Genomic DNA, 56,387 nt, shown 5'->3' with positions numbered 1-56,387 from the left:
ACCGGCCGCGCCCTGGCCGACGACGATCACGGCCTGCGCAAGGGCGACAACGCCATCGTGGTGCTGTCGACCGCCGAGATCCCGGAGACCCGCACGTCGATGCCCTGCATCCGCTGCGGCGCCTGCGCCACGGTCTGCCCGGCGCGGCTGCAGCCACAGCTGCTCTGGCAGTTCGGCCTGGCCGGACAGGACTCGCGGCTCAGCGACCACGGCCTGTTCGACTGCATCGAGTGCGCGGCCTGCGATCTCGTCTGCCCCAGCCATATCGCCCTGACCGCCGGCTTTCGCGAGCACAAACTGCGCCTGCGCGGCGAGGCGCTGGAGCGCGCCGCGGCCGATGCCGCGCGCGAGCGCTTCGAGCAGCGCCAGGCCCGGCTTGAGCGCGAGGCCGCCGAGCGCGCCGAGCAGGAGGCCGAGCAGCAGCGCCGCCTGCTGGCCAGGGACGCCGTGCGCGCGGCGCTGGAGCGCGCCCGGGCCCGCGGCAAGGGGCCACCGTGACCCGCCGCTTTCCGCCCGATCCGACGCCGTCGATGGCGCCGCCGCGCGGCGTGCGCCAGGTGATGGGCTGGGTCCTGCTGGCCCTGCTTCCGGCCGCGCTCATCCATCATCTCTGGTTCGGCTGGGGGATCTGGCTGCAGATTGGCCTTGCCGCGGGCTTCGCCCTGCTGATCGAGGCCACCGCGCTGCGCCTGCGCGGGCTCCCCGTGCAGCCTTTTCTGACCGACCTCAGCGCGCCGCTGACCGGCGTCCTGTTCGCCTTCTGCCTGCCGCCCGACGCGCCCTGGTGGATCGCGGCCTTCGGCATGCTGTTCGCCATCGGCATCGCCAAGCACGCCTATGGCGGCCTCGGCGGCAATACCTTCAACCCGGCCATGGTCGGCTACGCCGCGGCCCTGGTCTGCTTTCCCGCCGAGATGGCCCGCTGGCCGGTGCCGGGCACGCTGGATCTTGGAGCCACCGTGCAGCAGGTATTCGGTCTGTCCGCCCCGCTTGACGCGATCGCCCGCCCCACCCCACTCGACCAGGCACGCAACGCGCTGGGCGAAGGCCTGTCGATCAGCGAGCTGCGCGCCGGCGAAGCCTTCCGCGGCGGGGCGGCCCACCCTGCCCTGCCCCTGGCGCTGGCCTTCGCCGCCGGCGGCGCCCTGCTGCTCTGGCAGCGCCTGATCCACTGGCGCCAGCCGGCCGCGCTGCTGCTCGGCCTGCTGGCGCTGGCCGCCCCGGCCTGGCTGTTGGATCCGGACCTGCACCTCTCCCCGATGGAACATCTCGTTCAGGGCGCAGCGGTCATGGCGGCGTTCTTCATCATCACCGACCCGGTGTCGGGCTGCAGCACACCGCGTGGCCAGTGGCTGTTCGGGATCGGCGTCGCCCTGCTCACCCTGCTGATCCGCGAGTTCGGCCAGTACCCGGACGGCATCGTCTTCGCCGTGCTGCTGATGAACGCGGCGGCGCCCTGGATCGAGCTGCACAGTCGGCCGAGGATTCACGGAGAATCGAAGTGAAGCCGCGCCGCGAGGCGATCATGCTGGCCCTGCGTCTTGCCCTCGTAGGTCTGGCCGCGGTTGCCCTGCTGGAGGGCCTGCACCGGCTGACCGCGCCGGCGATCGAGGCGGCGCAGCGGGAGCGCGAGCGCCAGGCACTGAGCCTCGCCCTGCCCGCTGACCAGTTCGACAACGCGATCGAGTCGGACCGCATTGCCGTCCGCGCGCCGCGCTGGCTGGGAAGCGAACAGCCGCTGACCGTGCACCGCGCGGAGCTGCAGGGAAGGCCCTCGGGATTCGTGATCGAGGCGGTTGCCGCAGCCGGCTACGGCGGTCCGATCCGGATGCTGGTCGGGATCGATGGCGCCGGCCGCGTCCAGGGCGTTCGCCTGCTCGAGCACCGCGAGACCCCGGGTCTGGGCGACTACGTCGATGCCCGGCGCAGTGACTGGCCGGAGTCGCTGCGCGGGCGCAGCCTCCGTAATCCGCCGCCCGCTCAGTGGCGCGTCGAGGCCGACGGGGGTCGGTTTCCCTACCTCGCCGGTGCTACCGTCAGCCCACGCGCCGTCGTCGATGCCGTACGCGTCGTCCTGCAGTTCGCCAAGGCCCACGGACCCGCGCTGCGCGCCGCTGCCGCCGGTACCACACTGGAGTTCACCGATGGACCCGAGCCCCTCCCCCGCGCAGATCGCTGAGCAGGGCCTGTGGCGCAACAACGTCGGGCTGGTCCAGCTGCTCGGCCTGTGTCCGCTGCTGGCGGTCAGCCACAACGCAGTCAACGCGCTGGCCCTTGGCCTGGCCACGCTGATCGCGCTGACCGCCACGGCGCTCGGCGTATCGGCCCTGCGCCACCTGCTGTCGCGGCCGATCCGGCTGCCCGGCTTCCTGCTGCTGATCGCCTCGATCGTCACCGCCATCGAGCTGCTGATCCACGCCTTCCTGCCCGCCCTGCACGAGGTGCTCGGCCTGTTCCTGCCGCTGATCGTCACCAACTGCGCCCTGCTTGGTCGGGCCGAGGCCTTCTCCTCGCGGCAGCCGGTGGCCAGCGCTGCCCTCGACGGGCTGTTCATGGGCCTGGGTTTTCTCGCCGTGCTGCTCGCCCTTGGGATGCTGCGAGAGCTGCTCGGGCAGGGCAGCCTGTTCGCCGGGGCCGGCCGCCTGCTGCACCTTCCCTTCATCGAGCTCCGCATCGGCTCCGGAGGCGGCCTGCTGCTGGCCTCGCTGCCGACCGGCGCCTTCCTGTCGCTCGCACTGCTGGTCGCCCTGAAGCAGTGGCGTGACCTGCGCGCCGCGCCGCGACAAGCCAGCCCATCCACCGAGGACCCCCGACTTGAACGCCCAGCAGCGCCATGAATTCTTCTCGCGGCTGCGCGAGCTGAATCCGCATCCGACCACCGAACTTGAGTTCTCCACCCCCTTCGAGCTGCTGGTCGCGGTCGCGCTGTCCGCCCAGGCCACCGATGTTTCGGTGAACAAGGTCACCCGCCGGCTGTTTCCGCTGGCCAACACGCCGCAGGCGATCCTCGACCTCGGCGAGGATCGCCTGCGCGAACTGATCAGCAGCATCGGCCTGTTCAACAGCAAGGCGAAGAACGTCATCGCCACCTGCCGGATCCTGCTCGAGAAACACGGCGGCGAGGTGCCTCGGGACCGCGAGTCCCTGGAAGCCCTGCCCGGGGTCGGCCGCAAGACCGCCAATGTGGTGCTGAACACCGCATTCGGCCAGCCGACCATGGCGGTGGACACCCATATCTTCCGGGTCGGCAACCGCACCGGCCTTGCCCCCGGCAAGACGCCGCTGGCCGTGGAGAAGGCCCTGCTCAAGCGCGTGCCCGCCGAGTTCCTGCTCGACGCCCATCACTGGCTGATCCTGCACGGACGCTACGTCTGCAAGGCACGCAAGCCGGACTGCCCGCAGTGCGTGGTGCGCGACCTGTGCCGCTTCCGTGGCAAGACGGTGACAGCTGAGCCAGGGCGCGACGAGCCCAAGTGACTGAAACCGCGGACTATCCGACACGCGGGTTTCTCCCGAGGGCACGTCGTAATTTCGCTGTAACAATTGCGCAATATCTTGGACACCTGACTTTCATCCAACGGACTTCTGCATGAAACTTCGTGCCCTCAGCGCGGCCACCCTGCTGGCCCTCGGACTCCCGTCGGGCGCCGAAGCTCTCGAACTCGGCCCGGTCAAGATCAAGGGCAACTTCCAGTTCGACACGGTCTTCGTCGACTCCGCCCCGGCCCCGATCGACGACGTAGACAGCTGGCGTCGCCGCGAGTTTGGCTTCTCCACGACCCTGGCGGAGAAGTACGAGATGAAGGTCGAGTACGACTTCAATTCGGACGCCTGGACCGACGTCTACCTGCGCTTCCCCGCAGGCGGTGCAAAGCTGACCGTTGGTCAGTTCAAGATCCCGTTCGGGCCTGAGGTGCTGGCATCCAGCTCGCAGCTTCTGTTCACCGAAAGCAGCGCGGGCTCACTGCTGGCTCCCAGTCGCCGTCTCGGTGTGCAGTACGCCCGCGGCGGTGACTCCTGGGGCATGCAGGCGGCGGTGTTCGGCCAGAACCTGCAGAACTCCGGCCCCGACCTCGGCGTAGCAGCCCGGGCCTGGGGATGGCGTGGCAACGCGGAGAGCGGAATCTTCCATTTCGGCCTCGCCGGCACTCAGGAGTCACCGCAGAACAACTCGCTGCGTTTCCGCCTGCGCCCGGAGATCGGCAGCTTTGGGCCGAACTGGGTGGACGGGGGCAGCTTCCGCAACGTCGACGATTTCCGCCGCACTGGCCTCGAGTTCGGTTGGCAGCGTGGGAACGTCGCGGTCTTCGGCGACTGGTCGCACGGTGACTTCGATGGTGAGAGCTCGCGCAGTGTGCAGGGCACCACGCTGCAGGCCTCGTGGACCGTACACGGCGCGCCGCGCGCCTATGATTCGTCCTCCGGCCTGTTCGTCGGCCCGAAGGCCACCGAGGGGCTGGGCCAGATCGAACTGGCACTGCGTTACAGCGATGCGCGTCTGCCGCGGGTGGCCGGTGGCGAGAATGGTCACGACGGTTTCTCGGTCGGCACCAACGTGCAATACGGCAAGCACCTGCGCTTCATGCTGGACCGGCATATGAATGAGCGCGACAGCGATGGCGCCGACGCCGAGCTGTGGACCTTCCGCGTGGCCGTGGGCTTCTGAGCCAGCGCCGGGGATCGCCTTCGAAGACGCTCTCGTTCATCGCAGAAGACTCAGCGGCGCCCGGACTCCGGGCGCCGTTTTTTCATGAACGAACCATGAATGCGCCCGTCCGCTGCGCGCATCGATTTCCGCCCTGCCCGCCACTTGTCCTGTGAAACGCGCGCGTCGCCGCGTCCGGCCTCGATTGTGATGGCCGCCACGCTTTGACGCGCTATCCTTGGCCCACGATCTGCGGAGGGCGCCCGGTGCAGGCCGAGCTCACCAGCGATGACATCGAAGCGGCACGCCTGGGTGACGCCCAGGCCCTGGCCCGTCTGCTTGGCGCAAGACGCCGGCAGGTCATCCGCTATGCCGAGCGGCACTGCGTCGTCCACGACGTCGAAGACGCCGTGCAGGAAACCCTGCTGATCGCCAGCCGAAGCATTCGCCGCCTGCGTGCGGCCGTCGCGCTAAATGGCTGGCTGTTCCGGATCGTCAAGCGGGAGTGCGACCGCATGAAGCGATTCTGGCGAACCCACGTCTTCGACTACGCACCCGAGCGCGAGCTGGAACAGCCGGTGGTGCAGCCGGTCGACGCGCTGCGCCACGACCTGGTCCGGGCCATCGAATCCCTGCCCCAGCACTATCGTGACGTCGTCCTGCTGCGTGATGCGCAGGAGCTGACCATCGACGAGATCTGCGAGGTCCTCGACCTCAGTCGCGAGGCTGCCAAGGCGCGGCTGCATCGAGCGCGCGTGCTCCTGCGCGAGTACCTGAATCCATGAGCCGGACATCCTCCGTACGCATGCTGAGTCCGGCTTGACGCCATCCCCGCGTGAGCGGGCAATCCGCGGGGTAGACCCGCTCTTCGATCCATCAAGGGAGATACACATGAACAAGCGTATGCAGACCCTGTCGCTGGCCGTTGGTGCCGCCTTCGTCGGTTCGCTGGCCCTGTCCGCCAATGCCACCGCTTCCAGCTTCAACGTGACCGACCTCGACGCCGGCTATCAGCTGGTGGGCGACCATGAGAAGGCCAAGGAAGGCAAGTGTGGTGAGGGCAAGTGCGGCGAGGGCAAGAAGGCCGAGGGCAAGTGCGGTGAAGGCAAGTGCGGCGAAGGCAAGAAGGCCGAGGGCAAGTGCGGTGAAGGCAAGTGTGGCGAAGGCAAGAAGGCCGAGGGCAAGTGCGGTGAAGGCAAGTGCGGCGAGGGCAAGAAGGAAGGTGAAGGCAAGTGTGGCGAGGGCAAGTGCGGCGGCTGATCGCCGGATGCTGAGCCCATGAGCCCCCAGAAGCTTGCTCCGGCGAGTGCGGGTCTCGGTCTGCGGCGGGCCCTGCTGGGCCCGCTGCTCGACTGCGACAGCCCCGGCTTCGACTTCGTCGAGGTCGCCCCGGAAAACTGGATCGGCGTTGGCGGCAGTCTCGGCCGGCGCTTCGCCGCGGCCTGCGAGCGCTACCCGCTGGTCTGCCACGGACTATCGCTGTCGATCGGCGGGCCGGATGCGCTCGACGAGCCCTTCCTGCAGCGCCTTCGCCGCTTCCTCGACCAGTATCGGGTGCCAATCTACAGCGAACACCTCAGCTACTGCACCGACGGCGGCCATCTCTACGACCTGATGCCGATCCCGTTCACCGCCGAGGCGGTGGACTACGTGGTCGGACGGGTCCGGCGTGTCCAGGACATCCTCGGCCGGCGCATCGCACTCGAGAACGTCAGCTATTACGCCGCACCGCACCAGTCGATGCGCGAGATCGACTTCATCAACGCCGTGCTCGACGGCGCCGACTGCGAGCTGCTGCTCGACGTCAACAACATCTACGTCAACAGCGTGAACCACCGCTACGACGCACTGGAATTCCTTCATGCGCTGCCGGCACGGCGGGTGCGCTACATCCACGTCGCCGGCCACTACCGCGAGGCCGACGACCTGATCGTCGACACCCACGGCGCCGCCGTGGTCGACCCGGTCTGGTCCATGCTCGATGCCGCCTATGCCCACACCGGGCTGAAGCCGACCCTGCTCGAACGCGACTTCAATATCCCCGCGCTGCCGGTACTGGAATCCGAGATCGCGACGATCCGCGGGATCCAGCAGCGCCACGCCAAAGAAGACGCCCGGCATGCGGCCGCTTGAGGCACCGCCACGCCTGCGCGAGCAGCAGGTCGCCTTCGCCGCCCACCTCCGCGACCCGGCCAGCGCGCCGCCGCCCGAGGGCATCGAGGATCGCCGCATGGCGATCTACCGCGACCTGTTCTACAACAGCCTGGAGGGCCTGCTCGCCGGCAACTTCCCGGTGATCCGCCGCCTGCGGGGCGATGACAGCTGGCACGCCCTGGTCCGCGACTTCTATCGCGAGCACGCCTGCCACACGCCGCTGTTCACCGAGATCGGCCGCGAGTTCCTGCGCTACCTCGAGCGCCGGCAGGAGGAAGGCCGCGGCGATCCGCCCTTCCTGCTCGAACTGGCCCACTACGAATGGGTGGAGCTCGCGCTCTCGCTCGAAGAGGTTGATGAGCAGGATCTGCAGGCCGATCGCGAGGCCGACCTGCTGGGCGGCGTGCCCCTGCTCTCGCCGCTGGCCTGGCCACTGGCCTATCGCTTCCCGGTGCAGCAGATCCGCGAGGACTTCCAACCCGCCGAGCCGCCGCCGCAGCCGACCTTCCTGCTGGTCGTGCGCGATGGCGAGGGCGAGATCCGCTTCAAGTCGCTTGACCCGTTGGGCTACCACCTGCTGCAGGCGGTGGGCAGCAACGAGCAGGGCGCCAGTGGCCGACAGCTGCTGCAGGCGCTCGGCGTGGCGGCCGGCGTCGACGCCGCGAGCCTGCCTGGATTCATCGAAAACGGTAGCCGCCTCCTTCAGGCGCTGCGCCAGCGCGAGGTGATCCTCGGCACGCGGATCGAACCGGCCGGCTGAGCGTCGCGGGCGGGAGTCGTATGGTTGGCCGGATGCGCCGGCTCCGGCCGGGGTCTATGTGCAACGGAACAATCGGGCGCGAAGGGCGCATTCGCCCCGGTGCATCAATTGGGCCGATGTTCTGTGGGAGTGCCCTTGGGCGCGACCGCGGAGTTCCGCTCTGGCCGCGGTGTGTGGTGAATCCGATACGCCGCGGTCGCGCCCAAGGGCGCTCCCACAGTCCGGCACCGTTGGGGGTCGGCGCAGGCCTATAGCGCGCGTCTTGGCGCACCGACATGGGCGTTCGGACGGTACGCCCGGTGCGGCCAGCCGCACCCTATGAATGTCTTCTTCCCGCCCTTCTTGCGCGTCGACCGGAAATCTCCACGCGTCACGCTCCCGCGGCGGACGCGTCGAAGGCTCACGGTTCTTGCCCCGGAAACGCCGCTGCTATGCTTGTGCCCCCTCCCCCACCGCAACCTCCCGGCATGGATTCGGTGCCCTTCTCCTGTGACGCATTCGGCGGATTCGGCGAGATCCAGGGCATCCTTCGTCTGGATGCCGACGGTCTGCTGCTGCAGTACCAGACCCGCGACGCCGTGCTCGGCGTGCTGCGTACCGGCATGAAGACGACGCTGGTACCGCTCGATACCCTGGTGGCGGCGCAGTACCGGGCGGGCTTCCTCTGGCTGTCGCCGCGCATCGAGATCCGTGTCTCCGACCTCACCGCGGTGGCCGACATTCCGAGCACCGAAGGCGGCAGGCTGAGGCTCAAGGTCGCCTTCAGCGACCGCGGCGACGCCCGCAAGCTTGCCCATATGCTTGGCGGCCGGCTCGCCGAGCAGCGACTTGATCGCCTGCAGGGCGAGTTGGACAAGATGAGCGTCGCCCGTTCCACCGGTACCTCGCCATATTCATCGCAGGCCGCCCCCCAGCCGGCGGCCTCCTCCGCTTCCAGACCGCGGCCGAGCGAGAGCGAGCAGTAGCCGCGCGGAGCCTGCGCTCGGCCGGCAATACCGACAGCCGCGGTAAGCTCGTCCCATGTCGAGATCGACGTTCCTGCATACCCTTGGCTATGGCGCGCTTGCCGGCGCGGTGCTGCTTTGCCTCCAGCTGATCAGCCTTGCGCCCATTGCCCTCGACTGGGGTCGTGAGCTGATCGGTGCGGCGATCGCCGTGGTTGCAGTGCTGGTCGGCGTGGCGATCAGCCGGCATGCCCGACCCCGCCCCCCGAATGCTGCCGCGACAGGTACCTCTGGAGTCACCGGTGCGGCCGCAGCTGAACCCGACAGGCTTCCCGAGCTCAGCCCGCGCGAGCAGGAGGTGCTGGGCAAGCTCTGCCGCGGACTGAGCAACAAGCAGATCGCACGCGAGCTGAATCTTTCGGAGAACACCGTCAAGACCCACCTGGGCAATCTCTACGCCAAGCTGGGGGTGGGTCGCCGCACCGAGGCACTGGCCGTTGCGCGCCAGCGGGGTCTGCCCGCCGAGCCGCCCGATCTGCCCGGTTGATTCAAAGGCTTGCAGAGGACCTCATCCGTTTCTCACCCGTTCGGGCGATGGGCTCGGGCGGCGCCGGAGACTAGATTCAGGGCCCCCAGACTTTCCGGAGATACCCATGCATCCCACCATCCGCTACGGGCTGATCGCAGGCGGCCTGCTCTGCCTGCCGATGTTCGGTCCCTACCTGATCTTCGGCCTGCGTCCGGAATGGATGAGGGTCGGCGAGGTCATCGGCTACACCAGCATGGTGCTGTGCATGACCGCCACCTGGTTCGCCATGCGCCACGAACAGCAACGTCGAGGCCCCCTGGGCTACGGCCGGTTGCTCGGGGTCGGCGTGGGCGTCTCGGCCGTCGCCGGGCTGATTTTCGGTCTTGCCACCTGGGGTTTCTACGCACTGGCCGGTGACGCCCTGCCCGAAGCCCTGATCGAGTTCTACCTCGCCCAGGCCCGCGACCCCGGTCTCGATGCCGCCGAATCGGCCCGTCGGGTCGCCGAGATCGAATCGATGAAGTCCCTGTTCTTCAACCGCCCGCTTCAGGCCGCCGTGATGTTTGCCACCGTCTTCGTCATCGGCGTCGCGGTCAGCCTGGTCGCCGCCTTCTTCGCACGGCGCAGCGGCGGCGAAGGCGTACGGCAGCAGGCGTAGTCGCGAGCGGTTTCACGGGAGGCGGAACGCTAAGGCGTGCGTTGGGCGCGAAGCAGACATTCATAGGGTGCGGCTGGCCGCACCGGTCATACCCTATGGGGCTCGCTGACGCCCAACGAAGCCCGACTGTGGGAACGCCCTTGGGCGCGACCGCGGCGCTACGGATTCACCTCAGACCGCGGCCAGAGCGGATCGCCCCGGTCGCGCCCAAGGGCACTCCCACAGAACATCAGCCCATTTGATGCACCGGGGCGAATGCGCACTTCGCGCCCGGAGCGTCCCCTCCCCCGACCGCGGCGCTCAGCCGGCGGAGAAGCGCCCGTCGATGACGGTAACCGAGTGCCCGCCGATCCAGACGCCATCCGGCTCGATGGCGACATGGACGAGGCCGTCGCGGTCCAGTTCGCGTCCCTGGCTGGAGATGTAGCGATCGCCGGCGCGGAGCTGGCCGCTGTCGACGAGGTAGGCGGCGATGGCGGCATTGGCGCTGCCGGTAACCGGGTCCTCGGGAATGCCGTCGGCCGGACAGAAGGCACGCACGACACGCTGGAAGTCATCGCTGCGGGCGGCTGCGAACACCGCGAGACCCACCGCCGAGCTGCTCCGGCAGAGTGCGGCGACACCGGCCAGATCCGGCTTCCGGCCGCGCAGCGCCTCCTCATCACACAGCTCCACCAGCCACCAGCGGGGGCCGTTGTCGTAGAGCGCAGGCTGCAGCGCCCCGCGCGGCAGGTCGCCGAGGGCGTGGTCGATCAAGGGCTGCCAGTTGGGCTGCGATTCGATAGCCCGCGCAGCGGGCGCACGCACCCGGACCAGGCGGTCTGCGCCCTCACCCCGGACCTGCACCGGCAGCAGACCGGCCGCGCACTCCTGCACCAGACCGCCCTGCGAATCGGGATGCAGCAGTCCGGCCTCGAGCAGCGCGTGGGCCGTGCCCACGCTGGGATGGCCGGCGAAGGGCAGTTCCTGCATCGGGGTGAAGATGCGCACGCGGTAGCTGGCCTCGGCCGACTCGGGAGGCAGCACGAAGGTGGTCTCGGAAAGATTGGTCCAGGCCGCGATGCGCTGCATCGCCTCGCCATCGAGACCGCGGGCGTCCAGCACCACGGCCACCGGGTTGCCGCGCATGGGCACCCGGGTAAACACATCAACCTGCTTGAATGCGACGCCGGTCATGGCAACTCCTCGCCAACTGAACACAGCCTTCGTGTCAGGCTGTCCGAAGCTTGAAGTGTGCCGCATAACGGCCATTTCGGGAGTTGAATCGCAAGGAGACAGCCATGGGCAACAGCGTGCCGCGCGCAATCATCTGGGTGTTCTGGGCCCTGGTCGGAGCCTGGCTGCTGACCCTGCTCTGGCCGGCCGTCGCACCGCGCCCCGAGGCCACGCCGCGCACGGTCAGCCCACGCGGCGATCTGGCCGCCGACGAGCAGTCGACGATTGCCCTGTTCGAGGCGGCCAAGGACTCGGTGGTCTTCATCAGCACCCGTCAGAACGTGCGCGACTACTGGACGCGCAACGTGATGTCGGTGCCCCGCGGCAATGGCTCGGGCTTCGTCTGGGACGAGCGTGGCCATGTGGTCACCAACTGGCACGTCATCGACGGCGCCAGCGAGGCCACCGTGCGGCTCTCGAATGGCCGCGACTACCGCGCCGCCCTGGTCGGCGCCAGCCCCGATCACGATATCGCGGTGCTGCGCATCGGAGTGGGCTTCGAGCCGCCGCCACCGGTGCCGGTCGGCAGCAGCGCCGACCTGCGCGTCGGGCAGAAAGTGTTCGCCATCGGCAATCCGTTCGGGCTGGACTGGACCCTGACTACCGGCATCGTCTCCGCCCTCGACCGTTCATTGCCGGCCGAGAACGGCCGCAGCATCGAGCACCTGATCCAGACCGACGCCGCCATCAACCCCGGCAACTCGGGCGGCCCGCTGCTCGACTCCGCCGGCCGCCTGATCGGCATCAACACCGCGATCTTCAGCCCCTCGGGGGCCTCCGCCGGCATCGGCTTCGCGGTGCCGGTCGACACCGTGAACCGCGTGGTGCCGCAGCTGATCAGCAGCGGCCGCTATCTGCGCCCGGTGCTCGGCATCGAGGTGCACGCCGGACTGAACGACCGGCTCAGCCGCGAGACCGGGGTCAGGGGCGTGTTCGTGCTCGGCGTTCAGCCCGACTCCGCCGCCGCCCGCGCCGGCCTGCGTGGAGCGCTGATGCGCCGCGACGGTGGGTTGGACATCGGCGACGCCATCCTTGCCGTCAACGGTCGCGAGGTCGACTCCCTTGATGAACTGTTTGCTTCCTTGGACGAGCACGAGATCGGCAGCACCGTGACCCTGCGCATCTGGCGCCAAGGCAACGAGATCGAGCTGCCGGTGGAGCTGCAGGCGGGCAGCACAGCGCTTTCCAACCGCTAGCGCCGCGCCGGCTCTCTCGCGCCGAAGCGCCTTCCTGCGGATACAAGAAGGCCGCCCCGAGGCGGCCTTCTTGCACACGACCCCTGGTCGGTGAAGCGCGTCAGAAGCTGACCGTAACCGGGGCTGTGCAGGTCGATGTGCCCGCTTCGCACACCTTGTAGGTCAGCGAACCACCGCCGCGGAACGAGGTCTCGTCCCGGTAGCCACCGCTGTTCGGCACCGTAGCGATGCGCGAGTCATTGCGATAGATGTCGATGTCCGCAGCACTGCTGCCCGACCAGCTGAGATCCGCGGCCCACTGGCCCTTGATCTTGAAGCCGCTGGCGCTGAGCGTGAACTCCCCGCCGCCACCGCCTCCACCACCGCCGCCTCCGCCGGACGTGAGGAACGACTCCACGGCCGGGAAGTAGGCGGCAAACGCGCCGTCCACGGTGCGGTTGTTCTGCGCGTCGCAGACGTCGTTGAGGTTGCTACCGCAGGCGCCGTAAAGCTGACCGACGATTTCCCCGGCGGCATTCAGCACCGGCGAGCCCGAACTGCCCCCTTCGGTGGAACCGAAGGTATCGGTGCTGTAGATGAAGTTGCCGCGCGACAGGGAGTTGCAGGTGCCGCCGCCGGTGTAGACCACCTGCGTGCTGTAGGCCTGCGGCGCGCCGCTCGGATGGCTGACGCGATAAAGGGGAAGACCGCCGGCGTTGGCGATCGGGGTGCTGTTCCAGCCCAGGGCATAGGCGCCGGAAGGCAGGGTCGAACTGAGCCGGAGCAGGGTGTAGTCGCTGCTGCGGTTGCTCGCCAGCAGGCTCGAGCCCACTTCGCTTGCCCGCCCCTGTACTTCCCAGGCGGCCGCGCAGTCGCGGGTGCCGCAGGGCACGGTGTGATTCCAGTAGACCTCGAGGCTTTTCGCCTCGTTGCCCTTGCTCAGGCAATGGTTGGCAGTGAGGAACAGGGGGTCCCCGGCAGCATTGGCGATCAGTCCGCCGGTACAGATGTAGTAGCCGCCGCCGGAGCGGTAGAGCATGGCCCCGATCGCCTTCTGCACGTCTTCCAGCGGCGCGAAATCACCGGAGTTCGCGCATTCGGCGTTCTCGACGCAGTCGGCATTGACGCGGCCCGAGGTGCAGTGCAGCTTGTCCTGGGAGAACGAGGCATCAAGCCGTCGTGCAAGATCGAAGCGGGCGCTGATGTGTCCGAGCTCCTCCACCCTGAAGCCGAGCGTCTCGCCCTTCTGCAAGGGACCGCTCACCTGCAGCTGCAGATGGACCAGGTCGCCGCTGACCATGTTGGTGACCAGTTCCCCGCTGGCCTCGACCCCACGGCCGATGTAGGGACCGAATGCCTCGCCGCGGTCGTTGTACACGTACAGCGCCGCGTTGGCCGGCAGGTCGAGTCCGCCAAGGCCGACGCGCAGGCCGGCGGCACCGGGTGAGCGCAGTGAAAGCGTCCAGGTGAAGCCGCCGTCGGCGTGCCGCCGCAGGCTGCCGGACGTCGGACCGCGCTTGGACTGCAGTGCGGCGCGATCAAGCGCAAAGCCGACCGGCTTGCCGATGCCGACCAGCAGCCGACGCTCGGCGGCCTCCAGAGGCCCGCAGTCCACGCAGTCCTCCAGCCCCAGGCGCGCCCGATCGTGGCGATCCAGCGGCGCCTCGATCACCTTCTCCGCCTGGATCAGGGGCGCCTCGCCCGACAGCCAGCCGTGCAGGGCCTGCATCGTTTCGAGGTGTTCGGGCAGGGTCTTGGCCGCGGGCAGCGCATAGCCCTGCATGGCCTTGCCCACCTGCGGGAGAGCGCACTGCTCTCCCTGCGGCGCCGCGCTGGAGGCGCTGGCGATGCCCATGGCCAACAGGCCGGCAAGTAGCGGATGGATTCGTTGCATGTGGCGGCTCTCCCCGGTGACGGCGGTAGCGCATCCGGCAACGACCGCCGCTCTGGACAGGATGGCCCCAGGTCACGCGCGCCGGGCCCTCCTGGCCCGCACCCGTCACGGGCCGGTGACATCGACCCTACTCCTGCCTGAACGAAAGCTCAACGTTTCGTGACGCTGGTCACAGTCGAGGGCGCGTCGGCGAAAAGCTTGGCGCCGGGCTCAGGGCGGCGCGGCGGGGCGTCCGAGCAGGTAGCCCTGTCCGAGGCCGCAGCCCATGGCGATCAGCGCCTCGCACTGCTGCTCGGTCTCGATGCCCTCGGCAACGACTTCCATACCCAGCGAGTGGGCCAGGGTGAGGATCGCGCGGATCACCGCGCGGCTGCCGGCCTCGTGGGCACTGCCGAGATCGGCGACGAAACTGCGGTCGATCTTGATCATGCGCAGCGGGAAGTAGTGGATGCGGCTGAGCGAGGAATAGCCGGAGCCGAAGTCGTCCACCGCGGCATGCAGCCCCGCGTCACGCAGCACCTCGAGCGCCTCGCGCACCTTGTCCGGATCCTCCAGCATCGCGCCTTCGGTGATCTCGATGCGGACCTGCGAAGGTTCGAGGCCGTGCTCGGCCACCAGGGCCAGGAGGCGTTCTGAAAAATCGCGCTGGCGCAGGAAGCGCGGCGCGACATTGAGACAGACGTATTGCTCCCTGGGCAGGTCACGGGCCTTACGGCACGTGTGCTCGAACATCTGCCAATCGATCGCCTCGATGTGCCCGCTTTCCTCGGCCACCGGCAGGAACGCCGCCGGAGCAAGCACCCCACGCTCGGGATGCTGCCAGCGGATCAGCGCCTCGTACCCCACTACACGCCGGTCCACCAGGCGCATGATCGGCTGGAAGTGCGGATGGAAAGCTCGCGCCTCGAGGCCCCGGCGCAGATCGACCTCCAGCTGGAGCACATCGAGCGCGCGCTGGTTGGTCGCCGGGTCGAAGATCTCGAAGCGATGACGCCCGCCACGCTTGGCCCGGTACATGGCGTCGTCGGCGTCGCGCAGGACCTCATCCGCGCGCCGGTAGCGGGCGTCGCCGATCGCCACGCCGACGCTGGTCGAGGTGTTGATCTCCTTGTCGAGCACCTGCAGGGATCGCGACATCGACTCGATGATGCGTGTGGCCACGCGCACGGCGGTTTCCGGGCCCGGGATGTCCTCAAGCAGGATGGCAAATTCGTCACCGCTCAGACGCGCCACCACGTCAGGCTCGCGGACACAGCCCAGCAACCGGTTGGCGACCTGCTTGAGCACCTCGTCACCGGCCAGGTGACCAAGGCTGTCGTTGATGATCTTGAAGCGGTCGACGTCGGCGTAAAGCACGGCGTACTGCCGGCGGGGATCGCGGCGGCAGCGCGAGATCACCCGCTCCAGCCGGTCGCGCATGTAGCCGCGGTTGGGCAAGCCGGTCAGGGCGTCGTGCATGACCTCGTGCTTGAGCCGGAGCTCGATCTTCTCGCGTTCGGCGATCTGCTGGCGCAGCTCGCGCGTGCGCTCCTCGACCCGGTGTTCCAGCTCGGCATGGGCCTGGCGCAGCGCCTCGGAGGCCCTCTGCCGGGTGATCGTGAGCGCGATCTGGTCGGCGACGAAGACCAGCAGGTCGCGCTCACGCTCGCCGTAGAGCACGTCGCTCCGATAGCTTTGCACGACCACTGCACCGAACACGCGCTCGCCATCCCGCAGCGGCACGCCCAACCAGGAGTGGGAGGGCACGCCCGCACCGCGGAATGCGCCGTCGTGCTCCAGCGAGGTCTGCTGCGTGCCATCGAGCAGCATCGGCTCGCCGTAGCGAAGCAGATACTCGGTCAGGCCGTTGCCCAGCTGCCGCTCGGGCGGCTTGGACTCGGCCTCGTCGGCGAAGTACGGGAACGTGATCCGCTGTCCGTCATCGGTCAGCAGGGCGATGTAGAAGTTGCGGGCGCTGATCAGGCCATCGACGATCTCGTGCAGGCTGCGGTAGACATCCTCGGGAGAGGCCTCGCTGCGGGCCAGCGCCGCGATCCGGAAAAGCGCCTGCTGCAGCCGCTCGCCACGCTGCCTTTCCTCGACCTCCCGGGCAAGCTCGGAGGTGCGCTCGGCAACCCGACGCTCCATTTCCTCCTGGCCCTGCTTGCGCTCCAAGGCGGTGAGGATGTGGCTGCCGACGAAGCTCAGCAAGGCCTGGTCGGCCAGGGTAAAACAGCCTTCCTGTTCATAGTTCTGGACCACCAGCACACCGCGCACGTCGTTGCCGTCCAGCATCGGCACGCCCAGCCAGTCGGCGCTGTCGCTGCCCACCAGCCGCAGCGGCCCGGACACCTGCCGCCGCAGCACGTGCGAGGGGCCCATCAGAGGTCGGCCGTCGCGGATCAGGTACCAGGTCAGGGCGCGCTCGAAGTCCGACAGCGGCACCCAGCGGCTTGGGTCGACCTGATCGGGGTCGGCGACGTCGGCGTAGTAGATGAAGCGGATCGCGTCACGCTGCTTGTCGTACAGCGCGATGAAGAAATTCTCCGCGTACATGAGGCCGGCGACGGTGCGATGCAGCTTGCCCAGCATCTCGCCCATGTCGAGATCGGAGGCGGCCATGTCGGCGATGGCGAACAGGGCGCGCTGCACCCGGTCGGCCTGTTCGAGGCGCTGCACGCTGTCGGTAAGGCGGGCGCGCTCGAGCATCTCGGCCCAGCGGATGCGGGCGACCTGGAGCAGCGGCGAGTCGTCCGCCGCGTCTGCGGCCTCGTCGACCGGGCGCATCAGCAGAACGGCCGCGGTGCCCTGCGCACAGCGCGACAGGACGCGCGCAGACCAGGCGCCGCTGTCCTGCCCTGCCCGGCCGTCGTCGGCGAGGAAGGCCCGCTGCGCCAGCTTGAGGCGTTCGGCGGGAATGGCCTGCTGCGGCCAGCTCTGGCGCTCGCCAGGCCAGGTCAGCGACCACAGGACAAGGGCCTCACGGGCGATCCCTTCAGCCTTGAGTCCCTCGACCAGGGCAGCAGCGAGCCGCTCCGGGGTCTCCGCCCGGACCAGTTCGAGGCCGCCAGCGCTCTGCCCCGCCCCCTCGGCAGGGGCCGGGCCGCTGGATCGGACACTGCCCTTGGGACTGGCCATCATCTCCTGCCCACGCCACGCAATGCGTTGCCTCTGTTGTATCACGCGGCGCTGCCGGCTGCGTGCAGGTTGCGTGGGGCGAGCGTCGAACCCATCACGGATCCGGTAACCGGCGCTGCCGAAGCCCGCGTGATCGGCCACCGCGGCGCCCGGCCCGGCTCCCGAAGCAGCAGACCTGGGCCGGGAAGATGCGAACCGGTTACCCGGCGGATTCCCGTGGTTCCGATCTCCGCCCCGCCGCACCGATGAACACCTCCGCCCGGCCGCTCGCCGACAGAGGCCGGTGCCCATGGCGGGCCCGCCCAACACAGGTCGCGACGCGAGCGAAGGCGGCCCATCCAAGGTCTCCGCTGAGCACCGCGTTTGGCCTACACTGGCACTGCCCACCGCCGCCAGCCTCCATGCCGCGCCCAGATCACGTCCTCATCCTTTCCTGCCCCGACCGGCCCGGAATCGTCTACAGGATCAGCGGCCTGCTATACGAGCGTGGCTGCAATATTCTTGATGCGCAGCAGTACGGCGACGCGGAGGCCGGCCGGTTCTTCCTGCGCGTCCACTTCGACCTGCCCGAAGACGCTGCGGTCGAGGACCTGCGCTCGGCCATGGCCGCGGTGGGCAGCGACTTCGGGATGGACTGGCAGCTCCATGACTGCGGCAGGAGGGCGCGGATCCTCGTGCTTGTCAGCCGGCAGGGGCACTGCCTGAATGACCTGCTCTTCCGCGTCGGCAGCGGTCAGCTGGCGGCGGACGTGGTGGCAGTGGCCGGCAACCACCGCGACTTCGAACAGCTGGCATCCAGCTACGGCGTGCCCTTCCACTTCCTTCCTGTCGACGCTGCCAGCCGGGAGCGGCAGGAGGCCGCCCTGCTCGACCTGGTCGAGCGTGAAGGCATCGATCTCGTCGTGCTGGCCCGCTACATGCAGATCCTCTCACCGGGACTGTGCGCCGCGCTGGCCGGCCGGGCAATCAACATCCACCACAGCTTCCTGCCGAGCTTCAAGGGCGCGCGCCCGTACCACCAGGCCCACGAGCGCGGGGTCAAGATCATCGGCGCCACCGCCCACTACGTGACTCCGGATCTCGACGAGGGGCCGATCATCGAGCAGGACGTGGCCCGGGTCGACCATGCCATGAGCCCGAAGGAGCTGATCCGCGTCGGCAGCGACGTCGAGTCGCTGGTGCTTTCGCGCGCGGTGCGCCGCCACGTGGAGCATCGCATCCTGCTCAACGGGCAACGCACGGTGGTTTTCCGGTGAGGTTTCCGCGCTGGCTGGGGGCCATGCTCCTGGTCGCTGTGCCGCTGCAGGCCTGTCCCGCTTCTCCGGCGCCGCTGCGCCTGCTGCTTGGTACGGCCGCGCCCTGGACCTACTTCGATCAGGACTGCCAGCCGGCCGGCATCGGCATCGATGTGCTGCGCGCACTGTCGCGGGAGAGCGGCGTCCGGGTCGAGTTCGTCTACGTCGACTACGAATCGGAGCGGCCGGCCCTGCTGGACGGCCGGCTCGAGGGCGACATCAACGAGATCAACCCCTGGTATGAGAAACACCTGGTCCGCATCGCCCCGGTCCTGGCGCTCGAGGAAGTGGTGATCGGACGCATCCAGGGGGCGGCGGACGACGCGGCGCCAACGCAGCGGATCGGTCATGTCATCACCCACAACTCCCGACGCAGCGCGCTGGCCGGACTCGAGGCGAAGATTGTCGAGTTCGACGACTACCAATCCCTGATCCGGGCCTATCTGGACGGAGAGCTGGATGCCGTCGCCGGCATCAAGGAGACCCTGCTCTTCCATCTCTACCGGCTGGGCGCAGGGCCGGAGGTCCTGAGCACGCTACGCAGCCTGCAGACCGTCGCCGTCTGGCTCTACCTGTCGCCGCGCGTCGATGCCGAACGCCGGGAGCGGCTGGAGCAGGTCCTGCTGGCCTCCAATCTGGATCCGGTGCTGCGCCAGGCCAGGACCATGCACCTGAGTGCGCACAGCCTGCGGGCTCCGCGTGATCCTGAGCATTGCGCGGACCCACCCCGTTCTGCGCCCGACTGACCGAACGGAACGCCGAGGACGGCGCCCCCCTTCGATCCAGGCAGGACGCCGATCGTTCCGCCTTTAGCTCGGATCGAGAAATCCGTCTCGGCGGAAGGTCAGGACCAGGGTGTCGCGCCAGCCTGCAGCATCATCGGGCTGCAGAGGCGTGGTCTCGTGGATGACCCGTGCGTCGTCGAGTAGCAAGGCGGTCCACGGCTGCTCCATGGTGAAACGAATGCCTGCCATGCCCTCAGCCTGGAAGACGCGGGTCTCACCGCCGCGCACCGCCTGCCGGTCGACCAGCAGCACGGCGACGAAATCGACGCCGTCGCGGTGGGCGCCCTCGGGGGTGGGACGGCCGATGCCGTCGGCGGTGGTGATGCGGAACTGGTGCATCTCGACAAAGGGAACCGGATGCCCGGCGACCTCGGCGAAAGTGGCGGCGAGACCGCGCAGAAGCGAGCGCAGCGCCGGCGCGGCCAGGAAGGGATCGGTGCAGGGCGCGAACCAGCGCTCGAAGCCGCCGTGCAGGGCGTTGTAGTCAAGCGGCTGCCAGTGCGGCCGGCGCGGAGCGATCTCGATCGCCGGCGGGCGGATCACCAGCGAGGCGTGGCGACGATGCCGGTAGCGGCCACCATCGCGCAGGTGCTCGTCCAGCGGCAGGTCGCCCCAGAAGGCCGGCAGGGTATCCAGCGCGGGCAGCGGCTCGCCGCACAGTCGGCGGGTGGCGTCGGGGCCGAGCAGGGCGAATCCCTGCTGGCGGATCAGCGATGCCGGCGCCTCGTCGTCGAGACGCCAGGCAGGAAAACGGGCCAGGGTCATCCGGGCATTGTGCGCCGTACGCGCTGGCGCGTGAAGCCGTGTCGCCGCACACTACGGCGTTTCGCCGGAAGCCCGCCCATGCTCGAGACCATCGAAACCTGCACCCGCCCCGAGACCCGCTACAGCATCATCTGGCTGCATGGACTCGGCGCCGATGGCCACGACTTCGCCCCGATCGTGCCCGAGCTGGTGCGCCCGCACTGGCCGGGGATCCGATTCGTCTTTCCGCATGCGCCGGTGATGCCGGTCACCCTCAACGGCGGCATGCACATGCGCGCCTGGTACGACATCCTCGGCATGGACTTCACCCAGCGCCGCGAGGACGAGCCCGGGGTGCGCGCATCGATCGGGGCCGTCGAGACCCTGATCGCACGCGAGGTCGAACGCGGCACGCCGCCCGAGCGCATCCTGCTGGCTGGCTTCTCACAGGGTGGCGCGATCACCCTGGCCACCGGGCTACGCCGCCAGGAGCCCCTGCTGGGCATGATCGCCCTGTCGACCTATCTTCCGCTCGCCGAATCCACCGCCGCCGAGAGCACCGATGCCGGTCGCGCGACGCCGGTGTTCATGGCCCATGGCAGCCTCGATCCGGTAGTCCCGCACCAGGCCGGGACGCTGTCCGCGCAGCGGCTGCGGCAGCTGGGCGTCCAGGTGGAATGGCACGAGTATCCGATGCAGCATGCGGTGTGTGCCGAAGAGATCCGTGACCTGGCGCTGTGGATGGACGCCCGCCTGGGCAGCTGAGCGGGCGGGCAAACTGCATGCTCAGTGGGAAATTTTTTCCTTCCTGAGCCGCGGACAGGAGAGATTCACGACCCGCACTTCGGGCTGATGCAGGATCGGCGCATCGTTTCACGGATGCCTCGCGCCATGCCTGTTGCCCCCACACTGCTGATCGTCGACGACGACGCCGGCTTCGCCCGATCCGCCGCCTGCATTGCCCGCGCCGAGGGCTTCGAGGCGATCCTTGCAGCGGACCTGGAGCAGGCCCGCCGCCGGCTCGACGAGCAGACCTTTGATCTCGCCCTGGTCGATCTTGGACTGCCCGACGGCAGCGGCATGGACCTTCTGCGCCGGTTGGAGGAGGCTGATACCCGTGTGGTGGTGGTGACCGGCTCACCCTCGATCGAGACGGCGGTGCAGGCGGTGCGCTCGCCCTGCGCCGACTATCTGGTGAAGCCGATCGAGCCCGCGCAGTACACCGCCCTGCTCCGCTCGGTGGCGCAGGCGCGCGGTCGCGACGAGGACGCCGAGCGGGAACGCTTCGGCCTGGTCGGCAAGTCATCGGCGCTGGCCGAGCTGCTTCGGCAGATCCGCCTGGTCGGCCCGACCGATGCCAGCGTGCTGATCCAGGGCGAGAGCGGGGTCGGCAAGGAGCTGGTCGCCCGCGCCATCCACCAGGCCAGCGGCCGCCCCGGGCCGTTCGTCGCGGTGAACTGCGGCGCGGTCTCGGCCGAGCTGCTCGGCAGCCAGTTGTTCGGCCACGAGCGCGGCAGTTTCACCGGCGCCACCGGCCGCCACGTCGGCTACTTCGAGCAGGCAGCTGGCGGGACTCTGTTCCTCGACGAGATCACCGAGATGCCGACCCACCTGCAGGCCCACCTGCTGCGCGTGCTCGAGGAGCGTGCGGTGCGTCGGCTGGGCGGCGACAGCGAGATCGCCGTAGACACGCGCATCGTCGCCGCCACCAACCGTCCCACCCGCGAGGCGGTGGCCGACGGCAGCTTCCGCAACGACGTCTACTACCGGCTCGGCGAGTTTCCGCTGCCGATCCCGCCGCTGCGCGAGCGGCCCGAGGACATCGCGCCGCTGGCCTGGCTGTTCCTGGCCCGGCTCAACGAGCGGCACGGCACCCGCAAGCAGTTCACGCCGACCGCCCTGCAGCAGCTGCAGCGCTATCCGTGGCCCGGCAATGTGCGCGAGCTCCGCAACGTGGTCGGCCGGGCCTATATCAGCGCCCGCGGCGACAGCATCCGGGAGCCCCTGCGGGACGTGCGCTGGGGCCAGGCGATGCCGGAGACCGCCGGCAGCTTCACGGTGACCGTGGGCATGAGCTTCGAGGAAGTCGAGCGCCGGCTGCTGAGCAAGACGCTGGCCTTCTACAACCATGACAAGACGCGCACCGCGCGGGCCCTGGGTGTCAGCGTCAAAACCATCTACAACCGCCTGCACCGCGGCGTCGACCCGGCATGAGTCCGGACGCAAGGCCGCCCGCCCCGTCACCGGGGCGGGCGGGTCGGCGCGGGCTTTGCCGAGACTACTGCTTCTTGCGCTGCGTCTCGCCGGCCTGGGCGCCCTGGCGCTGAGCATTGCCCAGTGAGCCGTTTCCGTTGGACGCGCCGCCCTGGCCCTGCTGGCGGGAGCGGACCGAGGCCACGGTCAGCCGGTTGTCGATATCGCGCACGCCCGGGCAGGCATCGGCCAGATTCTCGATCTGGTGCCGCATCCAGCGCGCCTCGACCTCACCGGACAGGGTCACCCGCCCCCCGCTCACCTCGATGCTGACCTCGCTGGGATCGATGTCTGCGGCCTCGGTGAGGCGCTCGCAGAGATCCTCACGGATTCGCTCGTCCGAGCGCTCATAGCCTTTCGGTGCCCGGCCGGTGAAACCGAAATGATCGGACTGGTAGGCCGGGATGGCCGCTCGCCGCGGCCCCTGGTTCCACGCGTAGGGCAATTGGGAGGCCACGGGGTCGCCGTAGCGATTGCCGCCGCCCGAGAACTCGCCCTGTCGGGCACCGGCGTAGCCCGCCGGCATGGCATCCGGTCGGTGCTCACGCAGGCGGTGCGCTGCGTAGCGATACGGCTCACCCTCATCGATACCCTGCTCGTTGGCGGCATCGCCCAGCACCTGGGTGCCCGGATAGCCATAGGGGTCCGGCCCGCGCCAGGATTGGGTGGGATCGTCCCGGGACGGCCCGCGGCCCGGCTGCGCTCCTCGACGCGACCCACCGCCATACGGGTAGGCCGACTGCCAGCCGCCACGCCCACCTTCCCGGCGATACGCCTCGGGACCGAACTCCTGCTGTGCATTGGCGGCCCGTCCGTATCCGCCAGGGGAGGTCTCCTCGACCCGATAGCGGCCCTGGATCGGCACGGTCCGGTACGGCCCCTGGTCGCGGCCGTTCGACCAGTCCTGTCCGGCGGCTTCGTGATAGTCGTGAGCGTAGTCCTGGTATTCGCCGCAGGTCACAGGGCCCGAACCCTGGCCCTCCTGGCGAACCGGCGGGTAGCGGTACTGCAGGGTGTCGTTTCGATGACTCATGTTGGCAACTCCGATCAGTGCGCAGCCTTGAAAGGCGCCGCGCTGCAAACGATGCAAAATAGAGCTCGATTGGCGGGCGGCGGCTGCGCCGCCCGCCGGGCAAGGACTCAGCGCTGCTCGGTCGAACGACCGCGCTGCTGGACGCGTTCTTCATCGCGCGCCTTGTCCTGCGGCTGGCCGGCCTCGCGCTGACGCTGCTGCAGCTGGCTGCTGGAACCCTCGTGACGCTGCGGGCTCTGTTTCCGCTCGGCCTGGGAAGGGCCGCCTTGCTTCTTGCTGGTCATGTCTTGCTCCGATAGGCGCACCCGGTCATCCGGGCAGGGAGCGGATTGCAGCTTCCATACCAACACATGCTCCAACGCTTTGTTAAGTGCGGATGGATTCATGAACCTGTACTTTCGCCGTACCAGCTGCGCCGGGACGTTCCCGTGCAGGGTGCCGGGTCGCCCCCGATCCGGACCGGGCGTCATCGCGGCCGCGAGTCCGCCGCGAATTCCAGAAGCCCGTACTGCATGCGGTCCGTACGCGCCGGGATGCTGCGTAGCCAGCCCCGAAGCTCGCCGCCACAGGACCCGCAAGACACCGGCGCCTGGCTGAACGAGGGTCGTGCGACGTGGCAGTCAGGCCCGGGCATTCCGCCCGATCGCCCCGCGGGCGACCTGAGGCGCGGGCGGAGGACGCTGATCGCGGGCGATGCGATCGCGGGAAAAATCTTCCCGCCGTTGCAGGACTTTCCGACATGCGTCGCGCAAGGCACCGTGGTCGATCGGGCAGGTGACCGGAGGGCCGGGTGCTGGCACGGAAGATGCTGCGCTGTAGCTGCCCGCCCTGACAGTGCCCAGGCGCCCCGGCGGCCCTGGATAGCCTACTGGAGTCCGTCCATGCCCATCCTGCAGCTCCACCTCGTCAGCGACCCCGGCACCACCCAGCGCCTTGTCGAGCGACTGGCCCGGATCGACGGTGTCTCGCTCGTCGCCCAGTCCCTGATTGCCGACGAAGACGGCGCGCGGCCGGTTGCCGACCTAAGCCAGCCGGCTCCGCCGGCCCTGCCCGTCGGCCTGCTCGAGTGCATGCTCGAGATCGATGTGCCCGACGCGCACAGCGCGCGCGAGGTGCGCCGCGTATCGGAGCAGATGGCCATGGGCGGCACACTGGACCTCGACCCCGACAGCGGACACGACCCGCTGTGGTTCGGCTCGAGCCGGGTTCACTGAAGCCGGTCCGCCTGCCTGCGCTCCGTCCTGCTGCGGAGCGTGGCCACCGTAGGACGAAGCGGGAGGCGGAACGCCTCCCTGGATGGGCAGAAGCGCCCGGTCATCGTCGCAGGTAAAAGCTGAGCCGGCACCCGGCGCGCCGGGGAATCAGAGGCGGCGTCAGCAGCGCGGCGCTCAGTCCGGCTCGCCGGTGACCGGCAGCACGATGCCGGTGATATAGCTCGAACAGCAGGGTGCGGCGAGAAAGACAAAGGCCGGGGACAGCTCCTCCGGCTGGGCGGGGCGACCCATGCCGCTGTCGGCGCCGAATTCGGCAACGTCATCGGCCTCGCGGTCGGCCGGATTGAGCGGCGTCCAGACCGGCCCGGGGGCGACGGCGTTGACGCGTATGCTCCGCGGCAGGAGCTGCTTGGCCAGCGAGCGGGTCAGGGCGTGGATCGCGCCCTTGGTCGCGGAGTAGTCGAGCAGTCCGCCGCTGCCGTCGAGGCCGGTGACCGAACCGCAGTTCACGATCGCGCTGCCCGCCCCCATGTGCGGCACGCAGGCCCGGGCGAAATACAGGTAGGCGAAGATGTTGGTACGGAAGGTCTCTTCGATCTGCGCGTCCGACAGGTCCTCGATGCGCTCTACGTGTTGCTGGAAGGCGGCGTTGTTGACCAGCACATCGATGCGTCCGAACTCGGCCACGGCTCGGGCGACGGCCTCATCACAGAACTCGCGCGAGGAGACATCCCCCGGAATCAGCAGGCAGCGCCGGCCTTCCTTCGCCACGTGACGGGCGGTCTCCTGCGCATCCTCGTGCTCATTGAGGTACACCACGGCCACGTCGGCGCCTTCGCGCGCGTACAGAACGGCCACCGCTCGACCGATGCCCGAATCGCCACCGGTAATCAAGGCCACGCGCCCCTCCAGCTTGCCGCTACCTTGGTAGTCGGGAGCCTTGAAGCGCGGCGCGAGCTTCAGCTCGGCCTCGGACCCGGGCTTGTCCAGGTGCTGGCCCGGCAGAGGATTCTCCGGCTGCGTGCGCGAGCCGGCCTGGACGGGCTTGTCGTCGTTGTCCGCACCGTTTCCGCCCGTGCCGTTTCGGGACATGGCCTCTTCCTGCAGGGCACGGTGGCGCGCGGCGGCCTGCTCGGCGAGCTGCGGCCCGGAATCGCCGCTTGGTCTGGAGTTCTTGGTCCTCATCCGAATATCTCCCGAGGGAACGCTCAGCTCAGAACGGTCGCCTGCTCGAACTCGAGGCGGATGGCACCGGCGCGCAGCATCCGAGAGTCGAGCTCAGGCAGGCGCTCCTCCTCGGCGTCGACCACGACCAGCAGTTCGCCGGCCTCGATGCGCTCGCGGTAACGCCGCTCGACCTCGCTGGGCAGCGCCGAACCCACCAGGGCGCCTGCCCAGGCGCCGATCATGCTCCCGGCAAGGCCGAGCAAGGCTGCCCCGCCCACTGTCACACCGAGGGCCGGAATGGCCATGGCGATGGTGCCGGCGAGCAGGCCGGCACCGCCCCCGCCGGCGGCGCCGCGCAGCATGCCGGGGCAGAAGTCGGTCGGCGCATCGGCCTTCCACTCGGCTGGGATCTCGGCCAGTTCGACGCCCTCTCGGGCGAAGACCGAGATGCGATCATCCGTGATGCCCATCTGCCGGACTGCGGCCACGCAGGCGCCAGCCATGGCGAGATCGGAAGCGGAATAGACGTGACGTACGTGCATACAGGCCTCCCGGTCAATGCGGCGTGGCAACGCCGTCGAGCAGCGTGTCGAGCGCGCGCAGGCTCTCGGCCCCATTGATGTTGGCCAGCGAGATGAAACCGACCAGGCGCTTCTCCCGGTCGACCACGGGCAGCCGGCGAACGCCCAGCTCGGCCATGATCGACGCGACCTCCTCGACGCTTTGATCGTCGAAGCAGAAGCGGATGCCCGGCGTCATCACCGTGCTCAGCGGAGCGTCTTCGGCCACGCTGCGGGCCAGGCCGCGGATCACCAGGTCGCGGTCGGTGACCATGCCGACCAGCTGTTCGTCGCGCACAACGGGCACGCTGCCGATGTCCTCCTCGGCCATCAGCCGGGCGGCCTCGCGCAGGCTCGCCGAGTATTCGAGCGTATGCACGCCCCGGGTCATCACTTCACGGATCATCATGTTCGGAGTCCTTCTTCGATGCGTTTCTCTGGGGTCTGTCGACAGCGACATCGCGGGAGGAAATCCACGTTCCATGCCAAACGCGCGGCCTGAACTACGGGCGCCGTTCCGCGGGACGCGGCCAGAACACGGCTCAAGGCGTCGAAGGCAGCCGTTCCGCTAGGCAGGACAAGGCCCGCAGCCCATCGCCGACCGACCGCCGCAGATCCGCGAGCAGCTCGGCCTCGACGCTGGCGAGCCCGCGTGTCGCCAGCGCCGCGGCGCTCATCGACACCCCATTGAGGGCATTCCGCAGGGCGTGGATTGCATCGCGCACTCCTTCGGACGACCCGCTGCCCAGAGCGCGCCGCAGCAGGGCAGGCAGGACAGGGTCCAACGCCGAGCGTTGCGCCACGCCGTTCGTACCGACCCATAGCGCGGCGCTCTGGCCACCGCCCAGCCGGACCAGCAGACCCGGCGCCGGGCGGCGCGCTGGCTTGGAACCCGACATGACCCGGGCCGCATCCGGCCAATCCTCGAAGGCCTGGACCTCAAGGCTCTGGTCGACGCCCTGGACCAGCACCAGCTCGCGCGGGGCCAACGTCACGCACAGGTGCTCGAGCGCACGCCGCGCATCATTCAAATCATCAGCCTTGCCGCCGCTTGCTGCCTGCATCGGCCCGCGCTCCTTTCCGAAGGTGCCTGCGCCGACCGGTCGGGGTCGGCCGCTGGGCCGCGAAGGTGAGCGGATCGAGGTGAGCCGCGACTGAACCCGGGGCTCCGACCACGCCCTCCCGGGCTTCCGGGATGGCAAGGTAACGGCTGGTTAGGAAAGGTCCGGGCGAACTCGCCGCGGACGGCGGAGGTCGAGATGGAATTCCTGCTCACCAATGGCGAGATCCGCGCTGTAGCAACGGTCGGCTACGCCATGCTGCTCGGCGGAGTGATCGGGTTGGAACGTGAAGTGAAGTCGCGCCCGGCCGGCTTTCGCACTCATATGCTGGTGGCCGGCGCTGCGGCGTTCCTCGTCTCCAGCGTGCAGCTGATGGTGTCGAATGCCGCCGAGTCGGCGGTGGACGTGCCGCAGGGTTCGCGCGAGATCATGAGCCTCGACCCCCTGCGCCTGGTCGAGGCGGTGGTGGCCGGCGTGTCCTTCATTGGCGCCGGCTGCATCTTCGCAAGCCGCGAGCGCGACACCGTGCACGGCGTGACCACAGCGGCCTCACTGCTGATGGTCGCCAGCATCGGTCTGTGCACCGGGCTGGGCTACCCGGCACTGGCCTCCTCGATCACCCTGATGACCCTGGTCGTCCTGCTGGTCCTGAAGCAGGTCGAGAAGCGCATGCCCAGGCGCGATGCCCCGCCGCCTGGCGGCGAGGAGGGACGGAGCTAGGAACGCAGCAGCTCGTTGATCGAGGTCTTGCTGCGGGTGCGCTCGTCGACGCGCTTGACGATCACCGCGCAGTACAGGCTGTAGCGCCCGTCCTCGGAGGGCAGCGAGCCGGCCACGACCACGCTGCCCGCAGGCACGCGCCCATAGCTGATGCTGCCGGTGGCGCGATCGTAGATGCGCGTGCTCTGACCGAGGAAGACGCCCATGCCGATCACGCTGCCGCGCTCGACGATCACGCCCTCGACAACCTCGGAGCGGGCGCCGATGAAGCAGTTGTCCTCGATGATGGTCGGGCTCGCCTGCAGCGGCTCCAGCACGCCACCGATACCGGCTCCGCCGGAGATGTGGCAGTGCGCGCCGACCTGGGCGCAGGAGCCGACGGTGGCCCAGGTATCGACCATGGTGCCGGCGCCGACGTGCGCACCGATATTGACGAAGCTCGGCATCAGCACCGCATCGCGGCCCAGATGGGCGCCGCGCCGGACCACGGCGCCGGGCACCACGCGCGCACCGACCCGGCGGAACTCGGCCTCGTCGCCGCCGGCAAAGCGCAGCGGCACCTTGTCCCAGAAGGTGGCCGGGCTGGCCTCCATGACCTCCATCGGATTGACCCGGAAGTAAAGCAGCACCGCCTTCTTCAGCCACTCATTGACCTGCCAGCCACCCTTGGCCGCCGGCTCGGCCACGCGCAGCTCGCCGGCCTCCAGGGCCGAGAGCACGGTTTCCACGGCCGGCCGCGTCGAGCCCTCGATCTCGGCGGCGGTCAGTTCGGCACGGCGCTCGAAGGCGCTCTCGATCAGCGGTCGCAGTTCGGCGGCCTGGGTCACGGGTAGGTCTCCGGTTGTTGGGTGATGGGGAATCGGGATGCGCGCCAAGATGGAGAAGGACATTGTAGGAGCCAGCTTGCTGGCGAGCGGTGTCGGGATGGGCTGATCGCCAGCAAGCTGGCTCCTACTGCGCGGGATGCGAGGCTCTCACGAATCCTGAATCCCGGGTCCCGGCCGACTACTTCCGCCCCTCGTCCACCACCTCGGCCAGCGCGGCGCAGAGCGAGTCGCGGGCGGCTTCCGAGAGCGGATTGTCGTGCTCGTCCGAGAGCTGGAAGAAATCCTCGACGCGCTCGCCGAAGGTGGCGATGCGGGCATCGTGCACGCGCAGGCCTTCTTCACGGAAGACGGCCGAGACCTGGGCCAGCAGGCCGGGACGATCGGCGCAGACCAGGCTCATCTCGGTGCGACCGGCATCGTTGTCATTGAACTCGACCCGCAGCGGCACGCGGAAGTGCTTGAGCTGGCGCGGGATGGCCCGGCGCACCGCATTCACCTGCAGCGGGCTCTTCGCCAGCGTCTCGCAGAGCGATTCGGCCACCGTCGCGGCGCGGCGTTCCGGCGAGATGAACTCGCTGCCCGCGTCCAGCACCTGGAAGGTGTCAAGGCTCATGCCGCGGGTCGAGGTCACCACTCGCGCTTCCACCACGTTGAGGCCGAGACGGTCGAGGGTGGCGGTGACCGCGGCGAACAGGCCGTCGGTATCCGGGCAATAGACGAAGACCTCGAGCGCGCCCGGTCGCTGGTGAGGGCGGACCAGGGCCAGCGGCCGGCCGCCCGGTGCGGCAGCGATGCCGAGGGTCTGCCAGACCAGCTGGGCCGGCCGGTAGCGCAGGAAGCTCTCGCTCGGGAATTCGGACCAGACCTTGTCGATCACCGATTCATCCATGCCGTGCGAGAGCAGCACGGCACGCGCTTCCTCGCGCGCCTCGGCAATCCGCTCCTCGGCATGCATGACGTTGCGCAGGCCGCGGCGCAGGGCAAAGCGGGTGGCGCCGTAGAGGTCGGCCAGCAGCCGGTCCTTCCAGGCATTCCACAGTTTGGGGCTGGTCCCGGCGATGTCGGCCACGGTCAGCAGATACAGGTAGTCGAGACGCTCGCGCTCGCCGACCAGGCGGGCGAAGCGGCTGATCACCTCGGGGTCGGCGATGTCCTCGCGCTGCGCGGTGATGCTCATGGCGAGATGCTTCTCGACCAGCCAGGCGACCAGATCGGTGTCGCCCTGGGATAGGCCGTGCTCGGTGCAGAAGCGCCGCGCGTCCTCGGCGCCCAGCTCGGAGTGGTCGCCGCCGCGGCCCTTGGCGATGTCGTGGAACAGCCCGCCGAGCAGCAGCAGCTCGGGCTTGCGCAGCCGCGGCCATATCTCATACGCCAGCGAGAATCGCTGCTTGGAGCCCTCGTCGCGGAAACTGGCGATGTTGCGCAGCACGGTCAGCGTGTGCTGATCGACCGTGTAGACGTGGAACAGGTCGTATTGCATGCGCCCCGCCACCCGACCGAAGGCAGGCAGGTAGCGGCCGAGCACGCCCAGGTGGGACATCCGCGCCAGGGTGTCGGCGGCGTCGGGCAGGCGCACCAGCTGCATGAACTTCGCGCGCGCCTCGGGCCGCTGGCGGAACGCGTCGTCGATATGATCCAGGGCCTCGCCGAGCGCCTGGGCGGTAGCCGAGTGCAGGCCGCGTGCTGCGGGCTGGGCATGCCACACCGCGAACAGCTCGAGCATCAGCAGCGGCTCGCGCTCGAATCCGATCGGATCGCGCAGCCGCAGATAGCCGCCGGCCAGCTCGAAGTGCTCGTCGATCGGAGTGGTGTCGACCTCGCCGGAGAGGCTCTCCTCGAAGCGCTGCAGCAGACGCTCGGAGAGCCGCATGACCAGTGCGGCCGAGCGGAAGTAGCTCTGCATCAGCTGCTCGACGGCGAGATTCTCGCGGTGCTCGTCGCGCAGGCCGAGGCGTTTGGCCAGGGCGGTCTGATGCTCGAAGAGCAGACGCTCCTCACGCCGTCCGGCGGTGAGGTGCAGGCCGATACGCAGACGGCACAGCGACCAGTACTCGCGGCTGACGGTGTGCGCCTCATCGGCGCCGAGCAGGCCGATCGGCTGCAGGTCGCAGACCGCATGCACGCCATACAGGCGCTTGGCCATCCAGGCCAGGGTGTGCAGGTCACGCAGGCCGCCGGGGCCCTCCTTCAGGTTGGGCTCGAGGTTGTAGGCGGTGTCGTTGTAGCGCGCGTGGCGCTGGCGCAGCTCTTCGCGCTTGCCTTCGAAGAACGCCGCAGCCGGCCAGATGTCCGGTGCCGAAAGGGCGACCCGCAGCGCCTCCAGCACGCGCATCTCGCCGACCAGCATGCGGGCATCGAGCAGGGCGGTGGCGATGGTCAGGTCGCCGGCGGCTTCCTCGGCGCACTGGCGGACGCTGCGCGAGGCGTGCCCCGGCTGCAGGCCGATGTCCCAGAGCGCGGCGAGGAAACCCTGGATCGCCGACTGCCCGGCATCCTGATCGGCCGGCTCGCCGACCACCAGCAGGTCGATATCGGAATGCGGATACAGCTCGCGCCGGCCGTAGCCTCCGGTGGCCAGCAGGGACAGGCCGGCCGGCTCCCCAGCGACCTGGCGCCAGGCGCTCTTGACCACCTGGTCGACGGCGCGGCAGCGGCGCAGCAGCAGGTCCTCGGCGCCGGCACCGGCGTCGAAGGAGACGGCCAGCTCGCGGTCCTCGTTGGCCAGCAGCTCGCGCGCCGAATCGCGCCAGCCCGCCGCGGCGGCGGCTTCGAGGTCGATCGCGCCGGTAGCGCTCAGAGCCATCCTGCGTCGTCGGCGCGCGGGGTGAGCACCTCGACGCCGTCCTCGGTGACCGCCACCGTGTGCTCCCACTGCGCCGACAGCGAGCGGTCGCGGGTCACCACGGTCCAGCCGTCCGGCAGCAACCGGGTATGCCGGGCGCCGGCATTGATCATCGGCTCGATGGTGAAGGTCATGCCCTTCTCCAGCCGAAGACCGGTCCCCGGCTGGCCGTAGTGCAGGACCTGGGGATCCTCGTGGTAGATCGTGCCGATGCCGTGGCCGCAGTACTCGCGGACCACCGAGAATCGCTCGCTTTCGGCATAGGTCTGGATGGCATGGCCGATGTCGCCGAGGGTGGCGCCGGGCTTCACCGCGCGGATGCCGCGGTACATCGCCTCGCGGGTCACCTCGACCAGACGCCGTGCAAGCACCGACCCCTCGCCGACGATGAACATGCGGCTGGTGTCACCGTGCCAGCCGTCCTTGATGACGGTGACGTCGATATTGATGATATCGCCGTCCTTGAGCACCTTGGCCGGGCTGGGGATGCCATGGCAGATCACGTTGTTGACCGAGGCGCAGATCGTCTTGGGGAACCCGCGGTAACCGACATTGGCCGGCACCGCCTTCTGCTTGTTGACGATATGGTCGTGGCAGATGTCGTCCAGTTCTTCGGTGCTCACCCCCGCCTTGACGTGGGGGGCGATGATCTCCAGCACCTCGGCCGCCAGGGCGCCGGCGTGGCGCATGGCCTCGATTTCAGCGGGGGTCTTGATGGTCACGGGCATGGCAAGAAGTGTCCCATACTTGCCCGGGGCCGGGCCAGCGACTATCATTCCGCGGCTCTGTGGGCGCCTGCGCCCATGTCAGAGCACGCCCACGCCGGGCGCCACCGGTGAATACACACCCGCGTCGACCAGCCGTGCCGGGGTGCCGGATCCTTCGATGGAGTCCGGTTCGTCACGGTAGCCGCGGGGAGGTCCAACCCCGGAATGTCCTGCCGACACCCTACCCTACGGCCGGCGTTCCACGTCATTGCGAGAAGGAATACCCATGCCTCAAGTCACCATGCGCCAGATGCTGGAAGCCGGCGTGCACTTCGGTCACCAGACCCGCTACTGGAATCCGAAGATGGCCCCGTACATTTTCGGCGCCCGCGGCAAGATCCACATCATCAACCTCGAGAAGACCCTGCCGCTGTTCAACGACGCGATGAACTACGTGTCGGGCCTGGCTCAGAAGCGCGGCACCATCCTGTTCGTCGGCACCAAGCGCTCGGCGCGCGAGGCGATCAAGGAAGAGGCGAACCGCTGCGGCATGCCGTTCGTGTCGATGCGCTGGCTGGGCGGCATGCTGACCAACTTCCGCACCGTCAAGCAGTCCGTCTCCCGCCTGAAGGAGCTGGACGCGATGGAGTCGGACGGCAACTACGGCAAGCTGGTCAAGCATGAGGTGCTGGGCCTGCAGCGCGAGCGCGAGAAGCTGGAAGCCTCGCTGGGCGGCATCAAGGCCATGGATCGCCTGCCGGACGCCCTGTTCGTGGTCGACATCGGCCACGAGAACATCGCCGTCCAGGAAGCCAAGAAGCTCGGCATCCCGGTCATCGCCGTGGTCGACACCAATTACGACCCGGCCCTGGTCGACTACGCGATCCCCGGCAATGACGACGCCATCCGCGCCGTCCAGCTGTACACCCGCGCCGTCGCCGACGCCGTGCTGGAAGGCAAGGCCGCTGCCCCGATCACCGGCGGCAGCAACGACGAGTTCGTCGAACTGGACGCCGAGGGCAACCCGGTGGCGGGCGAGGACGGCGAGCGCCGCAAGCCGGCCGGCCGTCGCGAGCGCACTGATCGCCCGGGCGGCAACAAGCGCCCCGGCGGCGGCCAGCGCCGCGGCCGCGACGGCGAGTAAGCCGTCGCCGCGATGACGCCCGCGGTCATGCGGGCGTCATTGAACTGCGTCATAGCGGTCGCGCGGGAGCGGCCCAGCGTCGACTCCCGCCTGGCACCGTAGCGTGCCCGCCCGCGCCGAAGCTGCGCGCGTCACGCGACCACCGATTCAATCCCGGCAGCGCTGCGGCGTTGCCCACCGCATCGAGGACACCATGGAAATCACTGCAAGCCTGGTCAAGGAACTTCGCGAGCGCTCCGGCGCCGGAATGATGGAATGCAAGAAGGCGCTGACCGAGAACGGCGGCGACATCGAAGCGGCCATGGAATTCCTGCGCAAGACCGGCCTGGCCAAGGCCGACAAGAAGGCTGACCGCGTGGCCGCCGAGGGTCGCATCGCCATGGCCCAGGACGGCGGCAATGCCGTGCTGGTCGAAGTCAACTCTGAAACCGACTTCGTCGCCAAGGATGAGAACTTCGTTGCCTTCACCAACCAGGTCGCCGAAGTCGCCCTGTCCAGCGGCGCCGCCGACGCGGAAGCGCTGAAGAGCGCCAAGCTGGGTGACCAGACCGTCGAGGAGACCCGCGCCGCGCTGATCGCCAAGGTCGGCGAGAACGTGCAGGTTCGTCGCCTGGCCCGCGTGGCCGGCAGCAACAATGTCGCCGCCTACGTGCATGGCGGCCGCATCGGCGTGCTGGTCGAGCTCAAGGGCGGTTCGGAAGAGCTGGCCCGCGGCATCGCGATGCACGTCGCCGCGATGAACCCGCAGTACCTCTCGCCGGCCCAGGTCCCGGCCGAGATCGTCGCCAAGGAGAAGGAAATCTCGCTGGCGCAGATGAGTGACAAGGACAAGGCCAAGCCGGCCGAGATCCAGGAAAAGATGATCGCCGGCAAGATCAACAAGATCCTGTCCGAGATGTGCCTCACCGGCCAGGCCTACGTCATCGACACCAACATGACCGTCGAGGCCGCTGCCAAGAAGGAAGGCGCCGAGATCGTCTCCTACACCCGCATCGCTGTCGGCGAGGGTATCGAGAAGGTCAAGGAAGACTACGCCGCTGAAGTGGCCAAGGCGATGCAGGTCTGATCCCGACCCGCAACCTGAGTCCTGAAAGCCCCGGCCCAGTGCCGGGGTTTTTTTTGTGCGCACTATCGGCGGTAACCCCGCGCAGAAACTGCAGGTTCCGAGGCGCTTGCGTCCGATCCACTGGCGGATCGGAAAACTCGCAGCCGGGAGATCCGCAAACTTTGCACGCGCTCGCCGGGCATTGGTTCACCGCCAAAGAAAGAGCCACGACTTCTCAACTCAACCATGGGTTGGCTTTCGCTGGCACCCGCAAAGGACCTTCGCGGAAGCCGGCTGCCACGTAGATCCTCGACTCTCTAAAAGAGCCTGAGCGACGCACACGAAGCCTGGGGGAGGTCCTGCAGAGCGCCCTATTCGAACCCGTCGCCGAAGATGCCGGCCACCTCATTGAGGTAGGCCGCGCCCTCGTTGCCGGGAGCGATGCCGGGCCTTTGGGTGACGCCGTAGGCCGTGGTGAACTTGGAGATTGCGACCGAGCCACCCACGTCGGACCAGCCGGTGTCGAGGCCGGTCGGGCTTATCTTGCCGATTTCCACCCAGCTGTCGGGCTGGCCGCTCGTCTGCTCGAACAGGTAGACGGCTCCCCTCCCGCTGCCCACGCGTGCGCCGGGGGCGCCAATCACCGCGAAGCGGCCATCAACGTCGACCGACGCCCCGAACTGGTTGCCTGCAGCGTCGTCGCTGGGAAGCAGCTGCTGGACTTCGGTGCGCACCAGCCCGAAGGTCGACAGGTCGAAGGCGTAGACCGCTCCGGAGCTGGACGCGAAGCCTTGGCCGTCGTAGAGCTCGGTGCCGACGAGTCCGACCATGCTGTCGAAGGACAAGGCCGTGCTGCGGCCCAGATGGTCCTGCTGGAAGGCGCTGCCGGCCTCGAGGAAACTGGCCTCGGCCCAGTGGAATGCACCGCCCGGCAGCTGGTTCTGGCGCCCGTAAAGAACCCCCGCGCCGCTTTGGTGCTGCGAGGCGTAGTAGATCGGAGCGCCGGCAATGATGAGGCCACGGTCGATCGCCACCGACCAGCCGAGCTGCATGCTGTGGTCGAAAGTATGGCCCGGATTCGGGTTACGGCCGTACAGCTCGTGGCTGAGCTGGAAGCTCTGCGGCGAGCCGACGCGCTGGTAGATGTGGATGGCGCCGTGGTTGCTGCCACCGGCACTTGGATGTTCATAGCGAGGCGAGCCGACCACCGCGGTGACCACGAGGTCTCCGGTCTGGCTGTTCACCGGCTCGCTGATGTCGATACCGACGCCGTGGCCGAACTCTGAGCTGTGCTCTTCGGTGAGGGGGTCGGGGAACAGCTGCGAGTCGAAGGTCCAGGCGCCGCCATTGGCACGCCGGAACAGGTACACCCTGCCATCGGGGCCCGCGCTGATCCGGCCTGCCTTCGGGGCGCCGACGATGAGCCAGTCCATCATGCCGTCCGGGTCCAGGGCCAGGTCGAGCGCGAAGCCGAACTCGTCCCCGTCCGCGCCATCGGGCGCCAGCAGTTTTTGCTGCTGGATCCACAGCCCACCGATCCGCTCGAACACGTAGACCGCCCCTCGCTCGTGCCCAATGGCGGAGACATCATCCATCGAGCCGACCGCGAGCACGTTGCCGTCGAGCGCCACGGAGTGGCCGAAGCGGGTGCTCGAGCCGTTGCTGCTGACCGGATCATCCGGCTCGACGATGGCTTCGGGACCCAGCAGGGGTGGGCCGGCCATGGCCGGGCATGAGGCCGCCAGCAAACCGGCAAGGCAACCGGCAGCAGCGCGCGCGACCCTGCGCGCCGCTCGACAGCGATGAACCCTCTGCGCCGTCCGGCCATTAGTCGGGGCGGGGTGAATCTGCGAGTGCGCGTGGATCATAAGGATGCTCCGATGACACCTGCTTCCTAGAGCGCAATTCGGGGCGAAAACCTCCAGCAGCTCGGCATGCGGGCTGCCCACCCGGCGGGGGAACGGCCGGGTCGGCGCTGAGAGCGCGAGCGCTGTGCCCCGCGAAAGCGGAGCTTGCAGATCTCGGAAACGTCGCAGCTTGGAAGAGGTCGAGGAACTCGTGCTCGGCTCAGGGCTGCTATTGGTCAGTGGGCCTGGAGCCACCGACCGCCGTCATCCGTGGGCCGCGTCACGGATCGAGTGCGGGTTCACGTTGACTAGACGGACACGAAGTCAACCATGCAAGGAAACCGCCGTGTCGACGCGCGTTCTCCTTTCCCAGCAGCGGGCCGCCCCATTGAACACTTCGTTCCGTTATTCGCTTGGCGCCCTCTGCGTCCTCGTACTTGCCGCCTGTGCGTCTGCGCCGCCTCGCGGTGATTCGTCGGTGGCAAGGCCGGCGCAACCCGCCACCAGGGCCCCCGTGACGAGCCCGGTGCAATCGCCAGCACCGGTGACGCGGGACCCGACTGGGAAGCAGGCTGCCGCAGCCGGGTCCGCTCCGGTCGCCTCACCCGCTGCCACCGCGCTGCCAAGTTCGGCTGAGGCGCCAGTTGCCATCGCGAAGGCCCCCACTACCCCCGCGGCGGCGCCCTCCCCTGTCCCGCCGATTTCCTCACCTTCGACGTCAGCGGCGGCAACGGCACCGACGGCTGCAGCACCCGCGCCGACTCGCAGCGCCCCGCCCCCCCCTCCGCCAAAGCCGTCATCCGGGCCGCTACCAGCCACGGTCAGCATCGAGGGAAGGGTAAGCCTCGAGGCTTCACGCGGTGCCGAGGTCAGCCCTGGCGAGGTAGGCGAGGCGGTCGTGTATTTCGTTCCGGAGGCACGGAGCGCCAAAGCGCCTGCCTTGCGGCGCGAGGTGATCACGCGCAACAAACGCTTCGAGCCCAGCACGCTGGTCGTTCCGGTGGGCAGCGTGGTGGTGTTCCCCAACCAGGACGTGGTCCTGCACAACGTGTTTTCGCTGTCTGCCGGCGCGGAATTCGATCTCGGACTGTACGGACCGAGCGAAAGCCGAGAGATCCAGCTCGATCGCCCGGGCGTCGTCCGCGTGCACTGCAACGTGCACCATTCGATGCAGACCGACGTGATCGTGGTGGATACACCTTTCTACGCACAGCTCTCGGCGGATGGCACGTTCAGCCTCCGCAAGGTGCCTGCCGGAGCCGGAACCCTGCACATCTGGCATCCGCGCGCCGAGCCGGCCACGAGCAGGCTGACGCTGCCGCTCAAACGGCCGCTCTCCCTGGCCCTTGTGGCGACCAAGCCGCGGGTACCCCCGCACACCAACAAGGACGGCGAATCCTATCGCGCCGCTCTGGGGCGCTAGCCGCATGTCGCTGGGCATGCGCCTGCTGCTGATCACCCTGGCGCTGGTGCTGCTGGCCGCCGCCGCGGTGGCGGGCATCGGGCAGTGGCGAGGCGGGCAGCTTGCCGACCGTCTGGCCGATGACTCGCTGCGCGGCGGCCAGGCCGTGCAGACCTACTTCCAGGAGCGGAGGGCGCGCGAACTGGAGCTGATCTCCCAGCTGCTCGCCAGCGAGCGTCCCTTCGTTGCCTACATCGCCCAGGCGCTGGCGCTAGGGGCGAACGGAGGTGAGGTCGACGTGGCGTCGATCCTCGATCTGATCGCCCAGCGGCGCAACCAGCTGGGCTTCGATGTCGCCCTGGTGATCAGCCCCGCCGGGCGGATCGTCGCCGACTCGCGCTCGCCGCTCAGCGCGCCACGGGACTTGTCGGGTCTGCTGCCCGTGGCCGAGGCGGTCCGCGAGGTCGCGCCGGCGCGCGGCGTGTGGATCGACGGCGAGGGTGCCTACCAGGTCGCGGTCGTGCCCCTGCTGATGGGGCCCAACATGGAGGCACTGCTACTTGCTGGGCTGACCATCGACAACGAGCTGGCGCGGGACATCAGCCGGGTCAGCGGCACCGAGGTCATGATCATCCAGCAGCAGGCCTCCGAGCACCGCATCCTGGCCGCCAGCGCTGACCTTGCCCAGGCGCGCAGCCTGCTCGGCCCCCTTGCATCGCAGGTGCTGGACTCGCCCGGCGCCGCCGCGCAGCCCGCGGTGTTTACGCTGCAGATCGAGGACGATGCCGTGTGGCGGGCCAGCGCGGCGCCGCTCGCCGGCGCCCCCGAGGGCGTATGGCAAGTGGCGCTGGTGCCACCCCGTCAGCGAACCGATCTGTTCAGTGCGCTCACCGGAATGATGGGGGGCGGCGCCATCGCCGCGGCGCTGGTCATCCTGCTGATGCCTCTGGCGATCTCGCGCAGCGTGCTGCGGCCGGTGTCGGTGCTTGCCGACGGCGCCGAGCGCGCCGGTCGTGGTGACCTGCCCCAGCCGATTCGCGTGTCCGGCAGCGGTGACCTGCAGCGGCTCGGGCGCAGCTTCAACCGGGTGATCAGCGACCTGCGCGAGATGCGCGACATGGAAAGCTACGTCGCCGAGCTCTGGCAGAAGCGAAGCGCGATCGAGAACACCGCGCCCGCCGGCCCGGATCCGGGAGAGCTGCTGCCCGGATCCCTGTTCGCGCGCCGCTACGAGATCCGGCGCAAGGTGGCGGAAGGTGGAATGGGCCGCGTATACCTCGCGCTCGACCGTGAGCTCGGCGAGGAGGTGGCCCTCAAGACGCTGAGGCCGGAGTGGCTGGAGAACCCGACCACCCTTGAACAGCTCAAGACCGAGATCCGCACCGCGCGACGGATCACCCATCCGAACGTCGTGCGCACCTACGACTTCGGTCAGGAGGGCGACCTGCCCTTCCTGTCGATGGAATTCGTGCATGGCGTGACGCTCCGCGATGCACTGCGGCGCACCGGACGCGTCCGCCCGTATGCCGCAATGCGCGTCGCCCGCCAGCTGTGCGCCGGACTCGGCGCCGCCCATCGCGCCGGCGTGCTGCACCGCGACATCAAACCCAGCAATGTGATGCTGGAGGTCAGCGGCACTGCAAAGCTGATGGACTTCGGGGTGTCCCGCGGCATCGGGTCGCCGATCACGCCCGAAGGCCCGGAAAGGCAGTTCGCCGGGACGCCGCATTACCTGTCTCCCGAGCAGGCGCAGGGACGCGAAGCCCGGGAAGCCTCGGACATCTACTCGTTCGGCATCCTGCTGTCCGAGCTGTTCACCGGCGCCCTGCCGATCGATGGCGACAACACGCTGGACATCTGCATGGGCCACCTCGAGCGCGAACCGGTTCGCCCTTCGGCCTACTGGCCGGAGATCCCGCCGGCGCTGGAAGCCCTGATCCTGCGCTGCCTGGAAAAGGATCCCGCGCGCCGCTATCCCAACACCGACGCCCTGCGCGACGACCTTGAGCGTCTGCGGGCCTGACGGCCGGCACTCCCCACCCAAGACGAGATACCCATGCCCTCCCCGTCCCTGCCCCATCGCTCGATACCGCCACGCTCGGCATCCAAGATTCTGGCGCTGCCGCTGCTGCTTGCCGCGGCTCTGGCTATGCCGCTCGACGCGCGGGCCGAAGGCAGCCGCCAGCTGGCTACCGGCGGCGCGAGTCAGATCGAGGGCTCGGCGGGCGGCGGCCTCGTGCCATGGGCGGTCATCGCCGGCTACGGCGCGCGCGAGGAAATCGGTGTCACCGCCTTCGCCACGCGCGCCAACACCGGGGACTATCGCCTCGACGTCCACGGCGCAGCGGTCGGGCTGTTCAACCGGCTGGAGCTGTCGGTGGCGCGCCAATCGCTCGACCTGATCACGCTGGGGCCCGCACTCGGCCTCCCCGGCGCCAGCCTTGACCAGGACATCATCGGCGCCAAGCTGCGCCTAGGGGGCGACGTGCTGTACTCGCGCTGGCCGCAGTGGGCGCTGGGCGTGCAGTACAAGCGGCAGCGGTCCTTCACCATTCCCGGCGTGGTCGGCGCGCGCGACGACAGCGACTACGACCTTTACACGAGCGCCACCAAGGTCTGGCTGGCGGGCGCCGGCGGATACAACCTGGTCGGCAATGCGACCTTGCGATGGAGTCGGGCCAACGAAACCGGCCTGCTGGGCTTCGGCGGTGATCGCGGCAACGGCCGGCAGCTGACGGCAGAAGCCAGTCTGGCCGTGCTGCTCGAGCGTCACTGGGCGGTGGGGGCCGAGTTCAGGCAGAAGCGCGGCCATCTCTCGGCCCTGCCGGAAGACCATTGGCGAAACGTCTTCGTCGGCTGGTTCCCCAATCGGCATCTGTCGATAGTCCTTGCCTACGTCGATCTCGGCACGGTCGCCACGCTCGACAGCCAGACCGGCTGGTACCTGTCCCTCACCGGAGGTTTCTGATGCGATCCACGCGCCTTGCGCTTGCCATCCTCCTGGGCGCGGTGCTCGCGTCGGCCTGCGCGACCCGTGAGCCGCGCTCCAGCGACTCGCTCTACCGTGAGGTGGGCGGCGCCCCGGGCGTGGAGCGCCTGGTGGAGCGCCTGCTTGACCGCGTCCACGAGAATCCGCGGATCAGCGGGCTGTTCGCCAACAGCGACCGCGCGGATCTCCAGCGCCTGATCGAGGAGCAGTTCTGCGCCGAGTTCGGCGGCGGCTGCACCTATACCGGCCGCAGCATGGAAGAAAGTCACAGTGGCCTCGGCATCAATCACGCCGAGTTCGAGGTCTTCGTCGAGGACCTCATCCTGGCCATGGAGGACGTCGGCCTTGCTACGCCGACCCAGAACCGCATCCTGCGCATCTTCGCCCCGATGCGCGATGAGGTCGTCGACCGGTAGCGAGGCCCGGCAACGAGGCGAACACTGCTGCGTCATCGAACGCGCCCACGCCAGCCGGGGAACTGGAGAAGCAAAATCTTCGCGTGCTTCAAGGTAAGGTTGCAGGCTTGTACTCCATGCCCCAGGTGTATCCATGCGCAAGAACTGCCTCGCCCTGCTGATCGCGGTCTCCCTTACAGCCTGTCAGCCCGCAGCAGAGTCGGCCGCTAACGCGCCGGCCGCCAACGAGGCGGCCGCCTCGGCTTCCGGGACGACCGCCGCAGCGCCTGCTTCGATCTCCATTCCGACGCAGCTCGGCGCGGTGACCCTGACCACGGTGGCGCGCGGCATGCCCAACCCCTGGGCGCTGGCCTTCCTGCCGGATGGCGACATGCTGGTCACCGAGCGCAGCGGGGCGCTGCGCCGGGTGGCGGCCGACGGCAGCGTGTCGGAACCGATCAAGGGCGTGCCGGCGGTGGTCGCCGAGGGCCAGGGTGGCCTGCTCGATGTTGTCGTTTCGCCCGGGTTCGCCTCGGACGGGCTGGTCTACCTGACCTATGCCGAGCCCGGCGAAGGCAAGCTGGCCGGCACGGCGGCGGCGCGCGGCAGGCTGGAGGGGGATACCCTCGTCGATGTCGAGGTGATCTTCCGCCAGGTGCCGAAGACCGATTCACGCCATCACTTCGGCTCTCGACTGGTGTTCCACGGCGAGCACCTCTACATCACCATGGGCGACCGCGGCGACCGGCCCACCGCGCAGGATCTCGGCAGCCACATGGGCACGGTGGCACGCATCTTCCCCGATGGCCGGGTGCCCGAGGACAACCCCTTCGTCGGCCAGGAGGGCGCGCAGCCGGAGACGTGGTCCTACGGCCACCGCAACCAGCAGGGCGCGGCGCTCAATCCGTGGACCCAGGTGTTGTGGACCCACGAGCACGGGCCCAAGGGCGGTGACGAGGTGAACATCCCGCAGGCCGGCAGGAACTACGGCTGGCCGATCATCACCTACGGCATCAACTATTCAGGCTTTCCGATCCCCGAGGCCGAGGGCGAGAGCAAGGAAGGCCTCGAGCAGCCCCACTACTACTGGGAGGTCTCCCCGGGCGTGAGCGGCATGGCCTTCTACGCCCACGAGCGCTTCCCCGCCTGGCAGCGCTCGCTGTTCGTCGGATCGCTGGCCCAGCGCGCGCTGATCCGCCTGAGCCTGGACGAAGTGGGCAACGTGGTCGGCGAGGAACGACTGCTCGAAGCCCAGGGCTGGCGCATCCGCGACGTGCGGGTCGGCCCCGACGGCGCGGTCTGGGCGTTGACCGACGAGACCGACGGTCGCCTGCTGCGCCTCGAGCTGAAGGGCTGAACCGCGTGACCGCGGCAGGTCGGGGCTCCACCACCGGACTGATCGTACTGTTGCTGGCGGCCGTGGCGCAGTCCGCGGTTGCGGCGCCGGAACACAGCTGGCAGGCCGAACTGCTCGACGATGCCAAGGCGGCCGGACTAGCAGCGCGGCGCCCGGACCTCGCCGCCCTGCCCGATGGCAGCCTGCAGCGGCTGCTCGCCGCCGGCGGCAAGCAGTCCGGCGACTGGTCGCTGCGGCTTGCCGACGGCCGCGTGCTGCGCCTGCTCGATGCCCAGCGCATCGAGCATGGAAACGGCGACGTCAGCCTCAGCGGCCAGCTCTCCGGCGAGGGCCAAGGCCATTACGGGCTGGTCACCCTGGGCCGCGAGGCGAGCTTCGGCACTTTCGACTCGGCGCACGGCCGCTACCGCATGGAGGCTCAGGGCGGCGAGGGCTGGCTGGTGCGCCTCGACCATCCCGGCATCGAGGTGGCCGCGGCGGATCTCGGTGTTCAGGAGGTTGCCGGCAGCAGGGGCCGACACGGCCACAAGAGTCAGCCGCTTCCCCCACCCGCTGCGGATGCACAGCGCGCCAAGGCAGGCACGGTCATCGACGTGCTCTACCTCTACAGCGCCGACTATGCGGCGCGCTATCCCGGCACGGCAGTCGAGACCCGCATCCAGCATCTCACCACCCTAGCCAACCAGATCCTTGCCAACAGCGGGATCGATCTCGCGCTGCGCGCGGTGGGCTTCGACGCCACCGCCTATCCCGACACCGAGGGCGGTGGCGACAGCGGGTTCGCCCTGTCACGCATGGCCGATGCACTGGCCGGCTCCAGCAATACCCACCCTGCCTTCGCCAACCTGCGCGCCCGGCGCGACCAGGTCGGCGCGGACCTGGTCAGCCTGTTCTGGCCGGCCGATATCGAGACCCGCGGCAGCTGCGGCATCGCCCGCCTGTTCGGGGCCGGTGCGAATGCCGGCGTACACGTCGTCTCCGACGGCTTCAGTTCCTGGTCGCTGTGCGCGGACGACGTACTCGCCCACGAAGTCGGCCACAACCTCGGTGCCGAGCACCAGAACGGCGCCAATTCGCCGAGCGCCGGTTTCGGCACCGCACACGTGGTGCTGCGCCAGTTCCATACGGTGATGGGCTCCTTCGGCAGCGGCAATCCGGATCGTGGCCGGCGCCTGGCGCGCTTCTCCAACCCGCAGCAGCTCTGCGGTGGCCGGCCCTGCGGGGCGGTCGGCGTGTCGGACAACGCCCGGCGGATCCGCGACAACATGGGCGCGCTGGCCGCCTATCGTCCATCCAGCTCGGCCGTAGCCACGCCGGAGCCGCTGGCGGCGATCGATCCCGACAGCGATGGCGACGGGACCCCTGACAGCGCGGACGCCTTTCCCTTCGATGCCCGCTACCGCAGCGATCGCGACGGCGACGGCGTCGCCGACGAGGTCGACGCCTTCCCCGACAATGCCGCCGAATGGGCCGACACCGACGGCGACGGCCTCGGCAACAACGCCGACAGCGACGATGACAACGACGGCGTCCCCGATTCCGTCGACGCGTTCCCGCTGCTCGCCTCGGAAAGCCGCGACACCGACGGCGACGGGGTCGGCGACAATGCCGATGCATTCCCGGCCGATCGCCGCGAGTGGCGCGACCTTGACGGAGATGGGATCGGCGACAACGCCGACCGGGACCGCGATGGCGACGGGTTCACCGACGTCGCCGGCGCCGGGGGCGCGCAGGACCTGCTGGCCATCAGCAGCGGCAACGACCGACTGCTTCGCTATGGCGATGATGGGCTCTTCTCCGGCATCGAGTTCGCAGAGCGCCATGTGCCGCAGGTTTTCGGCCGCCAGGCGGCACTGGCCTGGAACGCCGGCCTGAAGCGGCTGTACTCGACCAATGCCAGCGAACTGCGACGCTATCGGCGCGAGGACGGCAGCCGCATCGACACCTTCATCGCCGGCTTCCGCGGCGGTGAGCGGCCGGGCTTTCTCTCCGGCTTTCCGGCGGCGATGAGCCTCGCCGCCGACGGCACGGTATTCGCTTCGGATACCGGCGGTGTGCTGCAGCGCCATGATGCGATCAGCGGCCAGGCGAGGCCGGGCGGCGAGTTCGGAGCGCGCCTGCTCGCCTCGGCACCTCGCGCCAGCGCGGTGACCGCGGACGGCCAGCTCTGGATGCTCGAGAGCAACGGCAGCCTGACCGCGGTCGACGTCGCCACGGGCCTTCGCGGCCGGCAGCTGGTGCCAAGCCTGGTCGGGGGGGCGCCGGCATTGCGCGACCCGGTCGCCCTGCTGGTCGATGCCGACGACCGACGCCTGCTGGTCGCCGATGCTGCCCAGCAGCACGTGGTCCGCGTCGACCCGGAACGCGCCGGGGACACCGAGGTCCTGATCGCGGCCGGCGCTGGCGGCCTGCAGTCCCCGTCCGGCCTCGCCCGGCTCGCCGATGGCAGCCTAGTGGTCAGCAGCCGGGGCAACAACGCCCTGCTGCGCTTCAGCGCCACCGGGCAACCGCTCGGTCGCTTCGACACCGGCCCGAGTGGCCTGCTGCAGGCGCCGCGCGCCCTGCTCGCCCTGCCGCGGGTGGTCGACCGCTTCCCCGACGACCCCGCGCGCGCCCTGCTCCCGGTCGCCGGCGGCTGGGCCAACCCGGCGCGTCTTGGCCACGGTCTCGACCTGCAGAATGCCGACGGCCAGCTGGCGGTGATCTGGTACACCTTCCGCAGCGATGGCCGGCCGATCTGGTATCTCGCCCTCGGGCCCCTGCTCGGCGATCGCTGGGAGGCCGAGCTGCTGCAGTTCCGCTGGCAGGACGGGGTGGCGACATCGAGCGTGGTCGGCAACGCGCGCCTGGACTTTGCCGATGAGCGAAACGCCCTGTTCAGCTGGACCCTGCCCGGCAGCAGCGGCAGTGAGCCGATGCAGCCACTGGACGTGGGCCCGAGCAGCCGGACCCAGTTCCCCACCGCGGCCTGGTTCGATCCGACCGAACCCGGCTGGGGCCTGTCGGTGACCCGCCAGGGCGGGGTGGACTATGCGATCGCCTTCCTCTATGACCGCGGCGGCGACCCCAGCTGGTTGGCGGGCGCCGCCGACGCGGCGGATCCGGCGCTGTTCCCGATGTTCCGCTATGACGGCCCGACCCGCTGCCCGGGCTGCCCAGGCGCCAATGAAGCCACGCTAACGCCGGCGGGTTCCCTGCGCTTTGCCGCCGAGGATGCCGACTCGGCGCGATTCGAATCCGCCCTGTCCGTCGACGTGCTCGACTGGCAGCGGGATGCGCGGGCGTTCAGCCGCCTGACCGATACACCCACCACGCCGGACGGCGACTCGCTGCCGAGATGAACGTTCGGATCGCCCACCTGAACCGCTGTCGAGCGTTCAGCTGGCAGCGCGGGCAGGTTCAGTGCCGCCGTGGCAGAGTGATTTCCGGTGCCGCATTCCGTGGCGCCGCTGCGCCAGCTGTCGGCGCCCTGCGGAGGACCGCCATGTTTCGATTCGCATCTTCGACCCTGATGATCGTCGGCCTGCTGGCCGCGGGCAGCGTGCTCGCCCAGGACTATCAGCGCGGACGCTCCGTCGATCGCGGCGAAGCCCGGGTCAGCGGCCAGCGCCATGACGGCGCGCGGGCGCACCCGCAGCGTGGCCAGGAGTATGGGCAGAATCGCGGCGAGACCCACTGGGAGCGTGACACGCGGCTCAGCCGGGATTCCCGGTTCCACGTGCAGGAGCCCGAGAAGCACGACCGCGGCTACGACCCGCGCCGGAACAACCATGGCCGCCGCGGCCATGACCACGACCGCTGGCAGGTGGACCGTGGGCTGCCGCATTCCGATCCGCGCTACCGCGACTACCGCGATGATCGCTACCGCGACCACCGCAGCGACTGGCGCGATCCGAAGTGGCGGGTGACCTGGCACCACGGCTGGTCCGGCCATCGCTATCGCGCGCCGATCCGTTATTACTACCCGCAGGGCTACAGCACCTATCACTGGCGCGTCGGCTACACCCTGCCCTCGGCCTTCCTGCTCTCGAGCTGGCAAGTCGACTACCGTCCCTACGGCATCGCCCCGCCGCCCTACGGCTGCCGCTGGGTACGCGTCGATGGTGATCTGCTGCTGGTCGAGCTGGCCACCGGCTACATCGTCGACGTGCTCTACGACTTCTACTACTGATCACCGGCGCCAGCCGCGATCGCATCCCGTGCCCGGCTCAGTCGGGCGCGGGACCGTCGAAGTCGCCCAGGCCGACGCCGTCCAGCTCGGCCTCCAGCTGATCCATCAGGTCGCCTTCGAAACCGGACTCGCCGAGTTGGGCGACATGGAACAGGGCGTCGCCCTGGTTTACTACCGGCAGGTTGGAGAGGCCGATGACCAGGCCCGCGCTGCGCGCCAGCACCGCCGACTCGCCGCCACCGAAGGGATCGGACACCAGGCCCAGGGTTTCGCCCTCCTCGACCCGCGAACCCAGCGGCGCCAGGCGTCGGAACACGCCGCCAACCGGGGCGCGCAACCAGTGGCTGCGCCTCGACACCAGGCTGGTCGGGCTGGAGACGCGATGGTGGCCGCCGATCATGCCGAGCGCGCGCATCACGCGCAGCACGCCGCGCAGCCCGCTGCGCACCGAAAGCTCGTCGAAGCGCAGCGCCTCGCCGGCCTCATAGAGCAGCACCGGTACGCCAGCCTCCTGGGCCGCCTGGCGCAGTGACCCGTCACGCAACGAAGACTGCAGCATGACCGGCGCGGCGAAGGCCTCGGCCAGCGCGCGAAGCCGGGGCTCGGTCAGATCGGCGCGGACCTGCGGCAGGTTGACCCGATGCGCCGCCGCGGAATGCAGATCGATACCGTAGTCGCTGCGGCGCACCACCTCCTGCATGAACAGGTGGGCGAGCTGTGAAGCCAGCGAACCGCAGGCGTTGCCCGGGAACATCCGGTTGAGATCGCGGCGGTCCGGCAGATAGCGCGAGTGGGCAATGAAGCCGAAGGCATTGACCACCGGCACCGCCAGCAGGGTCCCGCGCAGCTTGCCGAGCGTGGCCACGCGGAGCAGACGTCGGATCACCTCGACCCCGATGACCTCGTCGCCGTGGATCGCCGCGCTGAGAAACAGCACCGGACCGGGCTGACGTCCATGGACCACGTGAACGGCCAGGGTCATCGGCTGGTGGTTGGAGAGCAGGCTGATCGGCAGGTCGACGGTCGCGCGCTCGCCGGGCCGGACCGTGCGGCCGCCAATCTCGAAGGCGGTGCGCTCGGTGCTGCGGGACGGTCGGCCGGATTCCATCAGGAGAGCATACGGGACAGCGGGTCGCCCGATACCGGCGGGATGCCCATAATCGACGCCCGCCTCGCCCGAGCCTTCCGGAATGAAGTTACTGCCCACCTGCTGTCTCGCCCTGGTCCTGCTTGCACCCTGCGCGCACTCCGCGGTGCCGCTGGCCGTGCTGGGCGATTCCGACAGCGCCGGATACCAGGACCGCATCAGCTTTCCCGAGGGCAGCGAGCGGCGCGGCGGCCGCTTCCGCCAATACAGCCTGCAGTGGACCGAGATCCTTGCCCGACTGCGCCCCGACTCGGTCGACCTCGGTCCCCGCGAACTCGTCGGCATGGCGCCCTGGCAGGCGCGCCTCTGGCGCTTCCTCCGCGGGCCCGCGCGAGCGCCGCGCAAGCTCGACCATCGACACAATTTCGCCATCTCCGGCGCGCTGTGCGCGGACCTGGTCCAGGGCCATGCCGCCCAGGCCCCGGCGCTGCGGGCCCTGATAGCCAGCGAGCCGGAACGCTGGAAGCGGGGCGTCGTGCTGATCCGGATGGGCATCAACGATCTGGGCACGCGCGACGCGATGGGACCCGTAGCCCGCGGTGACACCGAAGCCTCCTCGCAGCGCATTGCCGACTGCCACCGGGCGATCGCATCCTCGATGGACCAGCTCCGCCAAGCGCAGCCCTCGCTGCGCTTCATCCTCGTCGGCCTGTTCGACAACGCTCACTGGGCACCGAACCTCGATCGCTGGCATGACCCGGCGGTGCTGGCCCGCCTCGATGCCGTCGCCGAGGCCTTCGATGCCGGCCTCCGCGACATGGCGCGGCACCCGGAAGTCGTCTTCTTCAGCGACCGGATCTGGTTCGAATCGCTCTGGGGCAGCCGCGATGCGGCTGGCCAGCCAGCCTACCGTGAAGTCGAGCTGGGTCCATGGCGCGTCGGCAACACCCACGGCGACAGCCCCCAACACGCCAGCCTGGGCGATGGCCACGCCGGAACGATCTGGAACGCACTCTGGGCCAACGCCCTGATCGATACGCTCAACCGGCTGGAGGGCGTGACGCCGATCCCGCGCCTGGACGAGAACGAGATCCTCGACCTGCTGCCGGACGCGCCGCCCCCCGCAGCCCCTCACTGAAACGGAGTTCCCGCATGCGCCGACTGCTTGGCCCCTCGATCGCCGCTCTCACCGCCGCCTTGATCGCCGCCCAGCCGGCGGCGGGCGGCGGATTCGATCCGGCGGAGATTCCTGCCTATGCCGGCGAGCATGAAGCGGTCTACGCGCGCATCGACAGCGAGATCGAGCAGCACCTGGGCCAGCTCCAGCGCTGGGTGCGGCAGCGCTCGATCAGCGCCCAGGACGACGGCGTGCGCGAGATGGCCGAGCTGCTGGCCGCCGACCTGCGCCAGCTCGGCTTTGCCGAGGTATCCCTGGTCGAGACCCGCGGCCATCCCGGGGTGTTCGGCTATTACGACGCCGGCGCCGAACGCACCGTCGTCGTCTACATGATGTACGACGTGCAGCCGGTCGACCCCGACTGGCGCATCGAGGACCCGTTCTCGGGCGAGCTGGTCGAGCTGCCGATCGGCCGCGTGCTGATGGCCCGCGGCGCCACCAACCAGAAGGGCCCGCAGCGCGCCTTCCTCAACGCGGTCGACGCCATCCGCAAGGAGACCGGCGGACTTCCGGTGAATCTCTATGTGGTGGCCGAGGGCGAGGAGGAGCTGGGCTCCCCGAATTTCGGCGAGGTGCTGGCACCCTACATCGAACGACTCAGGAAGGCCGACGCTGCCTTCTTTCCGATGAACCTGCAGCGGCCGTCGGGCGAGGCGACGCTGAACCTCGGCGTCAAGGGAATCATCTACTTCGAACTTGAGGCCCGCGGCGGTGACTGGGGCGGGCCCTCGCGCAATGACATCCACGGCTCCTACAAGGTGCTGGTCGACTCCCCTGCCCTGCGACTGATCCAGGCGATCGCCTCGATGACCTCGAAGGATGGCAACACCATCATGATCGAGGGCTACTACGACCCGATCCGCGAACCGAGCACCAGCGAACGGGCGCTGATCGAACGACAGGCCGCGACGGCCGACGACGCCGCCCTGCAAAAGGCGCTCGGCACCTCGCGCTGGATCGACGGGCTGACCGGCCGCGAGGCGATCGAGCGTCACCTGTTCCACCCGACCCTCAACGTCAACGGCATCTGGAGCGGCTACACCGGCGAGGGCACCAAGACCGTCTTGCCGCACAAGGCCGTGGCCAAGATCGACTCACGCCTGCCGCCGGGCCTGGAGCCCGAGGCCGCCTACGCGATGATCCGTCGCCACCTCGACAAGCACGGCTTCGGCGACCTGAGCCTGCGTCCCATGTCCGGCTATCCGGCGGCCCATACGCCGGTCGAGGACCCGTTGGTCCAGGCGGTGATCGGTGTGCTCAACAAGTACGGTGCGACCCCCGAAGTCTCACCCTGGCTGGCCGGCAGCGCACCCTTCTACCAGTTCACCCGCACCCTTGACCTGCCCTTCGTCTTTGGCGGCCTGGGCCACGGCTCGGGGGCCCACGCGCCGGACGAGTACATGCTGATCGAGCCCGCCGAGGGCACCAGGGCGGCAGGCCTTGCCGAGCTGGAGAAGTCCTACGTCGACCTGCTCTACGCGCTGTCCGAGGGCGCCGGCCGGTGAATCGGCTATGGCTGCTCAGCGGCGCCTCGCGCGGGCTGGGCGCGGCGCTGGCGCGCGCCGCGGTGGCTGCCGGCGACCGCGCGATCGGCATCGCCCGGGGCGACTCGTCGGCCGGTGAAACCCTGCGTTGGGATCTCAGCCGCCCCGCGGGCCTGGCCGCCGCGGTGGCCGAGCGCCTGGAACAGGCGCGCCGCGCCGAAGCGCCGCCCTCGGCCTGGGTGCTGGTCAACAATGCCGGCCTGCTCGGACCGATTGGCGAACGCTATGGCGAGGACGAGGTCCAGGCCGTGCTGCAGGTCAATCTCGCCTCGGCGATCCTGCTCTCGCGCGCCTTCGTCGACGCCCTTTCCGATGTCTCCGCACCCAAGCAGGTGATCAACATCTCCTCCGGCGCCGCAACCCGCACCATCGCCGGCTGGAGCCTGTACTCGGCAAGCAAGGCCGGTCTCGAGCACTACGGCCGCGGCCTGGCCGCCGAACAGGCCACCGCCGAGCATCCGGTGGACGTGGTCAACCTCAGCCCCGGTGTGATCGATACCGATATGCAGGCCGAGATCCGGGCGGCCGGCCCCAAGGGATTTCCCGACCATGATCGATTCGTCGGCCTGCAGGCCGAAGGCGCCCTGGCGTCGCCGGACGCAGTGGCCGCAGCCATCCTCCGCGGCGCCAGCTCCCGCTGCCGCCATGCCGGCGCCACCCTCACCCTCGCCGAGTACGCCGGCCGCTGAGCGGGCCCGTGCACGGGAACGACCGGTTGGGGCGCAAAGCAGACCCTCCGCAAAACCCGAATGTAGGAGCCAGCTTGCTGGCGATAGGCACCACGGACGGGATGATCGCCAGCAAGCTGGCTCCTACGTGCAACGGCGCTGCAAGGTCCGGTTTACGCCGCAAAGCAGGCCTTGCCGCGGTCAAATTGTGGGAGTGCCCTTGGGCGCGACCGCAGCGCTACGGATTCACCACAGACCGCGGCCAGAGCGGATCTCCGCGGTCGCGCCCAAGGGCACTCCCACATTCGGGCTTCGTTGGGCGCCGGCGAAGCCCCATAGGATGTGCCTTGGCGCACCGATACGGGCGTTCGGACGGTATGCCCGGTGCGGCCAGCCGCACCCTATGAATGTCTGCTTCGCGCCCTAACCCCGCACTCCCTGGGGTTGCCGCTGGAACCGACCTACCTGCGGCCCGCGATCAGCAGGTCGCATTCGGCCTGCAGGGTGAGCGCCTCGGCAGTGCCGCCGAGATGGGCGGCGCCGTCGGCACGGTCGCCGCGACCGAGCACCAGCGCCTGAGCGCCCCCCGCAGCCACCTCCTCGAGCAGGCTGCGTACGGGGTGGCCGATGAGGATCCGCGCCTCGATGCCGTCGGAGCCCTGCTTCCGCAGCCAGTCGCTCAGGCGCTCGCTGGCCACCTCGCGCGCGGCGTCGGCGGCGGCGGTCTCCTCGACCTGCGTAAGCGACGCGGCGCTGCTCAGCAGGTTCTGGTCGATCACGTGGACGGCTTCCAGCGCGACGTCCGGCCAGCAACGCCGGGCCATCTCAAGGGCCCGGCCGCCGCTGTCTCCGAAGTCGACGGCAAGCACGGCGCGATCGATCTGCTGGGCGGCGTCCTCGTGCTCCCGGGCCAGCCACAGGGCACAGTCGATTTCCCGGACCAGCCGGCGGGCGGTCGATCCGATCAGCGCCTGACGCCAGAGCCGGTTACCGCTGCCGGCAATCAGCAGATCAATCCCGGGCTTGCGGCAGTACTCGACGATCCGCGCGCCGGGAGACCCCTCCAGCACCGCGGACTGGAAGGCGACGCCTGCCGGCAGACGAAGCTTGGCGCGCAGCCGGTCTAGCCCGGCGGACGCCTCGTCTTCGATCCGGGCGCGGAGGGCGGTAGGCTCGCCCAGCCCCCAATCCACCGCCGTGCGCAGCGCCCGGGAATCGAGGACGTGGACCAGCTGCACGCCCTGCGGCACGCAGCGGCCTGCCATCGAGCCCAGACGATGGGCGAGCGCCGCGGCCGCGGGACCGAGATCGGTAGCCAGCACAACCTGCCGAATCGCCGACACCCTCTTCTCCAGCGTTGCGATGAGTCGAGCCTAGTCCGGTCCGACCGGGCCCGGCATGACCAGGATCAAGTCCGGCGCCGCGCGTCGCCCGCATCCGACTACAATGCGGCATGCTCCGGATCGACACCCACACCCACGTCCTGCCGCGCGATTGGCCGGACCTTGCGGGCAAGTACGGCGACCCGCGCTTTCCGGTGATCCACCACACCGATGACGGCGCCCACCGCATCTACAAGGACGGGCGCTTCTTCCGCGAGGTCAAGGAGTCGAGCTGGGATCTCGATCTGCGCATCCGCGACTACGCCCGCTTCGGCATCCAGGTCCAGGTTCTCTCGACCGTGCCGGTGATGTTCAGCTACTGGGCCAGGCCGCATCACGCGCTTGAGCTGCACCAGGTGCTGAACGACCATATGGCCGAGGCCTGCGCGCGGCACCCGCGCCACTACGCCGGCATCGGCACCGTGCCGCTGCAGTCGCCGCGGCTGGCGATCCAGGAGCTGGAGCGCTGCATGGACCAGCTCGGCCTGCAGGGCGTGCAGATCGGTTCGCACGTCGGCGACTGGAACCTCGACGCCGAAGAGCTGTTTCCGTTTTTCGAGGCGGCCCAGGACCTCGGCGCTGCAGTGCTGGTGCATCCCTGGGACATGATGGGCCGCGAGAGCATGCCGAAGTACTGGCTGCCCTGGCTGGTCGGCATGCCCGCCGAACAGGCGCGCGCCGCTTGCTGCCTGATCTTCGGCGGCGTGCTCGAGCGCCTGCCGCGGCTGCGCGTCGCGCTGGCCCACGGCGGCGGGAGCTTTCCCTACACACTCGGCCGCATCGAGCACGGCTTCCGCATGCGACCGGATCTGGTCGCCACCGACAATCCGCGCGGCCCGCGCGAGTATCTTGGCCGCCTGTACTTCGACAGCTGCGTGCACGACCCGCTCGCCCTGCGCTACCTGTACGACCTGGTCGGCGCACGGCAGCTAATGCTGGGTACCGACTATCCCTTCCCCCTGGGCGAACAGCAGCCCGGGCGCGGCATCGACGGTCTTGAGGTCGATGCCGCGGCGCGCGAGCGGATGCTCGCAGGCAGCGCACTCGAGTGGCTGGGTCTGCAGCCACATCGCTTCCACTGAACCGCACGGATACCTTCACTCCATGAGCTTGTCTGCCTTCGAGGACGAGGCCCGGCAGCTGGATGCCGCCGACCCGCTGGCCCGCTTTCGCGATGCCTTCCTGATCCCGCCCCACGACGGATCCGACATGCACTATTTCGTCGGCAACTCGCTGGGCCTGATGCCGCGCGCGACCCGCGGCATCCTCGACGAGGTGATGCGCGACTGGGCGCAGCACGCCGTCGAGGGCCACTTCGCCGCCGACAACCCGTGGATGCACTACCACGGCCTGGTCCGCGAGCCCCTGGCCGAGCTGGTCGGCGCCAAGCCGCTGGAAGTGGTGGCGATGAACACGCTCACCGTCAACCTGCACCTGATGATGGTGAGCTTCTACCGTCCCCGCCCCGGTCGTTCGGCGATCCTGATCGAGGCCGGCGCCTTTCCCTCCGACCGCCACGCCGTCGAGTCGCAGATCCGCTTCCACGGGCTTGACCCGGCCAGCGAGCTGATCGAGGTCGAGCCGGATGCCGATGGACTGATCAGCCACGCGCGATTCGAGGAGGTCTTCGGCGAGCACGGCCAGCGGATCGCCCTCGCACTCTTCCCCGGGGTGCAGTACCGCACCGGCCAGTTCCTCGACATCCCCGGACTGACCGCCCTCGCCCGGAAGCACGGCTGTGCGGTGGGCTGGGACCTGGCCCATGCGGTCGGCAATCTGCCGCTGTCGCTGCACGATTCCGGCGCCGACTTCGCGGTCTGGTGCCACTACAAGTACTGCAACAGCGGACCGGGCGCGATCGCCGGCTGCTTCGTCCATGAGCGGCACGCCGGCGCCGATGTGCCGCGCTTTGCCGGCTGGTGGGGGCATGACCCGGCGACGCGCTTCCTGATGAAGCCGGATTTCGTCCCGGCGCAGGGCGCCGACGGCTGGCAGCTGAGCAACCCCCCGGTGCTCTCGCTGGCGCCGCTGCGCGCTTCGCTGGACCTGTTCCACCAGGCCGAGATGGGCCGGCTGCGCGCCAAGTCGCTGCGCATCACCGGCTTCCTCGAGCGCGGCATCGACGCCCTGCTCGCCGACACCCTCGAGATCCTCACCCCGCGCGACCCGGCTCGCCGGGGCTGTCAGCTGTCGCTGCGCGTGCGCGGCGGACGCGAGCATGGGCGCTCGCTGTTCGAATCACTGAAATCACGCGGCGTGCTGGGTGACTGGCGCGAGCCCGACGTGATCCGCATCTCGCCTGCGCCGCTGTACAACCGCTACGCCGACGTCGTCGCCTTCCTCCGCGAGACCCTCGCCTGGCGTGACCGCCGATGAGCGCACCGCGCTCGTGCGCCATCGTCGGCGCCGGCATGGCTGGTAGCCTGCTTGGCATCCTGCTCGCCCGGCGCGGTTGGCGGGTCGACCTGTTCGAGCGGCGCGCGGACCCGCGCCGGGTGGGGTACGAGGGCGGACGCTCGATCAATCTCGCGCTGGCCGAGCGCGGCCTGCACGCGCTGCGCCAGGCGGGTCTGGAGTCCACCGTGATGGGCCAGGCGATCATGATGCGCGGGCGCATGGTGCACGTACCGGGCAGCGAACCGCAGCTGCAGCGCTACGGTCGCGACGACAGCGAGGTCATCTGGTCGGTCCACCGCGGCCGCCTCAATCTCTCGATGCTGGACGCCGCCGAGACCGCCGGGGCACGCATCCACTTCAACTCGGTGCTGGAGGACGTCGAGTGGATCGACCAGCGCCTGCACTTCGCGCACCCCGACGGCCGGCGAGTTCACCATGATTTCGACTTTGTCATCGGCGCCGATGGCGCCGGCTCGGCGCTGCGCCAGGCCATGTCGAGGGAGCTGCCGCTGGGCGAGAAGGTCGAACTGCTCGACCACGGCTACAAGGAACTGGAAATCCCGCCGGCCGTGGACGGCGGCTTCCGGATCGAGGCCCACGCCCTGCACATCTGGCCGCGCGGCCGCTACATGTGCATCGCCCTGCCCAACTGCGAGCGCAGCTTCACGGTCACCCTTTTCCTGCCGAATCAGGGCCCCCATCCAAGCTTCGAGACCGTACCCGACGGCGCGTCGGCGCGGCGCTTCTTCGCCGAGACCTTCGCCGATGCCCTGCCCCTGATGCCCGAGCTGGAGCGCCACTTCGACGAGCATCCGATCGGCATCCTCGGCACCCTGCGCCTGGAGCGCTGGCATCTGGACCAGCGTGCCGTGCTGATCGGCGACGCCGCGCACGCCATGGTGCCGTTCCACGGTCAGGGGATGAACTGCGCCTTCGAGGACTGCGTCGAACTGGCCGAACGCCTCGACCAAGCGCGAGACCGCGAAGCGGCCTTCGCCGAGTTCGAAGCGGTGCGCCGGCCCAATGCGCTGGCGATCCAGGCCATGGCGCTGGAGAACTATCTTGAAATGCGCGACCGCGTGGACGACGCCGACTACCTGATCCAGCGCCAGCTCGAGCAGCGTCTGGCCGACCGCCACCCCGACCGGTTCGTCCCGCGCTACAGCATGGTGACCTTCACCCGCCTGCCCTACGCCACCGCCTTCGAGCGCGGCCGCCTACAGCGGCAGCTGCTGATCGATGCCACCCGCGGCCTGAAATCGGTGGAACAGGTCGATATGGCGGCCGTTGACCGACGCTTGGAATCCGAACTGGCACCGCTCTAAAGGCACCGGAGCAAGGTTCGATTCGGGCGCGAAGCAGACCTTCCGCAGAACCCGAATGTAGACACTCTGTTCCCTGTCAAGCGATTTCTTGGCTCGGGAACAGCCTGCTCCCGTCGTACTTTTCTGGGCTTTTGACGAGGGTCCAGGCAGCGGTGAGC

50 protein-coding genes and 1 pseudogene (1 of these 51 running past the window's edge) are annotated in these 56,387 nt (G+C 69.2%); 35 read left to right on the top strand and 16 right to left on the bottom strand.

The window, feature by feature from the left end:
- The 13 genes and pseudogenes from rsxC to M0G41_RS16465 all read left to right on the top strand — a co-directional run.
- On the top strand, positions 1-498 hold the end of the coding sequence (gene rsxC, locus M0G41_RS16525; RefSeq protein ID WP_248211091.1) for an electron transport complex subunit RsxC. The gene continues 960 nt to the left of window position 1, outside the view; 498 of the gene's 1,458 nt are visible here — the last part of the coding sequence; the start codon falls outside the window, past its left edge; it ends in the stop codon at positions 496-498.
- A complete protein-coding gene (locus M0G41_RS16520; protein WP_248211089.1) occupies positions 495-1,505 on the top strand; it encodes an RnfABCDGE type electron transport complex subunit D in 1,011 nt (336 codons plus the stop codon). Before rsxC ends, M0G41_RS16520 begins: the two co-directional genes overlap by 4 nt.
- Positions 1,502-2,179, top strand: a complete 678-nt coding sequence (locus tag M0G41_RS16515) for an RnfABCDGE type electron transport complex subunit G (protein ID WP_248211087.1) — start codon at positions 1,502-1,504, stop codon at positions 2,177-2,179. Before M0G41_RS16520 ends, M0G41_RS16515 begins: the two co-directional genes overlap by 4 nt.
- Positions 2,145-2,837, top strand: a complete 693-nt coding sequence (gene rsxE, locus M0G41_RS16510) for an electron transport complex subunit RsxE (protein WP_248211085.1) — start codon at positions 2,145-2,147, stop codon at positions 2,835-2,837. Before M0G41_RS16515 ends, rsxE begins: the two co-directional genes overlap by 35 nt.
- A pseudogene (nth, locus tag M0G41_RS16505) lies at positions 2,836-3,477 on the top strand (endonuclease III); the annotation flags it as partial. The gene rsxE and the pseudogene nth, both read left to right, overlap by 2 nt.
- A 112-nt stretch (positions 3,478-3,589) precedes the next feature.
- Positions 3,590-4,666 (top strand): OprO/OprP family phosphate-selective porin, encoded by a 1,077-nt coding sequence (locus M0G41_RS16500; protein ID WP_248211081.1) that lies wholly within the window; start codon positions 3,590-3,592, stop codon positions 4,664-4,666.
- A 245-nt stretch (positions 4,667-4,911) separates the two neighbouring features.
- Positions 4,912-5,430 (top strand): RNA polymerase sigma factor, encoded by a 519-nt coding sequence (locus M0G41_RS16495; RefSeq protein ID WP_248211079.1) that lies wholly within the window; start codon positions 4,912-4,914, stop codon positions 5,428-5,430.
- 106 nt (positions 5,431-5,536) lie between these two features.
- Positions 5,537-5,905, top strand: a complete 369-nt coding sequence (locus tag M0G41_RS16490; RefSeq protein WP_248211076.1) for an HvfA family oxazolone/thioamide-modified RiPP metallophore — start codon at positions 5,537-5,539, stop codon at positions 5,903-5,905.
- Positions 5,906-5,923: 18 nt separating this feature from the next.
- On the top strand, positions 5,924-6,778 hold the full coding sequence (locus tag M0G41_RS16485) for an HvfB family MNIO-type RiPP peptide maturase (RefSeq protein ID WP_248211075.1): 855 nt from the start codon (positions 5,924-5,926) through the stop codon (positions 6,776-6,778).
- Positions 6,765-7,559, top strand: coding sequence for an HvfC family RiPP maturation protein (locus tag M0G41_RS16480; protein WP_248211073.1), 795 nt, complete (start codon positions 6,765-6,767; stop codon positions 7,557-7,559). The genes M0G41_RS16485 and M0G41_RS16480 overlap by 14 nt, the downstream gene beginning before the upstream one ends.
- A gap of 467 nt (positions 7,560-8,026) precedes the next feature.
- Complete coding sequence (locus M0G41_RS16475; protein ID WP_248211071.1) at positions 8,027-8,524, top strand: hypothetical protein; 498 nt, start codon at positions 8,027-8,029, stop codon at positions 8,522-8,524.
- A gap of 55 nt (positions 8,525-8,579) precedes the next feature.
- On the top strand, positions 8,580-9,050 hold the full coding sequence (locus M0G41_RS18940; RefSeq protein ID WP_425511269.1) for a response regulator transcription factor: 471 nt from the start codon (positions 8,580-8,582) through the stop codon (positions 9,048-9,050).
- A gap of 106 nt (positions 9,051-9,156) precedes the next feature.
- Positions 9,157-9,690, top strand: a complete 534-nt coding sequence (locus M0G41_RS16465; RefSeq protein ID WP_248211069.1) for a DUF4199 domain-containing protein — start codon at positions 9,157-9,159, stop codon at positions 9,688-9,690.
- 300 nt (positions 9,691-9,990) lie between these two features.
- On the opposite strand, the gene M0G41_RS16460 is transcribed toward M0G41_RS16465, so the two are convergent.
- Entirely contained in the window at positions 9,991-10,866 is an 876-nt protein-coding gene (locus M0G41_RS16460) for a PhzF family phenazine biosynthesis protein (RefSeq protein ID WP_248211068.1), read from the bottom strand.
- A 104-nt stretch (positions 10,867-10,970) separates the two neighbouring features.
- On the opposite strand from M0G41_RS16460, the gene M0G41_RS16455 reads away from it, so the two are divergent.
- Complete coding sequence (locus M0G41_RS16455; protein WP_248211067.1) at positions 10,971-12,101, top strand: S1C family serine protease; 1,131 nt, start codon at positions 10,971-10,973, stop codon at positions 12,099-12,101.
- A 100-nt stretch (positions 12,102-12,201) separates the two neighbouring features.
- Here the strand turns inward: M0G41_RS16455 and M0G41_RS16450 are convergent, their stop codons facing one another.
- Together M0G41_RS16450 and M0G41_RS16445 are read right to left on the bottom strand one after the other, a co-directional pair.
- Complete coding sequence (locus tag M0G41_RS16450) at positions 12,202-13,974, bottom strand: trypsin-like peptidase domain-containing protein (RefSeq protein ID WP_248211066.1); 1,773 nt, start codon at positions 13,972-13,974, stop codon at positions 12,202-12,204.
- 210 nt (positions 13,975-14,184) lie between these two features.
- Positions 14,185-17,091 (bottom strand): EAL domain-containing protein, encoded by a 2,907-nt coding sequence (locus M0G41_RS16445; RefSeq protein WP_248211065.1) that lies wholly within the window; start codon positions 17,089-17,091, stop codon positions 14,185-14,187.
- Between the two features lie 401 nt (positions 17,092-17,492).
- Between M0G41_RS16445 and purU the strand changes: the two genes are divergently transcribed.
- Both purU and M0G41_RS16435 read left to right on the top strand, forming a co-directional pair.
- Positions 17,493-18,347 carry a formyltetrahydrofolate deformylase gene (purU, locus tag M0G41_RS16440; RefSeq protein ID WP_248211064.1) on the top strand — a complete coding sequence of 285 codons (855 nt, stop codon included), beginning with the start codon at positions 17,493-17,495 and terminating at the stop codon, positions 18,345-18,347.
- A gap of 23 nt (positions 18,348-18,370) precedes the next feature.
- Positions 18,371-19,132, top strand: coding sequence for a substrate-binding periplasmic protein (locus tag M0G41_RS16435; protein ID WP_248211062.1), 762 nt, complete (start codon positions 18,371-18,373; stop codon positions 19,130-19,132).
- A gap of 63 nt (positions 19,133-19,195) precedes the next feature.
- Here the strand turns inward: M0G41_RS16435 and M0G41_RS16430 are convergent, their stop codons facing one another.
- Positions 19,196-19,936, bottom strand: coding sequence for a 2OG-Fe dioxygenase family protein (locus M0G41_RS16430; RefSeq protein WP_248211061.1), 741 nt, complete (start codon positions 19,934-19,936; stop codon positions 19,196-19,198).
- Positions 19,937-20,014: 78 nt separating this feature from the next.
- Between M0G41_RS16430 and M0G41_RS16425 the strand changes: the two genes are divergently transcribed.
- Together M0G41_RS16425 and M0G41_RS16420 are read left to right on the top strand one after the other, a co-directional pair.
- Positions 20,015-20,680 carry an alpha/beta hydrolase gene (locus M0G41_RS16425; RefSeq protein ID WP_248211059.1) on the top strand — a complete coding sequence of 222 codons (666 nt, stop codon included), beginning with the start codon at positions 20,015-20,017 and terminating at the stop codon, positions 20,678-20,680.
- 126 nt (positions 20,681-20,806) lie between these two features.
- Positions 20,807-22,129, top strand: coding sequence for a sigma-54-dependent transcriptional regulator (locus tag M0G41_RS16420; protein ID WP_248211058.1), 1,323 nt, complete (start codon positions 20,807-20,809; stop codon positions 22,127-22,129).
- 64 nt (positions 22,130-22,193) lie between these two features.
- On the opposite strand, the gene M0G41_RS16415 is transcribed toward M0G41_RS16420, so the two are convergent.
- Positions 22,194-23,201, bottom strand: a complete 1,008-nt coding sequence (locus tag M0G41_RS16415; protein WP_248211057.1) for a BON domain-containing protein — start codon at positions 23,199-23,201, stop codon at positions 22,194-22,196.
- Positions 23,202-23,308: 107 nt separating this feature from the next.
- Positions 23,309-23,485 (bottom strand): hypothetical protein, encoded by a 177-nt coding sequence (locus M0G41_RS16410; RefSeq protein WP_248211055.1) that lies wholly within the window; start codon positions 23,483-23,485, stop codon positions 23,309-23,311.
- 597 nt (positions 23,486-24,082) lie between these two features.
- On the opposite strand from M0G41_RS16410, the gene M0G41_RS16405 reads away from it, so the two are divergent.
- Positions 24,083-24,415 carry a hypothetical protein gene (locus tag M0G41_RS16405; RefSeq protein WP_248211054.1) on the top strand — a complete coding sequence of 111 codons (333 nt, stop codon included), beginning with the start codon at positions 24,083-24,085 and terminating at the stop codon, positions 24,413-24,415.
- Between the two features lie 174 nt (positions 24,416-24,589).
- Here the strand turns inward: M0G41_RS16405 and M0G41_RS16400 are convergent, their stop codons facing one another.
- The 4 genes from M0G41_RS16400 to M0G41_RS16385 all read right to left on the bottom strand — a co-directional run bounded on the left by M0G41_RS16400 (position 24,590) and on the right by M0G41_RS16385 (position 27,206).
- Entirely contained in the window at positions 24,590-25,600 is a 1,011-nt protein-coding gene (locus tag M0G41_RS16400) for an SDR family oxidoreductase (RefSeq protein WP_248211052.1), read from the bottom strand.
- Between the two features lie 23 nt (positions 25,601-25,623).
- Positions 25,624-26,124, bottom strand: coding sequence for a hypothetical protein (locus M0G41_RS16395; RefSeq protein ID WP_248211051.1), 501 nt, complete (start codon positions 26,122-26,124; stop codon positions 25,624-25,626).
- A gap of 13 nt (positions 26,125-26,137) precedes the next feature.
- Positions 26,138-26,551: a CBS domain-containing protein gene (locus M0G41_RS16390; protein ID WP_248211049.1), complete on the bottom strand. Its 414-nt coding sequence runs from the start codon at positions 26,549-26,551 to the stop codon at positions 26,138-26,140.
- A 133-nt stretch (positions 26,552-26,684) separates the two neighbouring features.
- Positions 26,685-27,206: a hypothetical protein gene (locus M0G41_RS16385; RefSeq protein ID WP_248211048.1), complete on the bottom strand. Its 522-nt coding sequence runs from the start codon at positions 27,204-27,206 to the stop codon at positions 26,685-26,687.
- 195 nt (positions 27,207-27,401) lie between these two features.
- On the opposite strand from M0G41_RS16385, the gene M0G41_RS16380 reads away from it, so the two are divergent.
- Complete coding sequence (locus M0G41_RS16380; protein WP_248211047.1) at positions 27,402-27,923, top strand: MgtC/SapB family protein; 522 nt, start codon at positions 27,402-27,404, stop codon at positions 27,921-27,923.
- Here the strand turns inward: M0G41_RS16380 and dapD are convergent.
- From dapD to map, 3 genes are all read right to left on the bottom strand, one after another.
- Positions 27,920-28,813 (bottom strand): 2,3,4,5-tetrahydropyridine-2,6-dicarboxylate N-succinyltransferase, encoded by an 894-nt coding sequence (dapD, locus tag M0G41_RS16375; RefSeq protein WP_248211046.1) that lies wholly within the window; start codon positions 28,811-28,813, stop codon positions 27,920-27,922. The two genes, M0G41_RS16380 and dapD, sit on opposite strands and share 4 nt — an antisense overlap.
- Before the next feature lie 115 nt (positions 28,814-28,928).
- Positions 28,929-31,553 (bottom strand): [protein-PII] uridylyltransferase, encoded by a 2,625-nt coding sequence (gene glnD, locus M0G41_RS16370; protein ID WP_248211045.1) that lies wholly within the window; start codon positions 31,551-31,553, stop codon positions 28,929-28,931.
- Positions 31,544-32,368: a type I methionyl aminopeptidase gene (gene map, locus M0G41_RS16365; RefSeq protein ID WP_425511268.1), complete on the bottom strand. Its 825-nt coding sequence runs from the start codon at positions 32,366-32,368 to the stop codon at positions 31,544-31,546. Before map ends, glnD begins: the two co-directional genes overlap by 10 nt.
- Before the next feature lie 217 nt (positions 32,369-32,585).
- Here map and rpsB point away from each other — a divergent pair, with 217 nt between their 5' ends.
- Together rpsB and tsf are read left to right on the top strand one after the other, a co-directional pair.
- On the top strand, positions 32,586-33,443 hold the full coding sequence (rpsB, locus tag M0G41_RS16360; protein WP_248211043.1) for a 30S ribosomal protein S2: 858 nt from the start codon (positions 32,586-32,588) through the stop codon (positions 33,441-33,443).
- A 193-nt stretch (positions 33,444-33,636) separates the two neighbouring features.
- The gene (gene tsf, locus M0G41_RS16355; RefSeq protein WP_248211041.1) at positions 33,637-34,509 is read left to right on the top strand and encodes a translation elongation factor Ts; all 873 of its coding nucleotides are present in this window, start codon (positions 33,637-33,639) and stop codon (positions 34,507-34,509) included.
- A 350-nt stretch (positions 34,510-34,859) separates the two neighbouring features.
- Here tsf and M0G41_RS16350 read toward each other — a convergent pair whose 3' ends face one another.
- Positions 34,860-36,212 carry an FG-GAP repeat protein gene (locus M0G41_RS16350; RefSeq protein ID WP_248211040.1) on the bottom strand — a complete coding sequence of 451 codons (1,353 nt, stop codon included), beginning with the start codon at positions 36,210-36,212 and terminating at the stop codon, positions 34,860-34,862.
- Between the two features lie 1,021 nt (positions 36,213-37,233).
- Between M0G41_RS16350 and M0G41_RS16345 the strand changes: the two genes are divergently transcribed.
- The 7 genes from M0G41_RS16345 (at position 37,234) to M0G41_RS16315 (ending at position 46,649) form a co-directional block, all read left to right on the top strand.
- Complete coding sequence (locus M0G41_RS16345; RefSeq protein WP_248211039.1) at positions 37,234-37,758, top strand: cupredoxin domain-containing protein; 525 nt, start codon at positions 37,234-37,236, stop codon at positions 37,756-37,758.
- Between the two features lie 16 nt (positions 37,759-37,774).
- The gene (locus M0G41_RS16340; RefSeq protein WP_248211038.1) at positions 37,775-39,760 is read left to right on the top strand and encodes a protein kinase domain-containing protein; all 1,986 of its coding nucleotides are present in this window, start codon (positions 37,775-37,777) and stop codon (positions 39,758-39,760) included.
- Between the two features lie 33 nt (positions 39,761-39,793).
- A complete protein-coding gene (locus M0G41_RS16335; RefSeq protein WP_248211037.1) occupies positions 39,794-40,705 on the top strand; it encodes a DUF3034 family protein in 912 nt (303 codons plus the stop codon).
- Entirely contained in the window at positions 40,705-41,142 is a 438-nt protein-coding gene (locus M0G41_RS16330) for a group I truncated hemoglobin (protein ID WP_248211035.1), read from the top strand. Before M0G41_RS16335 ends, M0G41_RS16330 begins: the two co-directional genes overlap by 1 nt.
- A 133-nt stretch (positions 41,143-41,275) precedes the next feature.
- Positions 41,276-42,478, top strand: a complete 1,203-nt coding sequence (locus tag M0G41_RS16325; protein WP_248211033.1) for a PQQ-dependent sugar dehydrogenase — start codon at positions 41,276-41,278, stop codon at positions 42,476-42,478.
- Between the two features lie 5 nt (positions 42,479-42,483).
- Positions 42,484-45,819 carry a M12 family metallo-peptidase gene (locus tag M0G41_RS16320; protein WP_248211031.1) on the top strand — a complete coding sequence of 1,112 codons (3,336 nt, stop codon included), beginning with the start codon at positions 42,484-42,486 and terminating at the stop codon, positions 45,817-45,819.
- Between the two features lie 143 nt (positions 45,820-45,962).
- Positions 45,963-46,649: an RcnB family protein gene (locus tag M0G41_RS16315; RefSeq protein ID WP_248211030.1), complete on the top strand. Its 687-nt coding sequence runs from the start codon at positions 45,963-45,965 to the stop codon at positions 46,647-46,649.
- A gap of 37 nt (positions 46,650-46,686) precedes the next feature.
- Here the strand turns inward: M0G41_RS16315 and M0G41_RS16310 are convergent, their stop codons facing one another.
- The gene (locus M0G41_RS16310; RefSeq protein WP_248211029.1) at positions 46,687-47,757 is read right to left on the bottom strand and encodes a succinylglutamate desuccinylase/aspartoacylase family protein; all 1,071 of its coding nucleotides are present in this window, start codon (positions 47,755-47,757) and stop codon (positions 46,687-46,689) included.
- Positions 47,758-47,839: 82 nt separating this feature from the next.
- Here M0G41_RS16310 and M0G41_RS16305 point away from each other — a divergent pair, with 82 nt between their 5' ends.
- From M0G41_RS16305 to M0G41_RS16295, 3 genes are read left to right on the top strand one after another with little or no spacing between them, the layout of a single operon-like run.
- Positions 47,840-48,874, top strand: coding sequence for an SGNH/GDSL hydrolase family protein (locus M0G41_RS16305; protein WP_248211028.1), 1,035 nt, complete (start codon positions 47,840-47,842; stop codon positions 48,872-48,874).
- A 14-nt stretch (positions 48,875-48,888) separates the two neighbouring features.
- On the top strand, positions 48,889-50,418 hold the full coding sequence (locus M0G41_RS16300; RefSeq protein ID WP_248211026.1) for a M20/M25/M40 family metallo-hydrolase: 1,530 nt from the start codon (positions 48,889-48,891) through the stop codon (positions 50,416-50,418).
- Positions 50,415-51,146: an SDR family NAD(P)-dependent oxidoreductase gene (locus tag M0G41_RS16295; protein ID WP_248211025.1), complete on the top strand. Its 732-nt coding sequence runs from the start codon at positions 50,415-50,417 to the stop codon at positions 51,144-51,146. The genes M0G41_RS16300 and M0G41_RS16295 overlap by 4 nt, the downstream gene beginning before the upstream one ends.
- 440 nt (positions 51,147-51,586) lie before the next feature.
- On the opposite strand, the gene M0G41_RS16290 is transcribed toward M0G41_RS16295, so the two are convergent.
- Positions 51,587-52,468 (bottom strand): universal stress protein, encoded by an 882-nt coding sequence (locus M0G41_RS16290; protein WP_248211024.1) that lies wholly within the window; start codon positions 52,466-52,468, stop codon positions 51,587-51,589.
- Between the two features lie 110 nt (positions 52,469-52,578).
- Here M0G41_RS16290 and M0G41_RS16285 point away from each other — a divergent pair, with 110 nt between their 5' ends.
- The 3 genes from M0G41_RS16285 to M0G41_RS16275 are packed head-to-tail and all read left to right on the top strand — an operon-like array spanning position 52,579 to position 56,229.
- Entirely contained in the window at positions 52,579-53,589 is a 1,011-nt protein-coding gene (locus M0G41_RS16285) for an amidohydrolase family protein (RefSeq protein ID WP_248211023.1), read from the top strand.
- 22 nt (positions 53,590-53,611) lie between these two features.
- Positions 53,612-54,883 (top strand): kynureninase, encoded by a 1,272-nt coding sequence (kynU, locus tag M0G41_RS16280; RefSeq protein WP_248211022.1) that lies wholly within the window; start codon positions 53,612-53,614, stop codon positions 54,881-54,883.
- On the top strand, positions 54,880-56,229 hold the full coding sequence (locus tag M0G41_RS16275) for an FAD-dependent oxidoreductase (protein ID WP_248211021.1): 1,350 nt from the start codon (positions 54,880-54,882) through the stop codon (positions 56,227-56,229). The genes kynU and M0G41_RS16275 overlap by 4 nt, the downstream gene beginning before the upstream one ends.
- Positions 56,230-56,387 lie beyond the last annotated feature (158 nt).

This window comes from Pseudomarimonas salicorniae, from assembly GCF_023156535.1.
Lineage (GTDB): Bacteria > Pseudomonadota > Gammaproteobacteria > Xanthomonadales > Xanthomonadaceae > Pseudomarimonas > Pseudomarimonas salicorniae.
This window is presented reverse-complemented; position numbering and strand designations above follow the sequence as displayed.

Coding starts and splice junctions, on each gene's coding strand:
- rsxE (WP_248211085.1), top strand. CDS start 2,145: ATGGACCCGAGCCCCTCCCCCGCGCAGATCGCTGAGCAGGGCCTGTGG.
- M0G41_RS16500 (WP_248211081.1), top strand. CDS start 3,590: ATGAAACTTCGTGCCCTCAGCGCGGCCACCCTGCTGGCCCTCGGACTC.
- M0G41_RS16490 (WP_248211076.1), top strand. CDS start 5,537: ATGAACAAGCGTATGCAGACCCTGTCGCTGGCCGTTGGTGCCGCCTTC.
- M0G41_RS16485 (WP_248211075.1), top strand. CDS start 5,924: ATGAGCCCCCAGAAGCTTGCTCCGGCGAGTGCGGGTCTCGGTCTGCGG.
- M0G41_RS16480 (WP_248211073.1), top strand. CDS start 6,765: ATGCGGCCGCTTGAGGCACCGCCACGCCTGCGCGAGCAGCAGGTCGCC.
- M0G41_RS16475 (WP_248211071.1), top strand. CDS start 8,027: ATGGATTCGGTGCCCTTCTCCTGTGACGCATTCGGCGGATTCGGCGAG.
- M0G41_RS18940 (WP_425511269.1), top strand. CDS start 8,580: ATGTCGAGATCGACGTTCCTGCATACCCTTGGCTATGGCGCGCTTGCC.
- M0G41_RS16465 (WP_248211069.1), top strand. CDS start 9,157: ATGCATCCCACCATCCGCTACGGGCTGATCGCAGGCGGCCTGCTCTGC.
- M0G41_RS16460 (WP_248211068.1), bottom strand. CDS start 10,866: ATGACCGGCGTCGCATTCAAGCAGGTTGATGTGTTTACCCGGGTGCCC.
- M0G41_RS16455 (WP_248211067.1), top strand. CDS start 10,971: ATGGGCAACAGCGTGCCGCGCGCAATCATCTGGGTGTTCTGGGCCCTG.
- M0G41_RS16450 (WP_248211066.1), bottom strand. CDS start 13,974: ATGCAACGAATCCATCCGCTACTTGCCGGCCTGTTGGCCATGGGCATC.
- M0G41_RS16445 (WP_248211065.1), bottom strand. CDS start 17,091: ATGGCCAGTCCCAAGGGCAGTGTCCGATCCAGCGGCCCGGCCCCTGCC.
- purU (WP_248211064.1), top strand. CDS start 17,493: ATGCCGCGCCCAGATCACGTCCTCATCCTTTCCTGCCCCGACCGGCCC.
- M0G41_RS16435 (WP_248211062.1), top strand. CDS start 18,371: ATGCTCCTGGTCGCTGTGCCGCTGCAGGCCTGTCCCGCTTCTCCGGCG.
- M0G41_RS16430 (WP_248211061.1), bottom strand. CDS start 19,936: ATGACCCTGGCCCGTTTTCCTGCCTGGCGTCTCGACGACGAGGCGCCG.
- M0G41_RS16425 (WP_248211059.1), top strand. CDS start 20,015: ATGCTCGAGACCATCGAAACCTGCACCCGCCCCGAGACCCGCTACAGC.
- M0G41_RS16420 (WP_248211058.1), top strand. CDS start 20,807: ATGCCTGTTGCCCCCACACTGCTGATCGTCGACGACGACGCCGGCTTC.
- M0G41_RS16415 (WP_248211057.1), bottom strand. CDS start 23,201: ATGAGTCATCGAAACGACACCCTGCAGTACCGCTACCCGCCGGTTCGC.
- M0G41_RS16410 (WP_248211055.1), bottom strand. CDS start 23,485: ATGACCAGCAAGAAGCAAGGCGGCCCTTCCCAGGCCGAGCGGAAACAG.
- M0G41_RS16405 (WP_248211054.1), top strand. CDS start 24,083: ATGCCCATCCTGCAGCTCCACCTCGTCAGCGACCCCGGCACCACCCAG.
- M0G41_RS16400 (WP_248211052.1), bottom strand. CDS start 25,600: ATGAGGACCAAGAACTCCAGACCAAGCGGCGATTCCGGGCCGCAGCTC.
- M0G41_RS16395 (WP_248211051.1), bottom strand. CDS start 26,124: ATGCACGTACGTCACGTCTATTCCGCTTCCGATCTCGCCATGGCTGGC.
- M0G41_RS16390 (WP_248211049.1), bottom strand. CDS start 26,551: ATGATGATCCGTGAAGTGATGACCCGGGGCGTGCATACGCTCGAATAC.
- M0G41_RS16385 (WP_248211048.1), bottom strand. CDS start 27,206: ATGCAGGCAGCAAGCGGCGGCAAGGCTGATGATTTGAATGATGCGCGG.
- M0G41_RS16380 (WP_248211047.1), top strand. CDS start 27,402: ATGGAATTCCTGCTCACCAATGGCGAGATCCGCGCTGTAGCAACGGTC.
- dapD (WP_248211046.1), bottom strand. CDS start 28,813: ATGTCCTTCTCCATCTTGGCGCGCATCCCGATTCCCCATCACCCAACA.
- glnD (WP_248211045.1), bottom strand. CDS start 31,553: ATGGCTCTGAGCGCTACCGGCGCGATCGACCTCGAAGCCGCCGCCGCG.
- map (WP_425511268.1), bottom strand. CDS start 32,368: ATGATAGTCGCTGGCCCGGCCCCGGGCAAGTATGGGACACTTCTTGCC.
- rpsB (WP_248211043.1), top strand. CDS start 32,586: ATGCCTCAAGTCACCATGCGCCAGATGCTGGAAGCCGGCGTGCACTTC.
- tsf (WP_248211041.1), top strand. CDS start 33,637: ATGGAAATCACTGCAAGCCTGGTCAAGGAACTTCGCGAGCGCTCCGGC.
- M0G41_RS16350 (WP_248211040.1), bottom strand. CDS start 36,212: ATGGCCGGCCCACCCCTGCTGGGTCCCGAAGCCATCGTCGAGCCGGAT.
- M0G41_RS16340 (WP_248211038.1), top strand. CDS start 37,775: ATGCGCCTGCTGCTGATCACCCTGGCGCTGGTGCTGCTGGCCGCCGCC.
- M0G41_RS16335 (WP_248211037.1), top strand. CDS start 39,794: ATGCCCTCCCCGTCCCTGCCCCATCGCTCGATACCGCCACGCTCGGCA.
- M0G41_RS16330 (WP_248211035.1), top strand. CDS start 40,705: ATGCGATCCACGCGCCTTGCGCTTGCCATCCTCCTGGGCGCGGTGCTC.
- M0G41_RS16325 (WP_248211033.1), top strand. CDS start 41,276: ATGCGCAAGAACTGCCTCGCCCTGCTGATCGCGGTCTCCCTTACAGCC.
- M0G41_RS16315 (WP_248211030.1), top strand. CDS start 45,963: ATGTTTCGATTCGCATCTTCGACCCTGATGATCGTCGGCCTGCTGGCC.
- M0G41_RS16310 (WP_248211029.1), bottom strand. CDS start 47,757: ATGGAATCCGGCCGACCGTCCCGCAGCACCGAGCGCACCGCCTTCGAG.
- M0G41_RS16305 (WP_248211028.1), top strand. CDS start 47,840: ATGAAGTTACTGCCCACCTGCTGTCTCGCCCTGGTCCTGCTTGCACCC.
- M0G41_RS16300 (WP_248211026.1), top strand. CDS start 48,889: ATGCGCCGACTGCTTGGCCCCTCGATCGCCGCTCTCACCGCCGCCTTG.
- M0G41_RS16285 (WP_248211023.1), top strand. CDS start 52,579: ATGCTCCGGATCGACACCCACACCCACGTCCTGCCGCGCGATTGGCCG.
- kynU (WP_248211022.1), top strand. CDS start 53,612: ATGAGCTTGTCTGCCTTCGAGGACGAGGCCCGGCAGCTGGATGCCGCC.
- M0G41_RS16275 (WP_248211021.1), top strand. CDS start 54,880: ATGAGCGCACCGCGCTCGTGCGCCATCGTCGGCGCCGGCATGGCTGGT.